At 63.1% G+C, this 57671-nt stretch carries 53 protein-coding genes (1 of these 53 running past the window's edge); 16 read left to right on the top strand and 37 right to left on the bottom strand.

All coding sequences use genetic code 11. The annotated features are described in order from the left end of the window. Window positions 1-177: 177 nt before the first annotated feature. Together E3T51_RS11375 and E3T51_RS11380 are read right to left on the bottom strand one after the other, a co-directional pair. On the bottom strand, window positions 178-1953 hold the full coding sequence (locus tag E3T51_RS11375) for a bifunctional 3'-5' exonuclease/DNA polymerase (protein ID WP_241989291.1): 1776 nt from the start codon (window positions 1951-1953) through the stop codon (window positions 178-180). Window positions 1954-2045: 92 nt separating this feature from the next. Further along, window positions 2046-2546: a COG4315 family predicted lipoprotein gene (locus E3T51_RS11380; RefSeq protein WP_134529942.1), complete on the bottom strand. Its 501-nt coding sequence runs from the start codon at window positions 2544-2546 to the stop codon at window positions 2046-2048. A 277-nt stretch (window positions 2547-2823) separates the two neighbouring features. Between E3T51_RS11380 and E3T51_RS11385 the strand changes: the two genes are divergently transcribed. Both E3T51_RS11385 and E3T51_RS11390 read left to right on the top strand, forming a co-directional pair. Further along, window positions 2824-3405, top strand: a complete 582-nt coding sequence (locus tag E3T51_RS11385; RefSeq protein ID WP_134529943.1) for a HutD/Ves family protein — start codon at window positions 2824-2826, stop codon at window positions 3403-3405. A 188-nt stretch (window positions 3406-3593) separates the two neighbouring features. Continuing rightward, window positions 3594-4688 carry an SDR family oxidoreductase gene (locus tag E3T51_RS11390; protein WP_134529944.1) on the top strand — a complete coding sequence of 365 codons (1095 nt, stop codon included), beginning with the start codon at window positions 3594-3596 and terminating at the stop codon, window positions 4686-4688. Between the two features lie 10 nt (window positions 4689-4698). Here E3T51_RS11390 and E3T51_RS11395 read toward each other — a convergent pair whose 3' ends face one another. The 7 genes from E3T51_RS11395 to E3T51_RS11425 form a co-directional block, all read right to left on the bottom strand. Continuing rightward, window positions 4699-5925 carry an MFS transporter gene (locus tag E3T51_RS11395; protein ID WP_134529945.1) on the bottom strand — a complete coding sequence of 409 codons (1227 nt, stop codon included), beginning with the start codon at window positions 5923-5925 and terminating at the stop codon, window positions 4699-4701. 2 nt (window positions 5926-5927) lie between these two features. Continuing rightward, entirely contained in the window at window positions 5928-6680 is a 753-nt protein-coding gene (narI, locus tag E3T51_RS11400; protein WP_104190630.1) for a respiratory nitrate reductase subunit gamma, read from the bottom strand. Window position 6681: 1 nt separating this feature from the next. After that, complete coding sequence (gene narJ, locus E3T51_RS11405) at window positions 6682-7302, bottom strand: nitrate reductase molybdenum cofactor assembly chaperone (protein ID WP_104190629.1); 621 nt, start codon at window positions 7300-7302, stop codon at window positions 6682-6684. Further along, complete coding sequence (gene narH, locus E3T51_RS11410) at window positions 7299-9056, bottom strand: nitrate reductase subunit beta (RefSeq protein ID WP_134529946.1); 1758 nt, start codon at window positions 9054-9056, stop codon at window positions 7299-7301. The genes narJ and narH overlap by 4 nt, the downstream gene beginning before the upstream one ends. Beyond that, entirely contained in the window at window positions 9056-12775 is a 3720-nt protein-coding gene (locus E3T51_RS11415) for a nitrate reductase subunit alpha (RefSeq protein ID WP_134529947.1), read from the bottom strand. Before E3T51_RS11415 ends, narH begins: the two co-directional genes overlap by 1 nt. A 156-nt stretch (window positions 12776-12931) precedes the next feature. Further along, entirely contained in the window at window positions 12932-13573 is a 642-nt protein-coding gene (locus E3T51_RS11420) for an NADPH-dependent F420 reductase (protein WP_134530027.1), read from the bottom strand. A gap of 126 nt (window positions 13574-13699) precedes the next feature. Continuing rightward, window positions 13700-14593: a glycerophosphodiester phosphodiesterase gene (locus E3T51_RS11425; RefSeq protein WP_134529948.1), complete on the bottom strand. Its 894-nt coding sequence runs from the start codon at window positions 14591-14593 to the stop codon at window positions 13700-13702. Window positions 14594-14804: 211 nt separating this feature from the next. Here E3T51_RS11425 and E3T51_RS11430 point away from each other — a divergent pair, with 211 nt between their 5' ends. Both E3T51_RS11430 and E3T51_RS11435 read left to right on the top strand, forming a co-directional pair. Further along, window positions 14805-15128: a putative quinol monooxygenase gene (locus E3T51_RS11430; RefSeq protein WP_134529949.1), complete on the top strand. Its 324-nt coding sequence runs from the start codon at window positions 14805-14807 to the stop codon at window positions 15126-15128. A gap of 141 nt (window positions 15129-15269) precedes the next feature. After that, window positions 15270-15908 carry an MBL fold metallo-hydrolase gene (locus E3T51_RS11435; protein ID WP_134529950.1) on the top strand — a complete coding sequence of 213 codons (639 nt, stop codon included), beginning with the start codon at window positions 15270-15272 and terminating at the stop codon, window positions 15906-15908. Between the two features lie 58 nt (window positions 15909-15966). Here E3T51_RS11435 and E3T51_RS11440 read toward each other — a convergent pair whose 3' ends face one another. The 10 genes from E3T51_RS11440 to E3T51_RS11485 all read right to left on the bottom strand — a co-directional run bounded on the left by E3T51_RS11440 (window position 15967) and on the right by E3T51_RS11485 (window position 26512). Next, a complete protein-coding gene (locus tag E3T51_RS11440; protein ID WP_174844595.1) occupies window positions 15967-17493 on the bottom strand; it encodes an NAD-dependent succinate-semialdehyde dehydrogenase in 1527 nt (508 codons plus the stop codon). Window positions 17494-17495: 2 nt separating this feature from the next. Next, on the bottom strand, window positions 17496-18725 hold the full coding sequence (locus E3T51_RS11445) for an iron-containing alcohol dehydrogenase family protein (protein ID WP_241989292.1): 1230 nt from the start codon (window positions 18723-18725) through the stop codon (window positions 17496-17498). After that, a complete protein-coding gene (locus E3T51_RS11450) occupies window positions 18722-19795 on the bottom strand; it encodes an NAD(P)-dependent oxidoreductase (protein ID WP_134529951.1) in 1074 nt (357 codons plus the stop codon). The genes E3T51_RS11445 and E3T51_RS11450 overlap by 4 nt, the downstream gene beginning before the upstream one ends. A gap of 34 nt (window positions 19796-19829) precedes the next feature. Continuing rightward, the gene (locus tag E3T51_RS11455; protein WP_134529952.1) at window positions 19830-21353 is read right to left on the bottom strand and encodes an aldehyde dehydrogenase; all 1524 of its coding nucleotides are present in this window, start codon (window positions 21351-21353) and stop codon (window positions 19830-19832) included. After that, window positions 21350-22453, bottom strand: a complete 1104-nt coding sequence (locus tag E3T51_RS11460) for a mandelate racemase/muconate lactonizing enzyme family protein (protein WP_134529953.1) — start codon at window positions 22451-22453, stop codon at window positions 21350-21352. Before E3T51_RS11460 ends, E3T51_RS11455 begins: the two co-directional genes overlap by 4 nt. Further along, window positions 22450-23004: a formaldehyde-activating enzyme gene (gene fae / locus E3T51_RS11465; RefSeq protein WP_134529954.1), complete on the bottom strand. Its 555-nt coding sequence runs from the start codon at window positions 23002-23004 to the stop codon at window positions 22450-22452. The genes E3T51_RS11460 and fae overlap by 4 nt, the downstream gene beginning before the upstream one ends. Next, window positions 23004-23942, bottom strand: a complete 939-nt coding sequence (locus E3T51_RS11470) for a glycine betaine ABC transporter substrate-binding protein (RefSeq protein WP_104190619.1) — start codon at window positions 23940-23942, stop codon at window positions 23004-23006. The genes fae and E3T51_RS11470 overlap by 1 nt, the downstream gene beginning before the upstream one ends. An 83-nt stretch (window positions 23943-24025) precedes the next feature. Continuing rightward, complete coding sequence (locus tag E3T51_RS11475) at window positions 24026-24814, bottom strand: ABC transporter permease (RefSeq protein WP_134529955.1); 789 nt, start codon at window positions 24812-24814, stop codon at window positions 24026-24028. A gap of 2 nt (window positions 24815-24816) precedes the next feature. Continuing rightward, a complete protein-coding gene (locus tag E3T51_RS11480; RefSeq protein WP_134529956.1) occupies window positions 24817-25857 on the bottom strand; it encodes an ABC transporter ATP-binding protein in 1041 nt (346 codons plus the stop codon). Then, on the bottom strand, window positions 25850-26512 hold the full coding sequence (locus E3T51_RS11485) for an ABC transporter permease (protein ID WP_241989293.1): 663 nt from the start codon (window positions 26510-26512) through the stop codon (window positions 25850-25852). The genes E3T51_RS11480 and E3T51_RS11485 overlap by 8 nt, the downstream gene beginning before the upstream one ends. Before the next feature lie 111 nt (window positions 26513-26623). On the opposite strand from E3T51_RS11485, the gene E3T51_RS11490 reads away from it, so the two are divergent. Then, window positions 26624-27541: an IclR family transcriptional regulator gene (locus E3T51_RS11490; protein WP_241989294.1), complete on the top strand. Its 918-nt coding sequence runs from the start codon at window positions 26624-26626 to the stop codon at window positions 27539-27541. Window positions 27542-27554: 13 nt separating this feature from the next. On the opposite strand, the gene E3T51_RS11495 is transcribed toward E3T51_RS11490, so the two are convergent. The 9 genes from E3T51_RS11495 to E3T51_RS11535 all read right to left on the bottom strand — a co-directional run bounded on the left by E3T51_RS11495 (window position 27555) and on the right by E3T51_RS11535 (window position 37279). Next, window positions 27555-28871: a 5-methylcytosine restriction system specificity protein McrC gene (locus E3T51_RS11495; protein ID WP_134529957.1), complete on the bottom strand. Its 1317-nt coding sequence runs from the start codon at window positions 28869-28871 to the stop codon at window positions 27555-27557. Between the two features lie 2 nt (window positions 28872-28873). Next, on the bottom strand, window positions 28874-30715 hold the full coding sequence (locus E3T51_RS11500; RefSeq protein WP_134529958.1) for an AAA family ATPase: 1842 nt from the start codon (window positions 30713-30715) through the stop codon (window positions 28874-28876). Between the two features lie 235 nt (window positions 30716-30950). Beyond that, the gene (locus tag E3T51_RS11505; protein ID WP_134529959.1) at window positions 30951-32117 is read right to left on the bottom strand and encodes a hypothetical protein; all 1167 of its coding nucleotides are present in this window, start codon (window positions 32115-32117) and stop codon (window positions 30951-30953) included. Window positions 32118-32424: 307 nt separating this feature from the next. Next, window positions 32425-32736, bottom strand: coding sequence for a thioredoxin family protein (locus E3T51_RS11510; RefSeq protein ID WP_134529960.1), 312 nt, complete (start codon window positions 32734-32736; stop codon window positions 32425-32427). A gap of 330 nt (window positions 32737-33066) precedes the next feature. Next, on the bottom strand, window positions 33067-33822 hold the full coding sequence (locus E3T51_RS11515; protein ID WP_134530032.1) for a ZIP family metal transporter: 756 nt from the start codon (window positions 33820-33822) through the stop codon (window positions 33067-33069). 109 nt (window positions 33823-33931) lie between these two features. Then, window positions 33932-34585: a DedA family protein gene (locus E3T51_RS11520; protein ID WP_166806449.1), complete on the bottom strand. Its 654-nt coding sequence runs from the start codon at window positions 34583-34585 to the stop codon at window positions 33932-33934. Between the two features lie 71 nt (window positions 34586-34656). Continuing rightward, the gene (locus E3T51_RS11525; protein WP_198417863.1) at window positions 34657-35460 is read right to left on the bottom strand and encodes a COG4705 family protein; all 804 of its coding nucleotides are present in this window, start codon (window positions 35458-35460) and stop codon (window positions 34657-34659) included. Between the two features lie 140 nt (window positions 35461-35600). Continuing rightward, entirely contained in the window at window positions 35601-36584 is a 984-nt protein-coding gene (locus E3T51_RS11530) for a sensor histidine kinase (RefSeq protein WP_166806450.1), read from the bottom strand. Between the two features lie 20 nt (window positions 36585-36604). Beyond that, window positions 36605-37279, bottom strand: coding sequence for a response regulator transcription factor (locus tag E3T51_RS11535; RefSeq protein WP_134529964.1), 675 nt, complete (start codon window positions 37277-37279; stop codon window positions 36605-36607). Between the two features lie 219 nt (window positions 37280-37498). On the opposite strand from E3T51_RS11535, the gene E3T51_RS11540 reads away from it, so the two are divergent. Beyond that, window positions 37499-37735: a VOC family protein gene (locus E3T51_RS11540; protein WP_241989295.1), complete on the top strand. Its 237-nt coding sequence runs from the start codon at window positions 37499-37501 to the stop codon at window positions 37733-37735. 652 nt (window positions 37736-38387) lie between these two features. Here the strand turns inward: E3T51_RS11540 and E3T51_RS11550 are convergent. Further along, entirely contained in the window at window positions 38388-38951 is a 564-nt protein-coding gene (locus E3T51_RS11550; RefSeq protein WP_134529965.1) for a dihydrofolate reductase family protein, read from the bottom strand. On the opposite strand from E3T51_RS11550, the gene E3T51_RS11555 reads away from it, so the two are divergent. The 6 genes from E3T51_RS11555 to E3T51_RS11580 all read left to right on the top strand — a co-directional run bounded on the left by E3T51_RS11555 (window position 38951) and on the right by E3T51_RS11580 (window position 45864). Further along, window positions 38951-39322 (top strand): hypothetical protein, encoded by a 372-nt coding sequence (locus E3T51_RS11555; protein ID WP_134529966.1) that lies wholly within the window; start codon window positions 38951-38953, stop codon window positions 39320-39322. The two genes, E3T51_RS11550 and E3T51_RS11555, sit on opposite strands and share 1 nt — an antisense overlap. 4 nt (window positions 39323-39326) lie before the next feature. Continuing rightward, window positions 39327-40148 carry an endonuclease/exonuclease/phosphatase family protein gene (locus tag E3T51_RS11560; RefSeq protein WP_134529967.1) on the top strand — a complete coding sequence of 274 codons (822 nt, stop codon included), beginning with the start codon at window positions 39327-39329 and terminating at the stop codon, window positions 40146-40148. 407 nt (window positions 40149-40555) lie between these two features. After that, on the top strand, window positions 40556-41470 hold the full coding sequence (locus E3T51_RS11565) for a LysR family transcriptional regulator (protein ID WP_134529968.1): 915 nt from the start codon (window positions 40556-40558) through the stop codon (window positions 41468-41470). 290 nt (window positions 41471-41760) lie between these two features. Continuing rightward, a complete protein-coding gene (locus E3T51_RS11570) occupies window positions 41761-43092 on the top strand; it encodes an MFS transporter (protein WP_134529969.1) in 1332 nt (443 codons plus the stop codon). Between the two features lie 52 nt (window positions 43093-43144). Continuing rightward, entirely contained in the window at window positions 43145-44425 is a 1281-nt protein-coding gene (locus E3T51_RS11575; RefSeq protein WP_134529970.1) for a M20 family metallo-hydrolase, read from the top strand. Window positions 44426-44427: 2 nt separating this feature from the next. Further along, window positions 44428-45864 (top strand): amidase, encoded by a 1437-nt coding sequence (locus E3T51_RS11580; RefSeq protein ID WP_241989296.1) that lies wholly within the window; start codon window positions 44428-44430, stop codon window positions 45862-45864. A gap of 219 nt (window positions 45865-46083) precedes the next feature. On the opposite strand, the gene E3T51_RS11585 is transcribed toward E3T51_RS11580, so the two are convergent. Both E3T51_RS11585 and E3T51_RS11590 read right to left on the bottom strand, forming a co-directional pair. Beyond that, complete coding sequence (locus E3T51_RS11585) at window positions 46084-46779, bottom strand: hypothetical protein (protein WP_134529971.1); 696 nt, start codon at window positions 46777-46779, stop codon at window positions 46084-46086. Window positions 46780-47780: 1001 nt separating this feature from the next. Further along, complete coding sequence (locus E3T51_RS11590) at window positions 47781-48830, bottom strand: tartrate dehydrogenase (RefSeq protein WP_134529972.1); 1050 nt, start codon at window positions 48828-48830, stop codon at window positions 47781-47783. A gap of 113 nt (window positions 48831-48943) precedes the next feature. On the opposite strand from E3T51_RS11590, the gene E3T51_RS11595 reads away from it, so the two are divergent. Further along, window positions 48944-49723, top strand: a complete 780-nt coding sequence (locus tag E3T51_RS11595) for an IclR family transcriptional regulator (RefSeq protein WP_104190607.1) — start codon at window positions 48944-48946, stop codon at window positions 49721-49723. Here the strand turns inward: E3T51_RS11595 and E3T51_RS11600 are convergent. Continuing rightward, on the bottom strand, window positions 49707-51131 hold the full coding sequence (locus tag E3T51_RS11600) for a GntP family permease (RefSeq protein ID WP_134529973.1): 1425 nt from the start codon (window positions 51129-51131) through the stop codon (window positions 49707-49709). The genes E3T51_RS11595 and E3T51_RS11600 overlap by 17 nt on opposite strands. Before the next feature lie 92 nt (window positions 51132-51223). Between E3T51_RS11600 and E3T51_RS17335 the strand changes: the two genes are divergently transcribed. Next, window positions 51224-51352 (top strand): hypothetical protein, encoded by a 129-nt coding sequence (locus E3T51_RS17335; protein ID WP_255453234.1) that lies wholly within the window; start codon window positions 51224-51226, stop codon window positions 51350-51352. Between the two features lie 399 nt (window positions 51353-51751). After that, entirely contained in the window at window positions 51752-52381 is a 630-nt protein-coding gene (locus tag E3T51_RS11605; protein ID WP_134529974.1) for a cysteine hydrolase family protein, read from the top strand. Between the two features lie 368 nt (window positions 52382-52749). Here the strand turns inward: E3T51_RS11605 and E3T51_RS11610 are convergent, their stop codons facing one another. The 5 genes from E3T51_RS11610 to speB form a co-directional block, all read right to left on the bottom strand. Further along, on the bottom strand, window positions 52750-53178 hold the full coding sequence (locus E3T51_RS11610; protein WP_166806451.1) for an SRPBCC domain-containing protein: 429 nt from the start codon (window positions 53176-53178) through the stop codon (window positions 52750-52752). A 407-nt stretch (window positions 53179-53585) separates the two neighbouring features. Continuing rightward, a complete protein-coding gene (locus tag E3T51_RS11615) occupies window positions 53586-54266 on the bottom strand; it encodes a cyclase family protein (RefSeq protein WP_134529976.1) in 681 nt (226 codons plus the stop codon). Beyond that, a complete protein-coding gene (locus E3T51_RS11620; protein ID WP_134529977.1) occupies window positions 54247-55623 on the bottom strand; it encodes a purine-cytosine permease family protein in 1377 nt (458 codons plus the stop codon). The genes E3T51_RS11615 and E3T51_RS11620 overlap by 20 nt, the downstream gene beginning before the upstream one ends. A gap of 29 nt (window positions 55624-55652) precedes the next feature. Continuing rightward, window positions 55653-56048: a YybH family protein gene (locus tag E3T51_RS11625; protein WP_134529978.1), complete on the bottom strand. Its 396-nt coding sequence runs from the start codon at window positions 56046-56048 to the stop codon at window positions 55653-55655. A gap of 76 nt (window positions 56049-56124) precedes the next feature. Then, window positions 56125-57087, bottom strand: a complete 963-nt coding sequence (speB, locus tag E3T51_RS11630) for an agmatinase (protein WP_134529979.1) — start codon at window positions 57085-57087, stop codon at window positions 56125-56127. A 101-nt stretch (window positions 57088-57188) separates the two neighbouring features. Between speB and E3T51_RS11635 the strand changes: the two genes are divergently transcribed. Further along, a protein-coding gene (locus tag E3T51_RS11635) for a helix-turn-helix domain-containing protein (RefSeq protein ID WP_134529980.1) crosses the window boundary here: on the top strand, window positions 57189-57671 show its 5' portion. The gene runs 102 nt beyond the window's last position; the window shows 483 of its 585 coding nt (coding positions 1-483); its start codon is at window positions 57189-57191; the stop codon falls past the right edge of the window.

Raw genomic sequence — 57671 nt, forward strand, 5'->3', positions numbered from 1 at the left:
CCCGTCGTCATCAAAAAAGGCTAACCACCCCGGCTAACCCCACCCCAGAATTCCCTCGCAGGAACCAGGCGGGCCCCACGTGCACACAGCACGCGAGGCCCGCCTCATCGCACACCCCACCACAAACATCGTTAGTGAACGTTCTCCTCGTCACAGTGACAACGTGCCGAAGTTGGGCTACTTCGCCTGGGCGTAATTATCAACGGTGGCTACGGTGAGCATGAAATCAACCGGAAAATCGCCGAACAGCAGCCGACCGGCAGCCTCTGCCGCGTTCACGATGATGTTGGCAACGGCCTGCGCCTGCGCGGCCGGCGTGTGCACAATCACCTCATCGTGCAGAAAGAACACCAGATGTGGCGCTGCGTCGAAGGGCGCGCGGGCACCCGGAGCCAGTGTTGTCGATCGCGCTTCGTCAGAAAGCTCGGTACCGGGATCCGGGCTCGGCAAAGCTGTGAGCTCCCGTCGAATCTCAGCCATCCAGCACAGCGCCCACTCGGCGGCACTGCCCTGCACGACGAAGTTGCGGGTGAAGCGCCCCCAGTCGCGCGCCAAGCTGCGGGCGCGTCGCTCATCGGTTGCCGTTGCAGCCGGCTCATAAGCCAGATCCTGGGCCGCGTGCCAGTCGGGTCCCGGTATCGGTGATGACCGGCCGAGCCGGGTTGTCACCACCTCGCCGCGCTCTCCGGCACGAGCAGCTGCCTCGGTGAGAGCGATTGCCCGTGGATAGGCACGGGCCAGGCGCGGCATGAGCCGGCCGCTTTCTCCGGTCGTCGCCCCATACATGGCGCCGAGCATAGCCACCTTGGCGTGATCGCGGGTCTCGACGACCCCACTGGCCACGATGCCGGCATACAGGTCGCTGCCGCGACCCGCCAGCGCCATGCTCATGTCCTGGGCCAGCGCCGCGAGAATGCGCGGTTCGAGTTGAGCAGCATCGGCCACGACGAGTTTCCAGCCCTCGTCGGCCACGACGGCACCACGAATCTGCCTGGGTAGCTGGAGGGCTCCTCCGCCGCGGGTTGCCCAGCGACCGGTCACAACACCCCCCGGCACATAGTCCGGGTGGAATCGGCCGTCAATGACCCAGGATTCCATCCAGATCCAGCCGTTGGCGCTAAGCAGCCGGGACAGCTTCTTGTACTGCAGAAGCGGTTCGATGACCGGATGCTCGAGCTTTTTCAGCTCCCACGCACGCGTCGTAGAAACGGCAAGCCCCGCCCGCTGAAGTGCTTTGACCAATTCCTGTGGGGAGTCCGGGTTGAGGTTAGCATCACCGAGTTCTGAGCGGATGCGCCGGACCAGCAGTTCCAGACGCTCCGGCCGTAAGCCGGGTGCAACCCGCGGCCCCAGCTCACGCGTGAGGAGGAGATCATGCACATCAGTGCGCCAGGGCAGTCCGGCATAACGCATCTCCGCGGCTACGAGCGCACCGGCTGACTCGGCAGCCAGCAGCAGCCGCATCCGTCCAGAGTCGGGAGCGGATGCCACCGCGTCGAGTTGCCGACGAAACTCCCGAGCCGTCTCGGGCTCACCGCTGCCATCAGCATCCGCGTGAACGTCAAAATCAAAAAGTGTTGCTCGGGGCTCCGCCTGGTCGGGCATTCCAACGCTCGCGACGTCCCAGGGCCCTGGCGCCGCCAGCGCGAGTTCGCTCGTCATCGTGAGCGCGGAATTCTTCAAGATCATGTGGCACAGGCGGAGATCATGGCAGCGCTGCACTCGGATGCCGGCCGCCAAGAGCACCGGATAGATGCGGGTGGTGTCCTCCCACACCCAGCGAGGTGCGGCTGGGTCTCCACTGGTCGACTCACGAGTACTGGATTCGAGCGAAGACACGAACACCGCAAACTCGGTCAGGGTGAGGCGAGCTGCCTCGCTGGGGAGGCCGGCATCATCAAGCGTGTCGACCAGCACGCCACCACCACTTGTCTGCCGCACCAGTACATACACCCCTCCATTCTGCCCGCTGCCGGTGCGGGCCGTACCCATCCGTTTCGCGGCGCCGATGGGTACGGTATCTGCAACAAGGCCGGATTGCGGACTTAGCCAGCGATTTTGTCTCCGTTTGGAGCGACCACCCACCAGACGCCGCCAACACCCTCTCCGGTGGTGTCCCCGGCAGCAGAGTCCCCGGCCCAGTAATAGAGCGGGAGACCATTGAGAGTAACCTGCTTGGTGCCATCCGTGCGGGTGATGACGCCGACCGTGCCGGTCACGCCGTCAACTGTTGGGGTGTCCGATTCAGCGACGACGGCGGGCCACTTGACGAGGCACTCGCCCTCGCAGGTGCTCGTGCCGGAATCTGCGACGTCCTTATCGAAGACATATAGTGTCATCCCGGCGGTGTCGACGACGATCGTGCCGAGTGAACTGTCTGCGGTCGCAAGGGCCGGCTTGACCGCGGTATCGGTCGTCGAACTGGATGAACTCGAGGTGTCGGCCGCTGGGGTCGTCGTTCCCTGCGAGCATCCGGTCAGCGCGAGGACGCTCAGCGCTAACGCCCCGACGACTGGTCCGGCCTTGAGCCAAATTCTGCTGTTCATGACTGCTTCCTTCTCTCGGTGCTGTTCGATGAGGTGCTATTCGATGAGGTGCTATCTGATGAGGTGCTATCTGATGCGGTGCCATTCGATGCGGTGGTGCGCAGTGCAGTGAAACTGGGTGTGGGCGTCCTTGGAGCTACCACGAGGTGGGCTGATAAATGGTTCAGCACTCCGGGCAAATTGACCGAAGCTGGCGCTGGGTATCGGTTCACCTCTAGTCGTGGCCGGACTTCGCGCGTTCCGGCGGGGACTTCAGCTGCTAACCTGAAAGTGAATTATGGACATCATTCGGTACCACGAAATAAGGCCGACTGCTTGGCGCAACGGTGGCGGCCAGACCCGCGAACTGGCTTCTTTTCCCGGTGGCTCGACTGACTTCGATTGGCGAGTCAGCATCGCTGAGATCACTCAGGCCTGTGATTTCTCCATCTACTCGGGCGTGGAGCGCCTTCTCACCGTGATCGAGGGTGAGCTTCTGGTGGTGACCGCCGACGGTGTTGAGCATGCCATGGAGAAGTATCGTCCATTTCGTTTTTCGGGTGACAGCGCCAGTAGCGCCGCTCTCCCGGTCGGAACTACAGTAGACCTCAATGTGATGGCACGACGCGGAAAGTTCAAGTCGTATATTTCCATTGTTGAGTTGTCCAAACGTCGTGCCCAGCCGGTCTTCGTGGATCAATTTGCCGTGCTGCTTCACGGCACTGCCGCCGTAACCGGAGCGCCTGTCGGTGCCGGTCAGGCCGGGATCCAGAGCGCAGAGCTGCGAAAATTCGATGCCGTTCGTGGCCAGGATCTGGCACCGGAAATTATAGGGCGCGGATTCCTCGCGCTGATCACCTTAGAAGCCCAATTGGCCTGAAGTTTGAACTCCTGAACGGTGCGCGGTTGATCAGTCAAGGCCGCACGATTATGGAAGAAGTGACGCCTGTTTCCGTTTTCGGACGCTACTAACGGCTCATCTCGACGGTCATAGTGACGCCCATCGCCGTGAGCTCGTACCTCAGCGGGCTGGGGAATACCTCGACCCCCACAAGGTTGCATCCAACGATGACTATTCCACTCGAACCCCGCACCGGTACCGCCCTCGTCGTTGGAGCGTCCGGCATCACCGGATCCGCCGTCGTCGACCAGCTGTCTGCGCAGGGTTGGCAGGTTCTCGCCCTCGCGCGCCGAAGCGGCCGCGATCTGCCCGGGGTGCGTTGGATCCAGACGGACCTGCGCTCCGCCGCCGACCTCAACCGAGTATTGGCCAGCGAGATGCCCGAACATGTCTTCTTCACCGCCTGGTCGCGTCAATCCACCGAGGAACTCAACATCGAGGTGAACGCCGGCATGGTGCGTGACCTCCTCGCCGCGCTCGCCCACGCGCCGGTGCGCCACGTGGCTCTCGTCACCGGCCTCAAACACTACCTCGGCCCGTTCGAAGCCTATGGACAGGGCGACATGCCCGACACTCCCTTCAGTGAAGACGAACCGCGACTGGACGTCGCGAACTTCTACTACGCGCAGGAAGACGAGCTGTTTGCGGCATCCGCTCGCCAGGGATTCACTTGGTCGGTGCACCGCTCACACACCGTGATCGGCCACGCGGTCGGCAACCTCATGAACATGGGACTCACTCTCGCCGCCCAGGCCTCCCTGTGCAAGCACCTCGACATTCCCTTTGTCTTCCCCGGCAGCGCGACCCAGTGGAACGGCGTCACCGACATGACCGACGCGACCATCCTCGCCGAGCAGATGGTGTGGGCAGCAACAACGGATGCCGGCGCCAACGAAGCATTCAACGTGGTCAACGGTGACGTCTTTCGCTGGCGAGCAATGTGGCCGAAGATCGCCGCCTACTTCGGCGTCGAGCCGGAAGGTTTCGTAGACCAGCCACGACCCCTCGACGTGCAGATGGCCGGCATGGAGCCGGTCTGGGCCGACCTCGCTGCCGCACACGGCCTCGTCGAATCCGACCTGGGGCGCATCGCTTCGTGGTGGCACACCGACGCCGACCTCGGCCGGAACATCGAGGTCTTCACCGACATTTCCAAGAGCCGCCTCGCCGGGTTCACCCCGCACCACCGCACGATCGACTCCTTCACCGCCCTGTTCGACCGGTACCGCGCCGAGAAGTTCATCCCGGAGTCGACCAAGTAACGGGTCGCTATCAGATGACCGAATTGGCCTTCGTTTGGGTGGGTCGTTCGTGCACCGCGACAATGCTGAAGACCAGGGCCACGGCGGCCGTTCCCGCCAGCAGGATCAGGCCGATGGCATAGCTGTTGTCGGCGGCGTTGTAGGTCGCCCCCATTACGAGCGGGGGGAAGTATCCGCCGAGGCCACCGGCCGCGCTGACGATGCCGCTGATTGATCCGACCTTGTCGGGCGGCGAGTTTCTCCCCAGCCAGGCGAAGACTCCCCCCGCACCCAGCCCCAGGGCCGACGCCATCGCCACGAAAGTCAGCCCGGCCGGTATCTCGCCGTCCGGGCGCAGATTCACCACCCAGGCCAGAACAGCGACCGCGGCCAGCGCCACGATGACGACAGGCTTGGGACCGATGCGGTCAGCGAGAATTCCACCGACCGGGCGCAGCAGAACCGCGGCGACGGCAAATCCGGCCGTGCGGGTTCCCGCCGCGGTCAAGTCGAAATCGTAAATATCGCGCAGGTAGGTCGGCAGGTAAGTCGAGAAGGCCACGAACCCGCCGAACACCACGCCGTAGAGAAAGCACATCTGCCAGGTCACACCGAGTTTTGCAGCGGCGACGAGCTTGGGTATGAACGGCTGGGCATTGGACACCCACTTCGGCGCATTTCCCATGCAGGTCCAGACGAGGACGGCGGTAACGATCAGCAGCAACACCAGAATCAGGTGGGTGGGAATGTACCCGAACCAGTCAACGAAGCGCGGCGTAAAGAAGGCGGACAGTGCCGTGCCTCCCATTCCGGCACCAAAAACACCCGTAGCGAAACCACGCCGAGAGAGCTCGTACCAGTTGCTGACGAACGGGATTCCAACGGCGAAGACCGTTCCGGCGACGCCGAGCAGTAACGCGCAGAACACCAGAATCCAGTAGATCTCCACCGTTCCGGCGAGCGCCACGAGTAGCAGGGCCGGAACGGTGGCCAGCAAGACCACGGTGAACATGATCCGCCCCCCGAACCGATCCGTAAGCACTCCCACTGGAATACGACCAATTGAACCCACGAAAACGGGCATGGCCACCAGAACGGATGCCTGCGCTGACGACAAGTCCAGTTGCACGCTGTATCGCACCCCGAGTGGGGCAATACTCGTCCACGCCCAAAAACACACCACTGACGACACGGTCGCCAGTACGAGATTGAACCCTTTACTGGCTCGGGCCCGTTCCCGCACGGTGACCGAAGTCATGACTATCGTTTGTCCCGCGCTCGGTCCTCGGTTCCAATCGGTGCCCAGCCACGTCGAACGGGCCTGACCTCACCCGGCACTTTATCGCGCGAACGATAGACGATGTAGGGCCGGAACAGGTAGTGCAATGGCGCGGTGAACGCGTGCACGAGCCGGGTGAATGGCCAGATGGTGAACAGGAGCATGCCGACCAGCGTGTGGATGTGAAACGAGAACGGTGCTGCAGCCATCGCTACGATGTCTGGCTGGAAGATGAACAACGAGCGAAACCACGGCGCGACGGTCTCCCGGTAGTTGTGTCCGTTTTCGCCTTCGAACACGCTGGCAAGAGTCGTCCAGAGTCCGAAAATAATCGCGGCAGCCAGCACGATATACATGACCTTGTCGTTGCGGGTCGTCGCCATAAACACCGGCCCGGTTTTGCGCCGGCGGTAGATCAGGATGACGATTCCACCGAGCGTGCCGATCCCGGCTATGCCCCCGACCAGCAGCGCGTTGAGGTGGTAAAAATCCTGGCTCATCCCGACGAACAGTGTCCAGCTCATCGGGATGACGAGGCCGAAAAAGTGACCGGCGATCACCGCCAGCAGCCCGAAGTGAAAGATTGGCGATCCGATGCGCAGCAGTCGGGATTCGTACAGTTGCGACGACCGAGTGGTCCACCCAAACTGGTCGTAGCGGTAACGCCAGATCGATCCGCCGATCAGAATGGCCACCATTACGTACGGCAGCACGCCCCAAAGCAACAGGTCCATCTCAAGCTCCTTGCAGGGGTAGCAGACGTGGGTCATAGGGTTCGAGCCCGACCGATTCGGCGGGCGGTCCATAGCCGGCCATCCGCTGCACCGCTTCGCGATCGGATGGCGAAGCCCCGGGGAGGGTGCCGCACACCGCTGCCAGGACCTCGGCATAGGGCGATTCATGTTCGGATAGGGCGAGCCGCAGCAGTTCCAGGCTGGGTCGATATTGCAGCAGCAACTCCCGTCCGGCTGCCGGGTCGACGATCGCTGCGAATTCCAGTACCAGAGGAAGAAAGTCCGGCAGTTCTCCATGTGTGTTCGTCAGGTAGTCGCTGTTGCGGTAAATCTGCTTGAACGCCGCCAGCACGTTCCCGCGCCTTCTAGTGTCACCGTCGGTCCAGTACGACAGATATAGCGGATGGTGCTTGCTGAGATCGAAGGTGTCGACGTAGGAACGCTGCAACGCGGCGAGCTCCGTGCCCTCCAGATAGCGAAAGAATTCGGCGAGTTTGGGCGTATGTCGACCCTGTTCGGCGAGCGCGGCGCGCATGAGGTCGATGTGGCCGATGAGTTCGGCATCGGGGTAAGACAAACACCAGGAGGCTGCCTGGTTCAGAACCCGATAATCGCGCTTCATGGGGATACCGACGGGTTACCCGCAGAACCCTCAGTCAAATCGTCGACCGGCCCGCGGACGTTCAAATCTGCTGGCGAGGGCTGCGCTGCGCGTGGCTGATCCCTGCTGTCGGGAAAAAGACCCTCTGGGCTGCCATTTCCGTCCCAGTTGAGAAGGTTGACTCGGTTGCGCAGGCTGCGCTCCCCGCTGGGGGTGTCCGAAGTCTGTCGGTCCTTGAGCGCATAGAAGTTTTCCACAGCGACTGGCGTTGGCCGCCCGCTGGCCTCACCGAATGGGGAATCCTCGTACATGCCTGGCCCGCCCTCGAAGTCGACGGAACATCCCATTTCCTCGAGATCATGTGCCTGTTCGACGTGGGCCTTCGGAATGACATAGCGTTCCTCGTATTTAGCGATGGCCATCAGCCGGTACATCTCGTACATGCTCTCCGGCGTCATCCCCACGGCTTCGGGGATGGACCGGTCGGGTTCCTCCCCCATGGTGATTCCGCGCATGTATGCGCGCATGGCTGCGAGTTTGCGCAAGACATTAGTGATCATGTCGGTGTCCCCGGCGGTGAAGAGCTCCGCGAGATATTCGACGGGGATACGCAGCGCGTCGATGGCGCCAAACAGGTTTCCGCGGTCTTCGCCATCGTGACCCTGTTCTGTGAGCAGGTCGACGATGGGTGAGAGCGGGGGAACGTACCAGACCATGGGCATCGTGCGGTACTCGGGGTGCAGGGGCAGGGCCACCTTGTAGACCTTGGCGAGTGCGTACACCGGCGAGCGTCTGGCCGCGTCCAGCCAGTCGGCGGGGATTCCCTGGGCGGTCGCTGCGGCCGCCACTGCGGGGTCGTTCGGGTCGAGGAGCACATCCATTTGCGCCTGGTACAGGTCTTTCACGTCGGTGACAGCAGCCGCGTCGGTGACCCGGTCGGCGTCGTAGAGAAACAAGCCCAGATAGCGCAGGCGCCCAACACAGGTTTCCGAACAGACCGTGGGCAGGCCAATTTCGACGCGTGGGTAGCAAAACGTGCACTTCTCGGCTTTGCCCGTCTTGTGGTTGAAGTAAATCTTCTTGTACGGGCATCCGGTGATGCACTGCCGCCAGCCGCGGCATTTGTCCTGGTCGACGAGCACGATGCCGTCTTCGACTCGTTTGTAGATTGCACCCGACGGACAGGACGCCATGCAGGAAGGATTGAGGCAGTGCTCGCAGATGCGGGGCAGATAGAACATGAAGGTCTGTTCGAAGGCGAATTTGATTTTGTCTTCGGATTCCTTGCGCACTTTTTCTACGATGGGATCGAGGTGTCCCATCTCGGGCGCGCCGCCGAGGTCGTCGTCCCAGTTCGCTGACCAGGTTATTTTGGTGTCTTTGCCGGTGATCAGGGATTTCGGACGGGCCACCGGAAAGTCATCGCCCAGCGGGGCATCGATAAGCGTCTTGTAGTCGTAGGTCCAGGGTTCGTAATAATCCTTCAGCTCCGGTTGGACTGGGCTCGCGAACAGACCGAAAAGTTTCCTGATCCGACCGCCGCTCCGCAGCACCAGCCGGCCTTTTTTGTTCAGCTGCCAGCCCCCGCGCCATTTCTCTTGATCTTCGTAGCGTCGCGGGTACCCTTGCCCGGGCCTGGTCTCGACGTTGTTGAACCAGACGTACTCCGTACCGGCGCGATTCGTCCAGGCCTGCTTGCAGGTGACCGAGCAGGTGTGGCAGCCAATGCATTTGTCGAGATTCATCACCATGCCCATCTGGGCCATCACTCGCATCAGTACGTTACCTCCTGTGAGCGCCGGCGGATCGTCGAGACGATGTCCCGCTGGTTACCGGTCGGGCCCAGATAGTTGAACGCGTAGGACAGCTGCGCGTAGCCGCCGATGAGGTGCGTGGGTTTGACCAGCAGCCGGCTCACCGAATTATGGATGCCGCCACGTCTGCCGGTGGCCTCGGACTTGGGTACATCGATGGTGCGTTCCTGGGCGTGGTAAACGTACACGACACCCTGCGGCATCCGGTGGCTGACGATCGCCCTGCCCACCAGAACACCGTTCATACTCACGCATTCGACCCAGTCGTTATCAAGGACTTTGATGGAGTCGGCATCTTGGGGGCTCATCCATACGGTCGGCCCGCCGCGGGAGAGCGACAGCATGAACAGGTTGTCCTGATACTCCGAGTGGATCGACCATTTGGAATGCGGCGTCAAATAGCGCACCGTCACCTCCGTGTCGCCGTTCGGACCGAACTTGGGTTCGCCGAACAGGCGTTGCATGTCGAGGGGCGGCCGGTAGATGGGTAGAGCTTCACCCAGGTCCATCATCCAGTCATGGTCAAGGAAGAAGTGCATTCGGCCGGTCAGCGTGTGCCACGGTTTCAGCCTCTCCACGTTGATCGTGAACGGTGAGTAGCGGCGGCCTCCGGTTTCAGACCCCGACCATTCCGGCGACGTGATCACCGGTACCGGGGCGGCCTGGGTTTGTGCAAACGTGATCCGCTTCTCAGCGGACCCCTCTGCCAGGTCTGCCAGGCGCATTCCCGTTTGCTTCTCGAGCTCGCGGAATCCCTGCACGGCGAGCTCGCCGTTGGTCGTGCCGGAAAAGCTCAAAATTGCCTGCGCGAACTTCGCATCGGTGTCGATCGCTGGCCGCCCATGACCCGCACCACCCCGCATCACACCGTTACTTTGAGCCAGTCGCGGAATCTCATGTTCCATGCGGAACGTGACGTTCTTGACGGTGAAACCTTGTTGTTCCGCCAATGGCCCGACCGTGGCCAGCTTCTCGGCAATCTGGGTATAGTCCCGTTCGACGAGCTGGAAGATCGGCATGTTCTGGCCGGGCACCGCGGGGATATCCGTCTGGCGCCAGTCTCTGACCACCCCACCCGGCTGTGCGATCTCGCCGGGGGTGTCATGCTGCAGGGGTACGCTGACGAGGTCCCGCCGAGTGCCGAGATGCGTCTTGGCCTGCCTGGAGAATTCCTCGGCGAGCAGGTGGAACGTCTCGAAATCCGTTTTTGCTTCCCAGGGCGGATCGATAGCCGGGGTGAAGGCGTGCACAAACGGATGCATGTCGGTCGAGGAGAGATCATGTTTCTCGTACCAGGTTGCGGCGGGGAAGACGATGTCGGACAGGAGCGTCGTGGAGGTCATGCGAAAATCGGCCGAGACCAAGAAATCGAGTTTGCCCTCCGGTGCATCCTCATGCCACACGACGTCGCGAGGCCGTGCCGCATTCACGTGGTCCTGGCCCAGCACATTGTGGTGGGTACCCAGCAGATGTTTGAGAAAATATTCGTTACCTTTGGCCGAGGAACCGAACAGGTTTGAGCGCCAGAGCACCAGAGTTCGCGGCCAGTTCTCTGGGGCGTCGACATCGTCGATGGCACTTTTCAGGCGCCCGGATTTGAGAGCCGCGGCGACGTAGCTGGGGGCATCCGTCGCCTCCCCCCGCTCAATTGCCGCCTGTACCTCGTCGGCGAGGTCGAGTGGGTTGCGGTCGAATTGCGGGTAGAACGGCATCCACCCCAGCCGAGCCGACTGGGCGAGGGTGTCGGCGGTGTGCATGCCGTCAAAGTGCCCTTCCGCCAGCGGGGATTTCAAGGAGTCGGCCGAGTACCCGTCGGAGCGCCACTGGTCGGTGTGCATGTACCAGTAGCCGGTGCCGATCATGGTGCGCGGCGGCCGGCTCCAGTCCATGGCGTTGGCGAGCGAGATCCACCCCGTAATCGGTCGGGTCTTTTCCTGCCCCACATAGTGCGCCCAGCCGCCGCCGTTGCGGCCCATGCATCCCGTCAGCATGAGCATCGACAATACCGCGCGGTAGGTGGCATCACCGTGGAACCACTGGCAGATCCCGGCCCCCATGATGATCATGGAGCGGCCCTTCGACTCTTCCGCATTGCGGGCGAATTCCCGGGCCACCCTTATGCACGCCGCTGCCGGAACGCTGGTGATTTCAGCCTGCCAGGCCGGGGTGTACGGCGTCGAAGCGTCGTCGTAGCCCGACGCCCAGTCCCCGGGAAGCCCCGGGCGGCCGACACCGTACTGGGCCAACATCAGGTCAAAAACCGTTGTTACGAGATGCCCAGCGACCCGGCGAACTGGAACGCCGCGGGTGAGAATCGAACCCTCGCCCGATGGCGCTTCAAAACACGGCATGCGGATGCTGGCGGCCTCGCCATTGGCAACCCCCAGCAGCGACAATGCCGGGTCGATCCCTTTTAGGTCGAGGTTCCATCTACCCTGTCCGGCTTCCCCGTAGCGAAAGCCGATTGAACCGTTGGGCACGACCGGCTCCCCCGTTGCCGCATCCAGCAGGACGGTCTTGAAGGCGGCGCCCTCGGCTGTGGCCTGATCCGGCAGGTCGGCGGCGGTCAAGAATTTAGTCGGCACCAGGCCGAGCCCATCTGAGTGCGGTTCAAGCCGAACGAGAAAGGGGAGGTCGGTATACCGGCGCACATAACCCGCGAAATACGGGATCGTGCGTTCGACGAAAAACTCCTTGAGAATGACGTGCCCCATGGCCATCGCCAAGGCGGCGTCGGTGCCGGCCTGGGCCGGTAACCATTCGTCGGCGAATTTAGTGTTGTCCGCGTAGTCGGGACTGATGGCAATGACTTTTGTACCTCGGTAGCGCACCTCCGTCATAAAGTGGGCATCCGGCGTGCGGGTAACAGGAACGTTTGAACCCCACATCATGAGGTACGTGGCGTCCCACCAGTCGCCTGATTCTGGAACATCCGTCTGGTCGCCAAAGACTTGCGGGCTCGCCACCGGCAGGTCGGCGTACCAGTCGTAGAACGACGTCATGACGCCACCGATGAGCTGAATGAACCGGTTTCCCACGGCATGAGAGACCATCGACATGGCCGGAATGGGCGAGAATCCGGAGCAGCGGTCGGGGCCGTAGGTCTTGATGGTGTGAACGTGCGCTGCGGCGGTGATCTCGACCGCTTCCGACCACGGGATGCGAATCAGCCCGCCCTTGCCGCGCGCCTGCTGGTATCGGCGACGGCGCTCCGGGTCATTCACGACGTCCGCCCAGGCCAGGACCGGGTCGTTCAGCCTGGCCTTGGCCTCGCGGTACATTTCGACGAGGACGCCGCGCGCGTAGGGATAGCGCACTCGCGTTGGCGAATAGGTGTACCAGCTGAATGCGGCACCGCGTGGGCATCCCCGCGGTTCGTATTCCGGGCTGTCGGGCCCGACCGAGGGGTAGTCCGTCTGCTGGGCTTCCCAGGTGATGATCCCGTCGCGCACGTAGACCTTCCAGGAACACGACCCGGTGCAGTTCACCCCGTGGGTCGACCGAACGACCTTGTCGTGGCTCCACCGGTCACGGTAGAAAATATCTCCCTTACGGCCGCCCTCGCGGAAGACCGCGCGTCCGTCATCTGTGTGTTCCCAGCGGGTGAAGAAACGACCAAGGGCCAACATCGTGTCCGACGCTTTTCCGTCTAACCCGGCAGGTATAGGACCAGCTGCCATGCGGTCAGCCTAGGTCGACCATGCACAATGCGCTAGGGGAAATTCGTTACGTCTCTAGTCGGTCCACCTGCGCGCGAAAGACAACGCATCGTCACCCGCTCGCCAGCCCTGCGCGATGATGCGGATGTCCCGTGTGCTCGCGGCCGTGCCAAGAAATTAGACGGTGCGCGGTGCCTTCGCCAGATTAGCCTCGAGCTCTGCAACGGTCTGACGGATGCCATAGGCCGGGCGGTCGCGCTCCACACGCCAGCTCTCGTCGAGAGGGCCGATGTTCACTGTGTCGAAGCCGAATTCGTCGTATAGCTTCGTGACGAAGTCGGAGGCGTCGGTGAAATCGGAGGACGTTGCCAGCGCGCGCCGGGCTGGGTCGCCGGTCGGATACGAGTCGGCGGTGATGTCCGTGGCCGTAATGTGATTGAATCCTTTTGCCACGCGTGAGGTCGGTAAGTGCTTCTGGAGCATGCCGGTCACGGTCGTCTCGCCGTTGTCGAGGGCCGCGATGTGTCCGTCGCGTTCGAAGTAGTAGTTATTGGTGTCGATTACGATTTTGCCGGCGAGTTGTTCGACGGGCACGTTCGCATAGGCTTTGAGCGGCACAGTCACAACCGCGACGTCGGCTGCCGCAGCGGCCTGCGCCGCGGTTCCGGCTGTCGCCTTCGGGCCGAGCTCAGCGACGAGCGCTGCAAGCGTCTCCGGTCCCCGCGAATTGCTGATCACTACGTCGTAGCCATTCTCGATCGCCTTGCGGGCGACCTGGCTGCCAATGTTTCCTGCACCGATGATTCCGATAGTTGTCATGATGGCGACAACGAGGGCAGCGCCGAAAATGTTCCCCGCTGCCATCCATGTTCGGCCTGCAGCGTCCGTGGAAGACGTGGATTACGGTGTCGGTGGATCTCCTGACACCCGGTGATAGCGCTCGGGTTAGTTCTCGAGCAGGGTGTTGAGCACGTCCGGGCGGTTGGTTATCACGCCGTCAACGCCCAGCTTGATGGCCCGCACCATGTCTGCTTCCGAGTTGACCGTCCACACGAGCACGTCCATGCCGAGACGATGAACCTCGGCCACGTAGGCTGCGTCAATCGACGTGTGGTACGGGTTGACCTGATCTGCCCACCTCGCTAGTTCCGGCAATTGATCGATGGTCGGCGTGCCGAGGAGGCCCACGGGAACGGTCGGTTCGAGCGCGGTGAAGGTTTTCATGGAGTCGAAGTTGAACGACTGCACTACGAGCTTGTCCTGGCCAACGGCGGACTGCACGTAGCCGCGGGACTCACGAAGCGCGGCGGAGATCTCGGCCTCGATTCCCGTGTACAGCTCGGGTGACTTGATTTCGAGCAGCATGCCGGAGCCGCTGTTACGAATGACCTCGATCGCCTCGGCGAAGGTCGGTAGCTTTTCGCCGGTGAACTGGGCGCCCTTCCACGAGCCGGCGTCGAGGGTTTGCATCTCTGCAGCGGTGAAGTCGCCCACATTCCATGGTGCCCGGTCGGGGAAGAGGTCCTTAGCGTTTGTGGTTCGGGCCAAGTTCGTGTCGTGAATGACCACGAGTTCTCCGTCGGCGGAGCGTTGAACGTCGATCTCGATCAAGTCGGCGCCCTGGTCCGTTCCTGCGCGGAAGGCGGCGAGGGTGTTCTCGGGGGCAGATTGACTCGCGCCGCGATGCGCTGCGTTGATCACGTCGTCGGATTCGCTCGCAAAGGCGCTGGGTGCCGCGCCGACGAAGAGGCCCGCGACCAGGGAAGCAGCAACGGCAGCACCAGCGAGGCGACGGCGCCGAAACGATACGGCGGGAACGGTAAGAGTGGGCGTGCTCATGAGATCTCCTTGCGTTGGCAGCGTGAACGCTTTCAGGCTCTCGCGTGAAGATGTCGCCCCGGTGTCCTGCCGGTGGATCAAAGGTGGAGCGCAGCTGTCGGGCGACGATCCGCCCTGAACTCGCTGTCGCCTAAACTAGAACAACTCACCGTCAGGTTTTCAGGAAGCGTCACCATTCAATGGGACGCGACCCACGGAAAGGGACCATCCCATGATTTTTATCGTTGCCAAGTTCACTGTGAAACCAGAATGGAGCGATCGTTGGCTGGACCTCACCCGGGATTTCACAGAGGCAACGCGCCAGGAACCAGGCAACCTGTGGTTCGACTGGTCGCGCAGTGTTGACGATCCTCACCAATTCGTCCTCGTCGAGGCATTCCACGATGACGCCGCGGGATCTCACGTGAACAGCAGTCACTTCTCGGCGGCCATGAAGGCTATGCCTCAAGCACTCGTGAAGATTCCAGAGGTCATCAGCGAGAAGATCGATGCTGAAGGGTGGGGACCATTGGGAGAAATGACGATGCCCGAGTAGCGAACTATTTCTTCACCCGCGCCGCAAAGAGGTGCACCCAGAGGCCAATGAGCTCAAGGCGCCGCGGCAAACGGGGATTGTTGACCGCGAACCCCGCGACGCCACCGAACGAGACCGGAAACCGGTTATAGGAACAGGACTATGCGCGATCTCAATGCCCTCACGGTTCGCAGCATCTCGGTGTCCGAGATGAGCAACAACGTGTACGTACTCACCTCGAAATCCAGCGGCGCGCAGGTACTGATCGACGCCGCAGATGATGCACCCGCCATCTTCACCCTGCTTGAAGATGCACAGAAAGACACGAGTGCCATCGCCAGGCTGGCCCTCATAATCACCACACACTCGCACTGGGATCATGTGCGGGCACTTGGCGAGGTCAGGGAACTCACGAAGGCACCAACTGCGGCCGGTCTCGACGATATCGCGGACATTGCCGTGCCTACGGACATCGCATTGCACCACGGGGACGTCAGGTCCATCGACGGCATTGAACTCGAAGTAATCCACCTGCGCGGACACACCCCCGGGTCAATTGCCGTGCTCTACCGCGATCCGTATGGTCCCGCCCATCTGTTCACGGGCGATTCGCTCTTTCCAGGCGGAGTTGGAAATACCAACGGTGATGCCGTTCGTTTCGCATCGTTGTACAACGACATCGTCATCCGAGTCTTCGACTACCTTCCGGACGACACACTGGTGCACCCGGGTCATGGGGCAGGCACAACGCTTGGAGCCGAGCGGAGCAAGCTCTCCGAGTGGAAACAACGCGGCTGGTGATGACGGCAGCCTCCTAGGGCATCCGATGGGTCACACCACCGTCGACCCATCGCAGCCTCTAGCTCACGGCGGCAAAGGGATCGGCGATGCCCACATACCGGGTCTCCAGGTATTCCTCGATGCCCTCGAAGCCGCCCTCCCGGCCGAGCCCCGACTGTTTTACTCCACCAAAAGGAGCTGCCGGGTTCGACACGATGCCCGTATTCACGCCGAGCATGCCCACCTCGAGCTCCTCGGACAGTCGCAAGGCACGGTTGAGATCGAGCGTGAAGACGTACCCAACGAGACCGAACTCGGTGTCGTTAGCGAGTGCGATCGCCTCCTCTTCGGTCGCGAAGGTGATGATCGGCGCGACGGGACCGAAGACCTCCTCGTGCATGATGCGGGCCGTGGCGGGAACATCTGTCAGCACGGTCGCCTCGTAAAAGTATCCCGCACCGGCGATGTACGCCCCGCCGAGGGCGAGGTGCGCGCCCGCTGTCTGTGCATCGGTCACGAGCTCGTGCACTTTGGCCCTGGTGGCCTCATCAACGAGAGGTCCGAGCAATGATCCGGGCTCGGTGCCGCGGCCAACGGTGTGGGCGCGCATCCGCTCCACCAAGCGTTTCGTGAATTCCTCCGCGATGGATTCGTGCACCAGCAGGCGGTTTGCCGCGGTGCAGGCCTCGCCGCCGTTGCGCAGCTTCGCGACCATGGTGCCGTCGATGGCGGCGTCCAGGTCTGCATCCTCAAAGACAATGAGCGGGGCGTTGCCGCCAAGCTCCATAGACACCCGAAGCACCTGATCCGCCGCACTTTTCAGAAGGTTGATGCCCACCGGGGTCGATCCAGTGAACGACAGTTTACGAAGCCGGGGGTCCGTGATCAGCGGTCCCGTTACGGCGCCAGCGCTCGTGGTCTGCACCACGTTGAGAACTCCGGCCGGCAGTCCGCATTGCTGCAGCACCTGGGCAAAGAGAAGCGCGCTGAGCGGGGTGAGCGCCGCGGGCTTCAGCACCATTGTGCAGCCTGCTGCGATGGCCGGGGCGATTTTGCGCGTGGCCATCGCGAGCGGAAAGTTCCACGGCGTGATGAACAGGCACGGCCCGACCGCGCGCCGGGTCACCATCAAGCGGCTTCGTCCGTCAGGCGCGACCGCAAACCGACCCGAGATGCGGGCGGTCTCCTCCGAGAACCAACGCAGGAATTCGGCGCCGTAGGCTACCTCGCCGTGAGCCTCGGCGAGCGGCTTGCCCATTTCGAGAGTCATCAGCAGGGCGAAGTCGTCGGCCCGCGCAGTCACCGCCTCGAATGCCGCCCGCAAGATTTCAGCGCGCACTCGCGGCGGAGTTTTCGCCCATTGCTTTTGGGCAGCGGATGCCGCCGCCAGCGCGGCCAGGCCGTCTTGCGGCGTCGCATCCGCTACCTGAATCAGAACGTTGCCGGTCGAGGGGTCACAGACGTCGAAGGTTCCTCCATCGCTTGCCGGTCGCCACTCACCCCCGATGAACAGGCCGGTGGGCAGGCTTGCGAGTAGTGCCAGTTCGTCGGCGCGCGCGACACCAGCGGGCTGCCGCGTTTCGGTCGTGCCGGCCTCGGGGGTGATAGTCACAGGGACTCCTTCAGAATTTGCACCACGTCGTCGACGGTGGGCTGGATCGGATTGTTGACGGTCACGGCATCGGCGAGCGTGTCGGCGGCGAGCGACGCCAAGTCGTCCGCGGTGACCCCGAATTTCGAGAGCGGGCCGGTCATACCGACCCTCACGGCGAGCGCGGCGATGGCCTCGATGGCGCGCTGCGCGTTCTCGGCCTCCGGCAGGTCGGTGCGCCCGACGCCGAGCGCAAAAGCCACCCGGGCGATACGGGCCGAGCGCGCGGCTAGGTTGAACCGCAGGACACCCTCGATCACGATGCACAGCGCAAGCCCGTGCGGAATATTGAACTGTCCCCCGAGCGGATGCGCGATGCCGTGCACGAGGCCTAGGCCGGTGTGCGAGAAACCTACTCCGGCCAGGTGGCTTGCGAGCAGCAGTTCGGCCCGAGCCTCGATGTCCGCGCCGTTGTCGACCGCGCGAGGCAGAAACTCGGCGACGGTCGCGATGACCTGCAGGGCGATGCCGTCGCTATACGGGTTCGCCCGCACGGAGAGGTATGACTCGAGTGCGTGAGTGAGGGCGTCCATGCCGGTAGCCGCAGTCGCTCCGGCCGGCAGGCCGACGGTGAGATCGGGGTCGAGCACCGCCGCGCGGGCGAGCGCGCTGTCATGACCCACGTAGAACTTGCGGCGACTGATGACATCCGTGATCACGCCGAAGGCGTTCACCTCCGCCCCTGTTCCCGCAGTAGTGGGTACGGCCACGATCGGCAGCGCCGGGTGTTTGAAAGTGCTGCGATAGTCGAGGTCGATGCCGCGCTGCGGGTTTAGGGCACCGAGGGCGATACCCTTCGCAGCATCCATCGACGACCCGCCGCCGACGGCAACAATGCCATCCGCGCCGACCGATGCCGCGAGATCGCTGCCCTCGTCAACGCACGTGGTCGTGGGGTTCGGGGTAACCCCGCCGTAAATGGTCACAGCGAGCCCCGCGCGTTCGAGGGTCTCACGTACAGCGGCGACAACCGGGCTCGTGGCCAGGAACGGATCAGTCACCACCAACGCGTGTGTGACACCGCTTTTCGCGGTAATTCGGCCAACCTCGGTGACCGTGCCGCGACCGAAGTGCGCGACCGGTTTCGGGTCGAGCACGAGCGCCATCTCACTGAGCGGCCGGGGCAACGGAGCGAGCCCGGCTGCCGCCGTCTGTGCCGCTGCACGCGCAGTTTCGGCCGCAGTCATGCGGAGGCCAATTCAGCGTTGACCGACGATGCCACGGCCGCGGCCGCAGCGGATGCCGCGACAGAAGCCGCGATGGACGCCGCAGCGGACACTTCGGCGGCCTCTTCGGCCGCGGCGACGGCTGCGACAACATCGGCGGGGCTGGTCGGAGTGGAATCGTTCAGGCGCAGGTTTATGCCGCTGAGATCTTCGTAGAGGCGCACCGGGCTCATCTCCCCGGCGCCGTCACCGTATTGGGCGCGGGCGCGGCGGTAGATCTGTTCCACCAGGCCGCTGAGTTCGGCGGGGACTCCCACCGACCGGGCCAGGTCAATGGACAGCCCAAGGTCTTTGCAGGCGAGGGCGATGGAGAAACCCTCGTCGTAGTCGCCCTCGCCCAGGATCGACAGCACGTCGTGCTGCACGAAGTTGCTATTGGCGGGGCTCGCAATGAGCGAGGCCCGCAGAACGCCCAGGTCGACCCCCGCCTTCACTCCGATGCTCAGCACCTCTGCCGTGGCGACGAGATGTGAGAACCACAGCTGGTTGATCATGAGTTTCACGGCATAGCCGGTTCCGGCGGCACCGACATGCAAAATTCGGTCAGGGTCTCCCATCGCCTCGAACATCGGCCGCAGCTCGTCGAAGTCATCGGAGGAGCCACCCACAAAGATTTGCAGCATGCCCGAGGCTGCGCCGACCGACATACCGCTGACTGGGGCGTCCAAGATGCGCAGCCCGCGGTCGGCGTGTTCGAATCGCACTCCGTTGGCCACGTCGGGAACGGAGGTGGACATGTCAACCCAGCAGCCGCCATCCGCTATTCCGGCGAGGATTCCGTTCTTGCCGTTGACAACGGTGTCGACGTGCCGCGGCGTAGGCAACATAGTGATGACGACGTCAGTCTGCGCGGCGACCTCGGCCGGGGTGTCCGCCCAGACTGCGCCGTTAGCGAGGAGTGCAGCGGCCGATTCACGACGGATATCGTTCACCACCAGCGCGTAACCGGCCTTCTGCAGGTTGCGGGTCATGCCGGAGCCCATGTTGCCGAGGCCAATAAAGCCGACTCGCGTCGACGGAGTAGCGGTCATAGCAGTTCTCTCAATTCAGTCTGTGGTGGTCGGTTTAGTCGGTGGGGAGGTTGGAAGCACCCAGATTGATCCAGGTGGTTTTGAGCGCGGTATAGGCGTCAAAAGCGTGAAGCGACCGGTCGCGGCCGCTGCCCGAGTTCTTGAATCCGCCGAAGGGGGTGATGATGTCGGAGGCGTCAAACGTGTTGACCCACACTGTGCCGGCGCGCAGTTCGCGGGCGGCGGCGTGGGCGGTCGTGATGTTGCTGCTCCAGACGCTCGCGGCGAGACCATAGGGGCTGTCGTTGGCCACGTGCACGGCCTCGGCCGCTCCGCGCACGGTGGTTACGGCCAGGGCCGGACCGAAAATCTCTTCCTGGCCGATTCGCCCAGTATTGTTGACGCCATCGAAAACCGTGGGCTCTATGTAGTAGCCGTCGCCGAGCCCGTCGGGCCGCACCCGGCCACCGCCGTGCACGACTGCGCCCTCGGCGCGCGCGATATCGGTGTACCCAAGCACCCGGTCGAGCTGCTTCTCGCTCGCGATCGTGCCGATCTGAGTGGCCTCGTCGAGCGGATCCCCGAGCACGAGCGAGCGCCCCACAGCGAGCACCCGGTCGACGAGTTCGTCGTGTACCCGCTCGTCGACGATGAGGCGGCTGCCGCCGTGACAGGTCTGCCCGGCATTGTAGAAGATCCCCCAGGCCACTGATTCTGCGCAGGCGGCGAGGTCTTCGGTATCGGCGAGCACGACCTGCGCGGATTTTCCGCCAAGTTCGAGGGCGACCTGTTTTCCATTGGACTCGCCCGAGTACGTGAGAAAACTCCGCCCGACGGCGGGTGAACCGGTGAAGGTGATCTTGTCTACGAGCGGATGCCGCCCGAGCGCCTGCCCGGCCACCGGCCCAAGCCCGGGAACCACATTGAAGACACCCTCGGGAATTCCGGCTTCGGCCGCCAACTCAGCAAGCTTCAAGGCCGACAGGCTCGTGAGTTCGGCCGGTTTCAGCACGACGGAGTTGCCCGCCGCGAGCGCTGGCGCTATCTTCCACGCGCTGATGATGAGCGGGTAGTTCCACGGCACCACTGCGCCGACCACGCCGAGTGGTTCGCGAGTGATGAGAGCGAGGGCCGATTGGGGCGTGGGCGCCACTTCGTCGTAGATCTTGTCGATGGCCTCCGCGTACCAGCGCACCGTTCGAGCAGCCTGCGGCACGTCGACCCGACGGGCATCACCGATCGGATGCCCAGAGTCGATCGATTCCAATAGGGCAAGTTCATCGAGGTTCTCGAGCATGAGGTCGCTCAGCCGAGTGAGCACCCGAGCACGTTCCCGACGGTCGGCGCGGGACCAGAGCCCGTGCCCGAAAGCGCGGGCCGCGGCGCGAACGGCGTCGTCGACATCCGTTTCTCCGGCAGAGCTGACCGTGCAGAGTAGGCGCCCGTCACGCGGCGAGAAGCTGTCGAAGGTGGCGCCGTCACGGGCCGGCCGAAAGTCGCCGTTGATGAAGAGCCGGGTTTCGGGGGCGAGCGTGTCGGCCCGAGCTATCCAGTCGGGTGTCTCGATCACAGTGCTCATACGGTGTACCTCTTCACTGCGGTCCAGTCGATCTGCGCGCCGAGCCCGGGCAGGGACGGGACAACCAGTTCGCCGGATGGGTTGATGTCGAGCGGGGTGAGAAAGAAGTCACGGCGTTCCGGCGTCCAGCCGGGCGGATCGTAGGGAAACTCAAGATACGGCCCGGCATCGACCCCAGCGGCGACGTGCAGATTGGCGAGCAGGCCGAGCCCGTTGCTCCAGGTGTGTGGGGTGAACAGCCGGTGCCGCAGGTTTGCGGATTCGGCGACCTGGCGTGCGCGGTACATGCCGACCGAGAGCGCGACGTCGGGCTGGTAGATGTCGTAGGCATCCGCTTCGATGAGAGCGCTCATTTCGCCCATGCTGCGCACCATTTCGCCCGCGGCGATTTGTATACCGGTCTCCGAGCGGATGCGTTGGGCGCCGACAACATCGGCCTGCGGCAGCGGTTCTTCAAGCCAAAGCACACCGAGCTCCTGCAGCTCCGCAGCGACGCGGCGTACCCTGGCCAACGGCAGGGCGGCCTCGATGTCCCCGCTCATGCGCCACATCTGGTTGAGGTCGACCATGATGTCGAAGTCGGCGCCGACCGCCTCACGGGTGGCGCGCACAGCCGCGATGCCCTGATCGATCTGGTCGCGGGCGATGCGGATCTTCATGGCCTTGAAGCCGCGTTCCCGAGCCGCGAGCGCCGACTCGGCCCGAGTGGCGGCCGGCTTCAGCTCGCCGCAGGAGGCATAGGCGGTGAGGCGGTCGCGCGCGCCGCCGAAGAGCACGCTGACCGGCAGACCGGCGACCTGCCCGATAATGTCCCAGAGCGCCGCTTCCAGCGGCCAGTACCGGCCGCCGTGAAAGTTGATCGTCTCGATGCGGCGCACCTGGTTGAGGATCTGCAGCGGATCGGTTCCGATGAAGAGGTCTTCGAAGGCTTCGAAACCGTCCATCGTGTCGCCGGAACCAACCCCGACGAGGCCGGCATCCGTTTCGACGCGCACCAGGGTGGCTGGAAAGTTGCGGCGGGGAACGGGGTCCCAAGCCGCCGAAAACGGTGGGTCGAGGGTCAGGTTCAAGCGGATGAGACGGATCGCCGTGATCTTCATGCGGACGCTCCGGATGGGACCAGGTTCGAGGCGGTCGACGAGGCGCTCGCCGGGGTGAAGAACGGGTTGGACGGGCTGTCGCGGGCCGCGATCACGGCGTCGGTGCTCGGCAGTGACGCCGCCCCGTTGACGAGGGCGGTGTGCACAGACAAGCGGTTGTGGGCGTAGACCGCTTCGGCGTCATCGGCTCCTGGATTGACCCAGACAGCGGCGATGATGACGTGACTATCGGCCTGTTCCCGCGAGATGGTGCCGTCAGCTAGCGCTTCGGCGACTCCGGCCGCGATGCCGGCCTGAGCCGGGCCCCAGATCAGGAGGCCGTGGGCGTCCGTTGCTGGGGCGGCCTTGGTCACGAAGAGGGTGAGCGGTTTGACCGGAAGCGAGGGGCGCAGCACGGTGACGAAGGGCACGTGCCCCGCGCTCGGGGTGGCGAGGGCGGTCGCCCAGGCGATCCCCGCCGGACCGTCACGGTGCCCAAAAACCGTGTTGACGTGGGCGGCGTTCACGCCGTCACCGATGAAGCTCTCGCCGATTTGTAAAGCCTGCGTCATCAGATCAGCCCCTGTTCGGTCAGCCAGTCGTTGGCGATGTCTTCGGGGTCCTCGCCGTCAACGTCGGCCAGCGCGTTGAGTTTCTGCATCTCTTCGGTGGTGAGCTTGTCGCTCATCAGGGCAATGACCGGGGCGATGCCGGGATACTCGTCGAGGGTGCTCTGCTTGAGTGTGAATGCCCCCTGGTAGACCGGGAAAAACTCGAGGTCGTCTTCGAGTACGACCAGGTCGAGCGCGGTGATGCGGCCGTCAGTCTGGAATACCTCGCCGAAGTTACAGTCGTCGCCCTTTTCGGTGGCGGTGTAGATGACGCCGGTGTCGAGCAAGGCCACGTTGGAATCGGGCACATCGAGTCCGTAGGCGGTCTTGAGACCGGGCCAGCCGTCATCGCGGGTGGAGAATTCGCTTTCGATGCAGAAGGTCTGCTCATCCGCGGGCAGGTCAGCGATGTCGCTGAGCGTCTTGACCCCAAGTTCGTCAGCCTTGTCGGCGCGAATGGCGAAAGCGTACGTGTTGTTAAGCGGTGCCGGGTCGAGCCACGCGATGCCGTTGGCCGCGTCGGCCTCCTTGGTGGCGTCGAATTGGGCTTCCTCGCCCTTCACGGGGGTGGTGTTGTTGTTATAGGTGATCCACGAGGTGCCGGTGTACTCCCAATACCCCATGAAGTCGTCGCTTTCGAGGGCGGCGCGAACGTTGGCAGAGCCGACGACCTGCGTGTTGGCATCCGTGTCGGCGCCGTGGGCGTTGAGCAGCGCACTTGTGAGGTGGGCGAGGATGTACTGCTCCGAGAAGTCCTTGGCTCCCACGGAACCGGTGAGTCCGGCGACTTCGTCACCTTGTCCGCCGGCGTCGGCCGCACCTCCAGCGGAACAGCCGGTGAGCGCGAGGGCGCCGACTGCTGTGAGGGCCAGGATCGACAGTACGGTGGGTTTCTTCATGGTGACTCCTCTTGTGGGGTGCGTGGGGATGCGGGATGGGATCGTGGATGCGTGTGGTGACTGTGAAAAGGAAATCCGAGAATTTAGGTGCCGCGAGGGCGCAGAACGTCTTCGGCGGTGGCCGCGACCCAGTCGATGAGCAGAGCGATGCAGGCCACGAGCACCGCGCCGGTCACGAGCACGGGGTAACGCTGCAGCTTGAGGCCGTTGACGATCATGTCGCCCAGTCCGCCGGCGTTGATGAAGGTGGCGATTGTTGCCACCCCCACGCAGAAGACCAGCGAGGTGCGCAGCCCGGCCAGGATCACCGGTACGGCGAGGGGCAGTTCGATGCGAAAGAGCACCTGGTTTTGGGTCATGCCCATACCGAACGCTGATTCGCGCACGTTTTCATCCACCTGCTGCAGGCCGATCATCGTGTTGCGCAGAACGGGCAGGAATGAGTAGATGACGAGCCCGACCAGGGCGGTCAAGTAGCCGGTCTGCCAGAGGATGGCCAGCAGAATGATGACGCCGACCGCCGGCGTAGCCTGGCCCACGTTGGCGATGCCAAGCACGATCGCCTTGAGCACGCGGGACCGGGTGCGGCTGAGCACAATGCCCGTCGGAATAGCGAGCACGGCCACGAGCGCCGACGCGACCACCGTGAGCCCGAGGTGTTCACGAACGCGGGCGATGATGTAATCCGTGTTGAGGGTACGGGACTCGATCGAGTCGAGCGTCATGCTCGAGAGCGCAACAAAGAGGGCAACAAGCACGAGCAGCACCACGGCGGGGGTCACAAACCGTTTGATCGACAAGATTTCGTCGCTGCGCCGGGCGACGCGGCTCCGCACTACCGGAGTCGCAGTAGTGGCGCTCGGGAAGACCATGGTCACGCCTCCGCAGTGGGGGTGAGAATGGGCACCTCGGCGCCGAGCACGGCGGAGATCTGATCAACGCTGATCGACCCGACGGCCTTGTTCAGCTCGTCGACAACGGCCAACGCCGGGAGTCCCGTCAGCACAAGCGAGTCAAGTGCATCCCGCAGGGAGTCGGTAGTGCGAACCGTCGTCCCTCCCGCAACCGCAGCGCTTGCGGGGCCGAGTCGAGCCGCGGTCACGGGAATGAGTACGAGACGTTTGATCGCCGTGCCCAAACCGATAAAGGACGAGACATACTCGTTAGCGGGGCTTGCGAGAATGTTCGCAGGGGTGTCGAACTGCTCGATCTGGCTGCGATTGCTGAGCACGGCGATGCGGTCGCCGAGACGCACGGCCTCGTCGAAGTCATGGGTGACGAAGATGATCGTCTTGCCGATCGAGGCCTGCAGCCGCAGAAACTCGGCCTGAAGCTTTTCGCGGGTGATCGGGTCCGTGGCGCCGAAGGGTTCGTCCATGAGCATCACGGGCGGGTCGGCAGCCAGAGCGCGTGCCACGCCCACACGCTGCTGCTGTCCGCCGGAAAGTTGCTTGGGGTAGCGGTGCGCGAAGTCGCCAGGTTCGAGGCCAACCGTGGTGAGCAGTTCGTGCACCCGGTCGGCGGTCTTCTCTTTGCTCCAGTTCAAGAGTTTGGGCACGACGCCGATGTTCTCGGCAATGGTCATGTGCGGAAACAGCCCAATCTGCTGGATGACGTAGCCGATGTGGCGACGCAGTTCACTCGGATCGAGCGAGAGTACGTCGCGCCCGTCAATCGAGATCGAGCCGCTCGTGGGTTCGATGATGCGGTTGATCATCTTCATGGTGGTCGTTTTGCCGCATCCGCTCGGCCCGACAAACATGATCAGTTCGCCGGGCTGCACGGTCATCGAAAAGTTCTGCACCGCAGCGACCGGCTGGTTGGGGTACTGCTTGGTGACGCTGTCGAGCTCGATGAGCGCACCACTGGTCTTGCCGGCAATCTGCAGTAGCGCGGTGTTGAGTTGTTTAGGCACGGAGTCCCCTTGAGGTGGTTGAACGGGTGATGCCCACGAAGGCGGCGTCGACGACGAGAGCGAGAAGCACGACACCGAGCGTTCCAGTGAGGGCAAAGTTAAGGGCGTTTTTAGACCCGAGCGAGCTGAGGCCCTGAAAGATGAACTGGCCGAGGCCAGGGCCGGCGACGTAGGCTGCGATGGCCGCGACGCCGATCGTGAGCTGGGCGGCCACGCGCACCCCGGTCAGGATGATCGGCCACGCCATCGGAAGCTGCACGCGAAACAGCACCGTCAGCGGCGTCATGCCCATGCCGAGGGCGGATTCCATGATTGCTGGAGAAACCTCGCGAAGGCCCACGACGGTGTTACGTACGATCGGCAGCAGCGAGTACATCACGAGGGCGATCACGGTCGGCGTCCAGCCCAGGCCGACTGCGGGAATCAGCAGTGCGAGCAGCGCGAGGGACGGGATGGTGAGTGCCACGCCCGCAGTGGCGATGACGGCGGACCGGGGAAGGGGCTTGTCCCACACCAACATTCCTACCCCGACACCGATCACCATTGCGATCACGAGCGCGACGGCTACAACGGTGAGGTGCTCGCCGAGCAGTTCCAGGATGTCGTCCCACCGGCGGGCCCAGAACGTCAGTAGTCCGTTCAGGTCTAGGGTCACGGGCGCGTCCTCCTTCACTCAACTCTGTGTGAACCGCAATTCAAATGAATCAGCGGTGGAATACAGCGAGACTACGAGGTCGTGGCCTTTTGCACAACCATGGTTGTGCAAATGGCAACCCTGAACTATTCTGCAATCATGATGACCGCGTTCAATGGCACGGAAACCGGAGCGGCCAAAGCAGCGCCACGGCGAAATTCCGCTGGCCTACGTCGGGATCTGGAGCTTCTAGAGATACTCGGATCGCCCGAAGCCGAGTCTGCCGGTGGGCTCGGCGTGCTCCGTGTGGCCCAATTAGCCGGCCGCGATAAGGGCCTGGTGTCGCGCACCCTGGCGACACTTGCCGAGGTCGGTTTAGTCTCCCGCGACGACGCCACGCAAAATTATCGACTGGGGTACCAGCTCTATGCCCTCGCAGCGCGCACGCTGGAATCACGTTTGGTGCGAGCTTCCGTGCCCTACCTTCGACGAGTCGTCACGGCCACTCACGAGACCACACACCTCTGCGTCTTGCGCGGGGGAAGCGTGTTGACGCTCGCAAGCGAATTGAGTGAGTATGCCTTTCGCGGGCTCGGTTGGGAGGGGGTTAGCACCGCCGCCTGGCGCACGTCCTCAGGGCGTGTACTTGTCAGCGACTGGGCCGAGGACGATCTTCGGCGCTGGTACGAGGCCCACGGTCATGACGAGCCAGTCGTGGGTCCAGTCACTCCCCTTCTCATGCGAAGTGACATGGCCCACGCGAACTCGCGCGAGTCACAGGGAGTACCCCTCGTCACCGGCTTTGCGAGCCTGCTGAACGAAGTAGCGCATATTCGTCAGCGTGGCTACGCCACCGTTGACGAGGAATTCGAGAAGGGCGTCGTGGGCGTCTCCGCTCCGGTTTTCGATTTTCGACGCAACATCATTGCAGCCATCAACGTCAGCGCGCCCAAGACCCGACTGGGAACCCACCTTAACGAAGCTGGCATGCTGGCGGCCCGCGTCGCTGGGGAGCTCTCGGTTCAACTCGGGGCGCCCGAGCAGACCTAGACAGGGGGGCGAGTCAGAGTGAGACATCAGAGCGTCCAAACCACTGCGCCAGCTTTGCGACGCAACGATCCTTCTCGGTCGGCAAGGTTAGGAACGAAAGCGTCCCGTCGCCGGTCTGCCAGGGGCTGTTTCGCTCAGCCATTGGCAGGTCAACGCTGGTGGCCGGGTAGGCCAGAGCTGCGATCGGTGCTTCGAACGTCGACGAGTAGGCATGCAGCTGGTAGAGATCCTCACGGTCGACGCCACGCATGCCGCCGAGCCTCTTGTACTTTGCATCCAGTAGCGCCGTGATCGGGTCCTCCCCTACCAAGACATCCGGATACAGCCTGCCCAATGTGTGACGGGGATCGACTGTGGAGCGTGCGAGGTGCCCCGAAACCTGCTCGTTTGTTCCGTGCCTCACGGGCTCTTCGGCGGCTAGACCAGCACAGTGCAACACAAACAGCTCCCATAGTTCGGCGACGTCGATCAGCACGCCGTGGGTTGACTCGTCGTCGGCAGCGACACCCAGCGGATCCTCGTTCAGGATGCGCCACGACAGCTCAGCTGCCCGCCGCCATTTGACAGTGATCGGGGTGTAACGGGCGGTCCGGATCTCGTGCAGGGTCGGCGTCTTCGGCCGAGCTCCGGTGCCGGTGCGCAGCACGGCCATCTGTTCGTGGAGCCGAGCTCCACGCCAGCGGTCTCCGGCCAGTCGCTGGTCGAAGTATCGATCCGCCAGGACCACCGCGCTGGCCGGCGCGTTGTCGTAGCTGCGCACCACCCGGGTCGAGACCAAATCGCGGTGCCCGGCTGCCCGCCGACGCGCGGTGGCCGCCACATCGAGGCGTCCATGAACGGACAGACCGTGTGAGCTGACTTTTACCCGTGACTTTGGCAGGGCGTGCTGGCCCGCCGTCAGCACAGAAGCCCGCCACAGCGCGGCCAAGAGTTGCGTGATTGCACTGCTCGCGTCATTAGAGGGTGTGGCGGTGCGTGGGAGCACCTGAACGTTGAGGATCGTGCTGATCCAGCCGGTAATGGTCTCGATGCCCAGGCGAGGCCTGATCTCCAAGGTCCTGCCCTTGTGGCGAATCTCGCCGATGTAACGGTTGGCGCGCCATCCGTCGATGTCACGGCTCAGGATCGGCTCGATCGTCGGCTCGTGGTCAGCCTCCAGCTGTGCGTTCAAGACGAACGGCTCGGGTGAAAGCCCGGCGATCTCGGCCAGCCAGAGCTGTTCGTCAGCAGTGGGACGGCGATCCCAGTAAGCCTCCGAGGTCAAGTCGTGGATCACCAACCGATCCGCAGGGGCCTCTCCTGCCCCGGTGCTGCCCTTCTTGTCGGCCATGGTCAGTTTGTCGGACGGGCCAGCAGGAGCTGTTCGAGCTCGGCCAACTGCTCAGTCCGCCGGTCAGATCCAGCCAGGTACTGTGCCAGCACAGGCTGGATCGACAAGGCCCACAACGAACGCAGCGGCGCGAGCGGCTTGTCTTTGGCATCCCACAGATACTTGCCGCCGTTACGGCCGTGGCGCTTGTTACGCCATTCGCGCCCGAGGAAGTACGGCAAATCACCGAACACGGCCGCTCCGAGTTCGTACTCAGACCCTAGCTCGGGCAGTTCGCCGATCCGTGCGTTCAACCGGCTGATACACCCGGCAAGCTCCTTGAGCTGGGGCTCAGCCTTCTCCCGGTCAACCGCCACGGACTGCTCGATCCATTGCGCCTTCCAGATCGAGAACAGGTCCTCTTCGTCGTACGGCGTGGCGAACCAGAAAAAGCGGCGACGCAGCGCGAAGTCCAGGGCCTCGACCGACTGGTCGATCTCGTTCATTGTGCCAATGATGTAGAGGTTTGCAGGGATCATAAAGCGGAGCGGATGACCGTCGTCATCCTCGGCGAACAGCTCCAGCTCGGTGTCGCGCTTGTCGCGCTCCATGGCGCTGAACGCCTCACCGAACATCGTGCTGAGGTCAGTGCGATTGATCTCGTCGAGGATCAGTACGTGCGGCAAAGCATGTTCCCCAAGCTGCTCTCGCTCGGTACGCATCCGCTCGACCAACCGTGGCAGTGCGCCGAGCTGGTGGGTTGCCCCACCGTCGGCATCGAGCCGAAGTCCGACCATGAACTCTGCATAGCCGTAAGACGGGTGCATCTGAAGGCGCGTCACATTGGCGGCGACGGCCAGATTAACAGCCTTGGGGTCGTTGAAGTACTCACCCACACCCCACCGTTGCAAGGCCGCGGTCCGGATCAAGCTCTCGGCCAGCTTCCCCGCACGATAGGTTTTGCCGGTGCCGGGCGGCCCGTAGAAGACGATCTGCTTCTTGAACTCCAGTGCGAACGCCGGGTTCAGTGACTCATTGTCCCCCGACCTGGCCACAGGACGCCAGATTGGTTCGAGATCGGCGCTGTAGTAATCACGGCGGCTTTCATCCCACTCCGGCAGTCGTTGCTTCAGCGTCTGCCGGATCGAATACAGCTTCTCGTCTGGGCCAACGTCTGGGCCACTGGTGTCGAGCTCACTAAACGCCTTGAGCACGAGTTCCTTGTGCTGGTTCGAGGCGATCCGCTCGAAGTGATCGGGATAAAGCAGGTGGCACACGATGTGGCGCATCGCGTCGCTCTGTCGCTCCCCGGCTTCGGTGAACTGTGCGAACTCCCAGGGGTTATCGTGCAGCAGTGCGGCCCGTTCCTCGGGTGACTTCTGCTTCAGACGCAACGCAAGATCCATCAGATAACCAACATGGATGTCCTGACGGGAGGTGTAGTACTGGCCAGGATTGGCAATCCAGCTCTGCAGCGCCTCGTACGCCCCGCTGTCGCGATTCACGTGCAGGTCTGGATGATCAGGTCCGATGGTCTTATTGATCATCTCAAGTTTTCGCTCGGGGCCGACCGAAACAGTGACCAGGTAGTACACCAACAGACACTCCGCCGCTAACAACCTGACTTTGTCGGTGGCATCTTCGAGTTGCAGTTCCCATTTGCTCTCGAAGCTTCCGCCACCCTCGTCACCTTCTAGAACGTTGCCCCAGAACTTCGTGTTCAGCTCGGTTAGCTTGAGCTCTGACCAGGCGTCCGGATACTCATCAGGATGCAGTAAAGAGGCGTCCCCGATCAGCGAGCCCTCGCGCCAACGAGCGCACAGTTCGTCAATGGGCCGGCGGTCACGTTCCGAGAAAAGAGCCATGACTTATGGTCTCATCCCAGACGCTGTCAGGTTTTTATGAAACAACCGCACGGAAGCGTGCCTGGTTCGGTTCGCAGGAATACATGCAGGAGGTATCGCTTCAGCGTGCGGGCGTGCGGGCGGGCGTGCGTGCGTGCGTGCGTGCGGCAGCATTGAGGAAGATGCCGTCGGCGCAGTAGGCTCGATCGCTTTTGGGTCCAGAACCACGTGTCACGGACCGTATGGCTCGGTCCGGCTACACGCCTGGCAGGATCATCCCCGCCACGATGAGCAACGCCAAAGCTGCGATGAGCGCGCTGGCAGCTCCAAGGAGCCAAATCCGACGGCGTTTGCCAGTTGGAGATCTCATCACCGCAAGGATCGCAGCGAATACGAGTCCGGCAGCTACTGGGAGAAACGCGAATTGTCGCGGCAGCGTATTCAATGGCAGGAGCCTGTCAGCCCCATACAACGCGAGCACGAGCGCCGGGATTCCCAGTCCGAAAGAGGCCACCGCAGCCAGCGTATTGAAGTTGGTTTGCGCGTCAGCTTCGCGCGAGCTCGACACTGCTGCTGCGGCAGCAAGAAGCGCATGCACGGAAGTGCACTCTGCGTCGAGCTGCCCACGCAACTCGGTACATTGACGAATCGCCGCGTCGTGCAGTTTCATCCAAGTCCTCGAAAACTCAGTCGCCGGCACGGCGTTGTTGATGATGCTCGGGTCTTGGAGAACGCGGTACGAGTGGTAGGCATTCGAATCGGTGAGGAATACCCAGAGCCCTTCCCGGACCGCCTCGCGAGCGTTATCCGCGCCCCGTCCAAGAATTATCCCTAATTGCAACAGCGCAGAGACAAGCGATCCTTGAGATCCTTCTACACTCGACTTTGCGCTCGTTTCTGCGAGCTGAAGCTCCAGGCCGTAGCGAACTTCTCTGACTGCCGCAATCGCATTTCTCGAGTGTTCAGCAACGCTCTTGGCAACGCAGGCGGCGTGGAACTCATTGCTGATGTCCGCACAATTCGAATCTATTCGAGCTGACTCGGCGAGGAGGTGTCGCAGTGTGTTTGTTACTTGGGTGAGATCATCCGATTCCTCTGACACTTTCGGATTCAAGGGAACGAAGTTATCCCGTGCGGTTCCTTCTTTCCACATACCGTCCAGGAAAACTTCGAAGGCGACTAGGTGAAGCCCACTGACGACGATTCGAATATTGCCGACGGCGATACAGCGGGACTCCGAGATCGTGAATACCCGTAGAAGGGGAACAACTCTGATAACGCTAGGCGATTCACTCTCACCAAAGCAGTCCAGTAAAGTCCTGGACTGCATCTCCTCATGGCTGAATCTCTTAATTCCATGCTGGATGCTCACGGTTGGCGCGCTGCCTACCTTGATTCTTCGAGTGTCGGTAGGCGAGGTCATGCCCCCAACCTATTCCGGATCACGCCAACCAAAGGACGGATGTCCCCCCGCACCGACTGCGGTGGGACGTAAGAAGAGAATCATGGTTACGGCAGGGGGCGCGTAGTTGAACCCCGGGGCAACGTTTTCTTGTCTCCGAGGGAGCGCTCCGTCGGCGCGCGGACGACGAACAACTCGACGACAAGAAGGCACCGGAACGCGACCCACAGGCCACGTCGACGGCAGATAAAGACCGCGTTATTCAGGGGCCTGTAGCCGGCCGCGCGGATAGACGCGACCGCGACACGAGCAGGTGGAGTCTGAAGCGTTAGCCATGCGCCGCGAGCGCTGCTTCGATTTGCTGCTGGGTCGGAGCTCCGGCCAGGCCGTTCGGGGTGAGATAGATGCGGCAGGCGAGATCGGTGGTGCGGCCATCCGTCGGGAAGAGATCAACACCGTCGACGAGGATCGTCGGGGATCCAGCAAAAAGGACTCTTGCGGCCGTCTCGGCAGAATCAACCAGGGTGTATGTGATCTGTGCGTTCGAGGGCATCGCATTATCAACAGCGCGCTGCAGTCGATCGAGGGTCAGCTCGGAGTTCGGGCAGCCAGCAATGTGGAGCAGCTCGATTGTCGCCATGGTATTCCTTCTCTGCACAGGGCCAGCGAAATCCGTTTCGACCCTAGACCCAATTCTGTCACCACGCGCCGTAAGCGGTTCAACTCCCCCTCCTCGCGAAGCCCCCACCGCGGCGACCGGTGGATGCCCGCTCGCGGGTAAGTCCCGCTACATCGGTCACGACGTCGCACGAAGGGATTGGATTCCAAGATGGATCCCTCCGCGTCTTGTTCTACTTGCTATCCTCGAACCTTTGGGCCTGAGTACAGCAGGTTATCGGCACGCAGAACCTCCCCCGCAGTCAGCCTTCTGCCCGCGCTACCCGGTGGCGGAGGAACAAGCCAAGCCGGATTAATTCCCCGCCTGATTGATCGTGAACGCGGTGAGAAATCCCACAGCGGCAACGAGGCCAGTGAGCGTGTGATGTTCTTCGAAGGCCTCGGGGATCATCGTGTCGGCGAGCATAGCCAGGATGGCGCCGGCGGCCGTTGCGGTAATGAATGCGACGAGTTCGACCGAAGCGCTTTGTAAACTGACATATCCGATCAGAGAGGCGATTCCCGAGATGACGGCAATCCCTCCCCAGACGCCAAAGACGTAACCGGCGCTCCGGCCGGCCTTCTTCATGCCCGCAGTGCTGGAAAGTCCTTCCGGCACGTTCGAAATGAAAACCGCTGCCAGCACTGCTGGGCTGACCGCACCACCGGCGACGAGTCCGAGCCCAAGGACGACGGATTCGGGGATACCGTCGAGCAGCGCTCCAACTGCAATGGCAGTCCCGCTACCCGGACTCTCCTTTTCCGAGGGCTGCTTGCCCCCGGACCGCTTCCGATGTTTGGCTCCCCGCCGGGCGAGAAGCGCGTTGGCTGCCACGTAGACCAACGCACCCGCCAGAAAACCTGCCGCTGTCGGCCACAGTCCCCCGGCACGGGCCGCTTCATCAACCAGATCAAAAGCCAAAGCGGAAATCAATACTCCGGCGCCAAACGACATGATCAGCGAAACAACCTTGGGCGGGATGGTCCACCACCACGACAAGGCAGAGCCAAGAACCAGCGCTCCACCCGCAAGCGTTCCCCAAAAGAGAGCCTGCAACCACACCGGCATGGTCGTCACCCTTCCCAAAACCTGGTTGCTGTGTTAATTTCTCTGACTCACCGCTTGCCTCCTCTTGCGCCAATCATAGAGTCGCCGAGGCGGATGAGCCTGCTGATGGTCACGCGTGAGAATTCTGGCGACGTGTGATGACGGCCCTGATGACAACGGGCACCACGGACAGCACCACGATGCCGATCAGTACGAGGTCGATGTAACCTGCTGCGAAATCGGCGACGCCCGAAATATGGGCCAGGCCAAAGCCCAAGAGCACAACCCCGGTCGTCCACAGCGCCGCGCCGACGATGTTGAACATCGTGAACACCCGCCTGGGCATCTTGCCCACGCCGGCAGCGACGGGAGCAAAGGTACGCACGACCGGCACGAATCGGGCGATCGTGACAGCCGCCGGCCCGAACCGATCAAAGAATCCCTGCGTTCGCGTCACGCTGGTGCGGCTGAACAAGCCTGAGTCACGACGGTCGAATATGCGCCGGCCAGTCGTGCGGCCAATGGTGTAGCCGAGCTGATCGCCCAACGCAGCCGAGATCGCAATGGCCGGGACGACGACCCACAGCGGCTGGCTGATCACCCCGCTGAGGGTGAGAACGCCGGTGAAGAACAGCAGGGTGTCGCCGGGCAGGAAGAACCCGACGAGTAGGCCGGTCTCCACGAACACGATCGCGCACACCACAACAAGGCCCCAGACGCCGGCGCCGGCGATCACTGATTGCGGATCCAGAAATCCGGAGGTGGGCAGAGCGGTTACGGTCATAGAGTTCATGCTGCAAGGGCTTTCTTTGAGTTATCTGAAGAAGGGCGGGCACCCGCTGCTGCACACGGTGATTAGACCGTGGCCGTCAGACGCGCATCTGTGGTGCGTGCACGGCGGGTGAGCACGATCACCAGGACGAAGATCACCGACAGAAAGAGCACGCTGGTTCCTGTGGTTCCCAGTCCCAGCCCGCCGTCAGCAACGGGCTGCGAGAGAAGATCGCCGGTGGATGCACCCAACGGGCGGGTCAGGATGTACGCGATCCAGAAGGCGAGCACAGCATTGAGATGAAAGACGAAGTACGCCACGGCAACTAATGCGATCGCGGCAGCGAAGACGAGCAGCGCCACGAGAAAGCCCAGATTGAGTCCCTCAGCGACGAGGTCGCCGGCCGCGGTGCCGAGGGCGAACGTGAACAATACGGCCAACCAGTAGAACGTCTCTCGCCGGGTAGTGAAAATGGAGTGGATGGAGAGGGTCTTCTCCGAAACCGCCCACGCAATGAAGGTCACGGACAGCGCGATCGCGAAGACGACCGTCGTCACCCATAGGGGCACGCCAAGGCTGTCGGTGAGGTTATCGGTGATGAGAGTACCGACAACGCTGATGAGCACCACCGCCAGCCAATAGACGGCCGGAGTGTATTTCTGCATTCTGAATTGCACGATCAGGGCGACGATGAGCAAAACCGCCATGATGACCGAAGTGATCGAGAGACCAAAACCGAGGTCGACGTTGAGGAAATCCGCGGCGGTCTCCCCCACTGTGGTCGCGAGCACTTTGATAACCCAGAAGATGAGGGTCACCTCGGGCACCTTGGTCAGGATGTGCCGTACGGGCGAAACGGTCGAGAAGAGCGTTGAGGTCGTGGACAAGTGTTCCTCCTTAGATAGGGTCGGTAGCACTAGCGAACAGGGCGGCGTCTAAGACGCCTCACAGAAACCACCAATCGTCGCCGGAGATCTACGAATTCGCAGTCCTTGGTTCGACGAACCTCGTTCGGTCAGAGAACAGATCAGGCCTGTTTCGCCCGCGGAACGGTCAGGCAGATTGCTGTGCCCGCGGCAGTGCTCTCGACGACGTGCACGGATCCGCCGTGGCGCACGACAATTTCGCGCACGAGGGACAGTCCGATTCCAAACCCGGTGCGGGACGCATCGCCACCGGCATCCGGCGGGGCGGAGTGGGCGAACCGATCGAAAATTCGGGCGGGGTCGATGCCGTGGATGCCGGGACCTTGATCGCGCACGGTGACCGCCACCGTCTTCTTGGCCACGGTCACGCCCACGGTGATGGCCGAATCGCACGGAGCGAACCGCACAGCGTTATCCAGCAGGGCGACCACGCATCGGGTGATGCTGGATGCTGGCACCCGCACAGCCGCGGGCTGGGGCGCATCCAGTTCGATGGTGACGTGTTTGTCGACGGCAATAAGCGCCATCGACTGCGCGGCGGCAGCCACGGCAGCTACCAGATCGACGACGACAGCGTTCTCCACCGCAGCGCCGCCGATTTCCGCCGATTCGAGCAGGTCGTTGACGATGTGAATGAGGTCCTTCGCATCACTGCGCAGCTCCGCGACGACCACGGAAGACGGGTCGTCGGCGGACAGGGTGCGTTGCAGAATCTGCAGGCGGGCATCGAGCACCGCGAGGGGGGTGCGGAGTTCGTGGCTCGCGTCTGCGACGAACGCCCGCTGAATCCGCAGCACCTCGCCAAGGGGTTGCACAGCCCGATGAGTGACCTGCCAACTCAACACACCGGCCAGAATGATCAAGGCCACGCCCAACACCGCAGCCGCGCGCAGCAGGTTGACGGCGCTGACCTGCAGGTTGTCGGTGTCTGGCACCGGTTCAAACAACTCACGAGGCGAAATTTCGGACAGGATGTAAACGAACACGGCAACGATAACCACCACGACCACCACAGCGCACGCGATGGCGATTCGGGCACCGACCATCCGGGAGGCCCGACGGATGGCCAGGGTGTCGCTGTCCATGACGGGGATTCTTCTGGCGGTCATGGTTGCCCCAGACGGTAGCCCTCGCCGCGCACGGTGAGGACAATGTCCGGGTCTGTCTTGCGCCGGAGGTAGTGCACGTAGGTATCCACCGTTCCAGCGGTATCCGCCGCGCTGAAGACGGTCTGCAGGATTTGCTGGCGCGAGAACGTGCGCTGCGGGGCATCCGCTAAAAGTTTGAGCAGCTCGTTCTCTTTGACCGTCAAAAGGATGCGCCCGTTGTACGGGGAATAGATCGTGCGGCTGTCGGGGTAATACTCCCACCCACCTACCAGCAGAGTGCGGCCTTCGCCGGTGAACACCCGACGGATGGACCGCAACCGGGCGAAAAGCTCATCGAACTCGAACGGCTTGACCAGATAGTCGTTGGCGCCGATGTCGAGCCCGGTCACTTTGTCGCCGGTGGTCCCCAGAGCAGTCAGGAGCAGGATGGGGGTGGTGATCAGTTTGCGGCGGAGGGCTTCAACGATTTGTAGTCCATCGATCCCCGGAAGGCGCCGGTCGATGACCATCACCTCGAACTCCCCAGCGAGGCCGGCGGCCAGGCCGTCCGCACCGTCGGCGACCAGGGTGACATCGTAGATTTCTGCGAGCACGTCCTGGATCATCGGGCCGAGCTTGGCATCGTCCTCGATCAGCAGCAGTCGGGTGCCCGTCTTGCTCTCAGCGACCATCCGAGACTCCTTCGTAACCGGGTCCGGCGAGGTGGCCGGATCGACGTTCGGTCCAGTGTGACAGTGAAAGCCGCCAGGGCGCGTTCACCAGTGCCACGGCAGCGATCGACGCGGCCACATCAGGTGGATAGTGCACCCCTAAACACACCCGAACTTCCTCGGTAAAAAACGAGGCTCGAACTAGTGTGTGACGAAAAAGGGTCTGACAAGGAGGTGTCGGTGGCCGAACTTCTAGCCATCCAGCCATGCCTGTGGTTCGATGGCAGCGCGCGCGAGGCGATGATGTACTACGTCGATTTGTTCCCCAACTCCCGCATCAATTCCATCGTCGAGTACCCCGATGCGGCTCTCGACGAACACTTTGTCGGAATGTCCGCCAAGGTGTTGAACGGTTCATTCACCCTCGACGGAGTGGACTTTGCTGGCAGATCATCCCCGAGAACATCGCCGATCTGACACGCCGACCTCAGCAGATCGGCGTGATGATGGGCCAAAAGAAGATTGTGATCGCGGAACTCGAGAACGCCTAAGCGGTTCGCCAGGACCGCGTCAATTCAGGATGCCGGCCAGCCGCTCATTTCTCGGTTTCGGGTGGCGTGCGTTCGCCGGCGGTATCGCACGAAAGTGTATCTCGCTCACGAATGCAACGGTGCTTGCGGTCTGGCCATTGGGTCAGCCCGGAGTGAGAACGCAGAACTCATTCCCTTCCGGGTCGGTGAGAACTTTCCACATCGACCGACGGACGCCGGGTCCGGCAAGACCATCGTCGGGGGTTCAACCTTGGTCACTCCGGGTCCCTCGCTGGACACGCCCCAGCCGAGGGCATCCGCCCAAAAGCGGCCGAGCGCTGAGTCATCCCTGGCCTTGAAATTCACCGGAACCAGTCGGAGTGCCATGGCGGCCAAGCCTATTCGTGGGAGACATCCGACACCAGATGTCTTCTGGAGTTCCACCTTGCTCCGCTCTTGATAATCTTCCACACTCGGAATACCGCGGCCAAACTCGGCTCGTCCGGCGTCTTCGTCGATCAAGATCTCTCCTCGGGCGGCTCCCGTCTACGACTCGTGGGCCCTCTGCCCATGTGGCCTGATCTGGATCGGCGGTACGGCTAGCGCGCCACGCGGTGCCGGAGGTAGACGATTCCCGACGCAAAGGTGCGGCTGTCGACGAGTTCGAGATCGACGCGCTGCTCCCGACGGGGGAAGAACGGAATGCCACCGCCAACCAGCACCGGATAGACCATGGCCTGATACTCATCGATCAGCCCGAGAGCGGCGGCCTCGGCGGCGAGAGTGGCGCCGCCAATGGCGATGTCACCCTCCCCCGGCTCGACACGCAACCGCTCGATCTCTTCCGCGAGGCCGTCGGAGGCCAGGCGGGCATTGCCCTGCACTGCCGACAGCGTGGTGGAGAACACCACTTTGGGGAGCGGCTTCCAGAGCGCATTCCACTCACGGTCGGCAGCGACGAGCGATGCTTCCTGGTCGGCTGACTCCCAGTACAGCATGGTCTCGTACAGTCTTCGTCCCAGCAGGTGGACACCGACCTGTCGAATATCGTCGATCCAGAAACGGAAGACCTCCTCGTCGGGCGCTGTCCAGTCAAAGTTGCCGTCTGGCCCGACAATGTAGCCGTCCAGTGAAACGCTCATGGAGCAGGTCACTTTGCGCATTGGAAATCCTCCTCGGTAATGCGTTCGACGATACGCCGGACGCCGCAGAACGCAACGCGACGTGCGGGGTCCCCTTACCGCCCGATTTCGTAGCGTTCGGGGATAATCAGAAATCCCGAATGTCGGTGTCCTCTGAACGTTCGCCGTACATTATCGATATGGGTTTCATCGGATACGCGCGCATACCAACCCCGGGAGAAAACCCCGACGGACAAACGGACGCGCTCGCGGTTGACGGCTGCATCAGGGTGTTCGTCGCGCCCGCTTCTGAAGTGGGGGCAAAGCGTTCCGCGCTCGATGACTTGCTCGCGCGCGGCACGATCTATCGTCACCTCGGCGATAGCACCAGCCTTAGCCTGAGCCGTCACTAACACGATGGACACCCCACTCATCGGTCCGGTCGCAGCGCCGGACCTGCACGTGATGTCATTCAACATTCGGCGGCGAATGACGCGCCCGTTGCAGCGCAGCCCCGACCGTTGGGAACGCCGCAGCCCGCTCATCCAACGGATGCTCCGCGTCGAACGTCCCACCGTCGTCGGCATTCAAGAGGCGCTCCCTGACCAAGCCGGGTTCGTGCGGCACGCGATCGGAGAAAACTACCGCTCCGTCGGCTTCGGTCGCAACGCGAACAGGCGCGGTGAAGGCTGCCCGATCATCTTCGATGCCGACCGGCTTCAGCTTCTTGATTGGGCGCAGACAGCGCTTTCGAGCACTCCGTCAATACCAGGATCGATCTCGTGGGGGAATCGAACTCCGCGAGCAGTCGTCGATGCCACGTTCCGCGACTGCGAGACGGGAATTGAGTTCCGTGTGCTTAATACACATTTTGACCACTTCTCACGGAAATCGAGGTCCTCCTCCGCCGACCAGATACTCCTTCTCATCGCGAGCTCCTCCCTGCCGATTATTGTTACCGGGGACTTCAACACCGATGTCGACTCGCTCCCCCACGCGAAACTTATGGCATCGGGCGCAGTCGTCAACTCCTGGGACACGGCAAAACATCGTGTCACCAAATCGTGGGGCACGTTTCCGAACTATCACGAACCGCGTCTGGACCGCAAACGCATCGACTGGATCCTCCTATCGCCCACGATCACCGTGCGGCGCACTGCCATAAATGTGACCAGGTGCGACGGCAAGTGGCCTTCGGACCACGCGCCGGTGCAGGCCGTGCTCACCCTCAGCGAGTGAGCCAGCCACCCGCCATCTGGGGTCCGACTGTGGAAGTCGGTGTCAGTGACCCCAGCAACTCATCGGGTTGGTCGAGTCGTCCTCTTGCCGTGAATCCCTACTACTGGGCGGCAGCTTTCACCGAGGATGACGTGTGGCCGAGGCGCAGAGCCTCGGGTCTGTGAACGTTTTCGTTCAGCCGGAGAAGGATTCCTTCGATGCGATCGCGATGGAGTTTTTTTCCACCGAACGATCCTTACGGATGCGGCCTTCTTTCGATGCCCGGCGAAACGCGAAACCATGCGTGTGGCTATGGCTGCCACCGAGACACATCGGGAGCACCGGCAGGCACGTCAGTATTATGAACTTGTTCGCCTGCTTGGGGTTGCTCCTTAGCTCCCGGCTGCCTCACTGATCTCTGGAGCCCGATGCGACACTTCACCCTCACCCAGTTGCGGTACTTTGCCGTCGTCGCGGAGTTGGAAAGCATGACTCAGGCCGCCGCCCGGCTGCTCGTGAGCCAGTCTGCTATTTCTACAGCCATGGTGCAGCTGGAGCGAACGCTCGGTGCCCAGCTATTCCTGCGCAGCCCGTCGGCCGGACTCAAGCTGACCCCGACTGGGCGCACGTTCGCGCTTGACCTGAAGGGGTTTCTCGACCATGCCGATTCCTTGTTCGAGTCGGTCTACGGGGCCACCGAGACTCTCTCCGGCGAGCTGACCGTCGGTGTGTTTTCGCCGCTGGCATCGTTTCGGCTGCCGGCCATTCTCAAGGCCTTCGAGGCTACACATCCCGGCGTCGACGTGAGTTTTGTGGAGGCTGACCTCGCTTTGCTCCAGACGGCGCTCCGTGAGGGCCGCTGCGACCTCGCGCTCATGTACGGTCACGGCCTCGGCACCGGATTCACCAGTCAGGTGCTCGAGCGGGTCCCCCCGCACGTCATCGTTCCCGAGGGCCATTGGGCCGCGAACATTCCGGGTCAGGAGATTACCCTGCGCGACCTCGCCGGCGAACCCCTCATACTGCTAGACCTGCCGCACAGCCGGGAATACTACGAGGGCCTGTTCACCCTGGCCGGGCTGGTGCCCGCTGTGCGCCATCGGTTCGCCGGGTACGAAACCGTGCGTTCCTTCGTAGCCCAAGGTCACGGTTATGCGCTGCTCAACCAACGGGTCTACAACGATGTGCCGTACTCCGGCGGCCGTGTCGTTCCCTTGCGCCTGATCGACGAGTTTCCGCCGAGCGAGGTCATGCTCGTGCGTCTCGACAGCGCCGTGCCCACCCGACGTGCGCTGGCCTTCGAGGAGATCTGCCGACGATTGTATGGTGCGACGTGGTCATAGGTCATCACCAAAATCAATGCGCTCGGCCATGAGAATCAATTGGACACGGGTGTTTCCAGACGCGCAAGCTTGACCACAATCAGTCGCAGTCTCGGCACCGCTCGTTCTTGACCGGGATATGACTGATCGTGATCAAGGAGGATCAGTGCTTGAGCAAGCAATTCATGCGTCGCCCCGGTTACAGGCCAGCGGATGCGCCGTAATATGACCGGCACGCGGCCCCTGCCGAGATTACAAGTCAGAAACTCAGCGGCGATCGCCGGCATCGTCGTGTTCGTACAGTGGATTTCATGACCGCGAACCGAGCCGCCGTCACGATCAGTGCGCCGGTCGAGACCGCTCCGTCGAAGAAGATCACCGGCCTCCAAAAGCGCGTGCTGCTCGGCGGCAGCATCGGGCAGTTCATCGAGTTCTACGATTTCACCCTCTACGGCCTGACGGCCGTGATCTTCTCCCAACTCTTCTTTCCGAGTTCGGATCCGATCTTTGCCCTGCTGGCCACCTTCGCGACCTTCGGCGTAGCGTTCGTCGTGCGCCCGCTTGGTGGCCTGTTTTTTGGCGCCCTCGGTGACAAGATCGGGCGACGCAAAGTGCTCGCGATCACCCTGCTCGCCATCGGTACCGCGACCGCGTGCATGGGTTTGCTGCCGACCTTCGGGCAGATCGGCGTCTGGGCCCCACTGCTATTACTGCTCTTGCGGCTCGTGCAGGGTTTCTCGGCCGGCGGCGAATCGGTCGGCGCCCCCTCGTTCGTCTTCGAACACGCACCGATTGACCGCCGCGGTCTCTGGCTGAACATCACTATCGCAGCCACCGCGCTTCCGTCCGTGTTCGCTGGCACGATGATCCTCATCCTCAGCCAGAGCATGTCCGACGAGTCGTTCACCGCGTGGGGTTGGCGCCTGCCGTTCTTGCTCGCCTTGCCGCTGGCTCTGTTCGGCGTATGGATTCGCAGCAAGACCAGCGAGAGCAAGTCGTTCACTGAGGCCCAGGCCACCAAGACCAAGGAGTTCAGCCCGGTCAAGGAAACCTTCCGCGAAAACAAGCTGCGCATGGTGCAGGTCATCTTCGTGATGGGCCTCACCGCTATGGGCTTCTACTTTCTCTCGGCCTATTTCGTGGCATACGTGCAGACAACGGGCAATCTCGGCCGCGAGCAGTCCCTCCTGGCCAATGCGGCTGCCCTCGCCTTCTATGCCGTGCTGTTGCCGATCGGCGGGCGCATTGGCGACAGGTTCGGTCGTAAGCCGATGCTGATCGCCGGATCAGCCGCGATAGCCGTTCTCGCCATCCCGAGCTTCATGCTCGTCACGAGCGGCAGTCTGCCACTTGCTCTCCTCGGCCAGATGCTGTTCGTGATTCCGCTGTGCATCTACGGTGGCGGCTGCTACACCTTCTTCGTCGAGATCTTCACGACCAGAACCCGCTTCACGAGCGCCGCCGTGAGCTATAACGTCGGCTACGCCATCTTCGGCGGAACCGCACCGCTTGTCGGTACCGCCCTCGTCGCCAGCTCGGGAGTTGCGTTCGCCCCGGGCTTCTACATGGCCGGCGCCGCCGTAATCGTGTTCCTGCTCGTGACCCTCACCAAGGTGCCGGAGACGCGGGGGCGTCTGGGCTAAAACGTTGCAGCATCCGTCCACGCCCTATCCGTTTTCTTTTGAAGGAGCACAAATGTCATCTGCTGACTTTCTGACCGACTTTCACCACGTTGCGACAATCGGGGCCACGCCCCATCACGGTGTCGACCGCCAGGCGGCAACACCCGAAGACGCACAGAGCCGCGCTTGGTTCTCGAAATGGGTCACCGACGCCGGGTACACCCTGCACGTGGACGGCATCGGCAACATGTTCGGGCTGATCGAGTGGACTCCCGACGCCCCTTTCGTGCTCGTGGGCTCACACCTCGATAGCCAGCCGCTCGGCGGGCGCTTCGACGGAGCCTACGGCGTGCTCGCGGCGCTACACGCCGCCCGCAACGTCGACGAGCTCGTCACAAACAGCGGCACGGCGCCGCCGTTCAACCTCGCCGTCGTGAACTGGTTCAACGAAGAGGGCGGCCGCTTTGCGCCGAGCGTCATGGGCAGCAGTGTGTTTGCTGGACTTTTCGACCAGGAGAAAATGCTCGACGTGGTCGACCTGGCCGGCGTGACCGCCCGTGCCGCCCTCGCCGAAATCGGCTACCTCGGCACCGACCCCCGCCCCGTCACGGTGAGCTACGCCGAAATTCACATTGAACAGGGTCGCATTTTGGAACGCGAGAAGATCGCGATCGGGATCGTCGACCGCAGCTGGTACACCCAGAAACTTGACATCGAGGTGCTCGGCGAGCAGTCCCACACCGGGGCGACCGCCATGGTCGACCGGCGCGACGCCCTCGTCGCCGCCGCCAAGATCATCCTCATGGTGCAAGAAGTCACCACCGACTTCGCTGACGAGGCCATCGTCTCGTCCATTGGGCAGCTGACGCTCGAACCCAACTCCCCGATCGTCGTTGCCCGTCGGGTGCGCCTGATCGCCGACCTGCGTAGTGGCGACCCGCAAATAGTGCAGACCGCCCGCGCAACCTTGCTCGAGAAGATCGCCGCCCTCGCCGTTGAACACGACATCCAGATCAACGTGACCGACTTCGATATTCGTCCGATCAGGTATTTCCCTGAGAACGGCCTGCAACTTGCCGAGCAGGCCGCCGCGCGTTCTGGACTCTCCACCCGCCGCATTCAGACCATGGCCGGCCACGACTCGGTCGCGATGAACACCAGCGTTCCCTCAATCATGCTGTTCATTCCGAGCATCGACGGTGTCTCGCACTGTGAACGCGAATTCACCACGGACGCCGACATGGTCGCCGGACTCGCGCTGCTTACGGAAGTCGCCACCGACCTGGTCAACGGGGCTTTGGTCGATCCGACACGCTCGCCCGCACTCACCTCGACGACGTCTGCTCGGGCCTGACGGTGTCGGACACGACAACGCTGACTGACCTGCACTACCTCGGCGCGAGCGAGGCCCTCGACCTGTTTCGGTCGCGCGACCTGTCACCGGTCGAGCTGCTCGAAGCTGTTCTACAGCGCATCGACGCGGTCAACCCGCAGATTAATGCGTTGACCGAACAGCTGGTACATGAGGCACGCGAGTCTGCCCGAAACGCCGAGCAGCGGTATCGAACCGGCGGTAGCCTCGCCCCGTTGCTCGGCCTTCCTATAGCCGCGAAGGAGAAGCATTCCCTTGCCGGGCATGTGCTGAGCAACGGGCTCGTCGACCAGCGTCACGTCGTGGCGCACGCGGATCATCCGGTGATCGGTCGCATCCGCTCGGCTGGCGGCATCGTGCACGCTCGCACCGCGACGCCCGAATTCTGCTGTGCCACAGTGACCCACTCGCCGCTCTGGGGTGTCACTCGCAATCCGTTCAACCTCGAGCTCTCCCCCGGCGGCTCTTCCGGTGGCTCCGGCGCTGCCCTCGCGGCCGGCTTTGCGCCGCTCGCCACCGGCTCAGACATTGCCGGATCGACCCGGTTACCGGCGGCCTTCACCGGAACCGTCGGGTTCAAGGCGCCGTACGGCCGCATCCCGGGCGTCGCGCCGCTCTCCGCCGATCACTACCGCGGGGACGGCCCGATGGCCCGTACCGTAGCCGACGCCGCCCTGCTCGCCAACGTGATGACCGGCCGTCACCCGGACGACCATGCCTCGCTCGCCGCCGCCGAACCGCTGCCCGGCGCTTGGGCATCGGTCGTGGGCCTGCGAATAGCGCTCTGCATTCGCTTGGGCAACTACCGAGTCGACCCCGATGTGGAGTCCAACACCCGCGCGGTCGCCGCCGCGCTGCAGAGTGCCGGCGCGATCGTCGAAGAAGTCGAACTGCCCTGGACCACGGCTGAGATCCACCGAATTTCGTTTACACACTACGGTCATATTTTGGGTCCGGCGATAGAAGACGCGACCCGTGGGGCCGAGAGTCAGCTCGCCGCCTACACGGTGCAGTTCATGGCGGATGCCCGCGCTGCGGCCGCCGACACCCGCTTTCTCGACGGCCTCACCGCCGAAACTCGGATGCAGAGCGAGCTCGCGGCGGTAATGAGCGGCTTCGACGCACTCATCTGCCCGACCTCGGCGGCGGCCGCACTGACCGCTGACGGGGACTATCTTGACGGCATCTCGGTCGGCGGCGAGCATCTCGAGCATTACTGGCAGGCGCACATGACGGTGCCGTTCAACATCGCTAATCGCTGCCCGGTGCTCGCTGTACCTAGCGGCATGGCCGACTGTGGCATCCCGACCGGGATACAGATAGTCGGGCATCCGTTCGATGACGACATGGTCTTTCGAATCGGTGTTGCCGTAGAAAAAGTGCGCCCCTGGGCCCACCGCTACGCGCAGATTGGCAGCTGACTGCTTTCAGCAGGCTGGAAGCGAGGGCACGATCTCCGTCACTCAGATCATGGTCATTTTAGTGATGCGCGACCGACGCCAACTACACCACTGCTCTCTTAGGCGCCCGAGCAGGCCTAGTGATACTGACATTCTGTCGAGGGCTGAGGTCCTGGCGCCGTGCGGCACTGTGCGTGCTCGCACGGGCCTGGACCTCAGCTCTGAGTCTGACGCCTGCCGCTAGCGCAGGACTCCACAGGCAGCCGGGTCGGTCGCCTCGGCGGGGAGGGTGGGGTCAAGCTCGCTTGCACCCTCGGGGTCGCTGAGGTTGTACGTTCCGTTGCCGTCGTAGTCGATTCCGTGGATCACGACAACACCTTCACCATCACGGATGGCTTCAGCAATCTGGGCGGCGGTGCCGAGCCCTCCGGCTCCCGGATATCCGGTTCCCGCCACGTCCGTAAAGCGGATGTTGGTCCGCAGGTAGTTGTAGGAACCGTTTTTCGAGACGGGGAACCGAGAAACATCTAGAAAACTGGCCGGCGTGGTGTCTCCGCTGGTGTTCAGGGACACCACAACGGGTCCATAGGCCGGAACACCCTCGACGGTGTTCAGTCGTCCGTCTCCGTTTTTGTCCAACGCCAGCGTGGGACACTCGTTCAAGGCCTGTTCGCCATAGTGGATGTGCTGGGCGTGAGGAGCATCGGGCGACAAGCCCTTCGCTCGGATCCCGATCGCTCGGATTGTCTCGCCGCGAACGACGGCGAACGCCTTCCCCGACGCGCCTGAATTGTTCAGCTCCGTAAGGTGCGCGGTGAGCACCACGTTACCGCGCACCGATTTTGGGACATGCGCTGACGCCGGCGCAGCACCCATCGACACGGCGATCAGCGCAGCTGCACCCAAGCCAAGCACCAGTTTGATGTTCTTCTTCACGTTGCACTCCTTTGTGACCTCGCACATCGGGACGATCCCGAAGGCTAGATGAGACAATGTCAGTTCGTAGCCCCAGGCCAATTGGATTGGCACTATTCACTTGCACTCACGCATCCCTGCGGCGAAGGGTATCCGCAAATCGGGATTCCAGTGGTCGTTGCCGACTTTGTCCGCAGTTTGCATATGCCTTTTCATCGTCACAGCGGGAACTCGGCTCTCGAGCGGTGCGCCACTTGAGCATGCCGCCGTGGCATCCGGAGGCGGCGAGCTTTTGAGCAAGAGAACCGTGCGGCCACGCATGATCGTGGGTTCTATGCTGTCGGAGGTGCCCCGTTTACTCGACTTGCGGGCGCGCGTATCGTGATCCTCCAAAGCCCAGCAGTACCGTGCCTGTCCCCGCGACACTCCGCCATCTCCGGAGCGTACTTGGCCGCACGCGAATTACCGGAGAGAGGACGATCGATTACGAGCGACGTCGCGGGCGGCAGCCCACGAGATGGCTTGGCACGGTCGATCGAGGCCGGACTCAAGCATAAGCAGCCTGCCGATGATCAAGCGTGGCTGAGGACTTTGCACTCGTCTTACGTCGACCGGTATCAGCGTGATAGCAACCGGACGTGGAGCACCGCTACATGTCTGGTCGCGCTTGCGTAGACGCTATTCCCTGCGGCTGTTGCTTTCAACCAGCTGTCTCCACCGGTGGTTTTGATCTATGGGCTCACATCCGTCGCGCTCGTGCTCCTCTGGCTTGCAATTGCGTCCACGCATCGGGTGTGGGCGGCCCGGTCGTTCGACACAGTCCGCGCTATCGAGCGCAGCGTGCTCGGGAGTGCGGCTGACGACGCCATCCGAATCAACTTGAAGAAGGAGCACAGGACTTCCCGCCTTCTCGGGGGTGACCCGATGCGGTTCGTCCGGTGGCTCATCCGCATCAACGACGTACCGTGCATTGTGTCCCCGCTGGTGAGATTTCGACAAGCTCGATCCGACGGCTGCGCAGGTCAGAGGGCGGCGGCGACCTGGGCGGCGACGGTGTCGGTGGTTCCGGAGCCGCCGCAGTCGGGGGTGAGCCGCGCGGGCGTGGCCGTGACGGTGCCGAGAGCGCGAAGCAGGTCGGCTGCGGCGTCCCGCTCCCCCAGGTGCTGCAGCATCTGCGAGACGCTCCAGATAGTGGCGATCGGGTTGGCGATGCCCTGGCCCGCGATGTCGGGCGCCGATCCGTGCACAGGTTCGAACATCGACGGAAAACCGCCGTCAGGGTTGATGTTGGCCGAAGCGGCGAACCCGAGTCCGCCCTGAATGGCCGCTCCGATATCGGAAAGAATGTCGCCAAACAGGTTGGACGCGACGACAACGTCCAGGGTCTCCGGGTGGGTCACGAATCGAGCCGCGATGGCATCGATGTGGTACCTCGTGACGGTCACGTCGGGGTACTCGGCGGCGAGTTCGTCGGTCACGTCGTCCCAGAACACCATCGTGTGCTTCTGTGCGTTCGATTTTGTGACCGACGCGAGCCGACCCGAGCGCGAGCGAGCCTGCTCGAACCCATAGCGAAGGATGCGCTCGACTGCGGCCCTCGTAAAAATCGCCGTCTCAACCGCGACCTCGTTCTGGGTGCCCTGGTGCACGCGTCCGCCCGCACCGGAATATTCACCCTCGGTGTTTTCACGAATCACCAGAATGTCGAATTCGGATTTGCGCAAGGGCCCGGTGATGCCGGGAAGCAGCAGGTGCGGGCGCATGTTCACGTACTGATCGAATCCCTTGCGGATGGGTAGCAGCAGCCCATGCAACGACACCGAGTCCGGCACCTGCGCCGGCCACCCCACCGCCCCCAGCAGTACCGCATCGTGCAAGCTCAGCTGCTCGAGGCCGTCATCGGGCATCATCGCTCCGGTCTCGAGGAAGCGAGCGCACGACCAGTCGAAGCTCGTGTGACGCACCGAGAAACCGTGCTTGTCAGCCACCGCCTCCAGCGGCACGAGAGCGGCCGCTACGACGTCGACTCCGATGCCGTCACCTGGAATGAGCGCGAGCGAATACTCAGACATGGGTAACCTCCCCTACGGTGCCGTTATCGGCGAGGGGCGCAATCCTGTCGTGTCGTGCATCGAACATGGGTTCTCCTTTAGTGGGGGGTTTGGGATAGCGATAAACTCGCGGAATGGCAGGCAAAGTAGCGTCGAACAGTCCGTTGCTCGTACTGGCGAAAATCAGTACCATCCTCGACGCTTTCACGTTTTCGACTCCGGAGCGGTCGCTGGCCGATCTACGCACCGCGACCGGGCTGCCGGCGTCGACGGTGCAACGCCTGGTCGCCAATCTCGTGCAGAGCGGGTTTCTCGACCGCCACGGCGACCAATTTCGCATCGGTCTGCGCATGGCGACCTGGGCGGGATCCGCTTTCCACGGGCTCGACGTGGGTGAGTTGGCGCAGCCCGTGCTCGCCGCCCTGAGAGATGAAACCGGTGAAACCGCGTGCCTGTTCATCTCTACACGAGAGCTTCGCGTGTGCGTTGCGATGGCGGAGAGTCGGCACAGCGTGCGACGCGTGATCGCCCTCGGCGAGGTGACGCCGGTGAACGTCGGGTCCTCCGGCCGGGTGCTGCTGGCGTGGAACGACGAGCTCGCGACCCGGGTGTTCGAGCATCCGCTGCCTGCCTTGACGCAAGAGACGATTGTCGATGTCGACGAGTTGCGCCGATCCCTCGTCACCGTGCGCGAGCGCGGCTTTGCGTACACCGTCGGCGAACGCACGTCGTCGGTGAGCAGTGTCGCCGCACCGGTATTCCAACACGGCGGCTCGCTGTTCGGAGCCCTGAGCCTGCTCGGTCCGAGTTCGCGCATGACACCGGATGTCGTCACCCACCTCACTCCGTCGGTGGTCGCGGCCGGCGCCCATCTGAGCCGAGCCCTCGGTTCGGCGGTCACAGCACCAGACTGAGCAGCATCGTGAGGCCGAGTGCGATCACGGAGGCAACGGATACAGCGAGGGTGCAGGTTTTGAAGGTGCCACGCGTGGACTGGTTGAGCGAGCTCTGAAGCAACCAGAACGTGTTTGAGGTGACGTGAACGACGAAGAGCGATCCGGCGGCGGCGGCGAGAGCCACGAGCACCGGGGCAACGTCAATCTCGCTCATGACCGAGGCGAGCAGGCCCGCGGCGGTGATGGCTGATATCGACACCGATCCGATGGCCATATGAAGCACGGCAGCGACGACCCAGACGAGCAGCAGCGGAGCGACGGTCGTGGTGGTGAACAGCGCCCCCAGGATCTCGCCGATGCCCGTTGACGCTACGGCCGCTGCCAGGGCGCCGCCCGCACCGGTGAGAATGAGAATCTGGCCCGACTCCCGAAACCCGCGAGAGACGGCCTTGTTGACTCGTTCGGCACCAATGGTAAGCCGCGCCACGAGGCTCGTGCCGAGTAACCCGACCAGCAGGGCGAAGACCGGCTCGAAAACGATGCTGATCGGGCCGAGGTCAGCATCCGTCGCCTGCACAATCGCGCCGGTGGCAACGAACAGCAGCGACACGATCATGGGCGCGAAGAGCAGCGCCAAAGTGGGCTCACGTGTCGGCTGCTGCACACGGGTTCGCACACGGGGCGGGGCGCCAACCGTGGCGACGGCCGAGGTATAGCCCGTCGCCGGCCGGGTGGCATACTCATCGTCGGCGTCTTCGTCAGCCTCCGTGTCGGTGATGGTTACAGATTCATCGCGCTCGGGATTCCAGAAGCCGCGGTCGAAGGCGAAATACATCACGAGGAGTGTGAGCAGGACGGTCGGCACGGTGACCACCACGCCACCGAGCAGCATCACGCCCAACGGCACGCCGAGAAGGCCCGCCAGGGCGAGGGCGCCCACGCCTGGCACGATCATGACGAGGCCGCATTCCAGTCCCACGGCGATGGCGGTAGCGACTCGGGCGGTACCCGTGCGACCGAGGCGTGCCGCCATCCGTCGCCCCAAGGGTGCGCTCATAACGAGCAGAACGTCGATATAAATTGACGGCAGGGCCACAGCGAGAGTTGTCGCAAACGCGTAGGGCACCCGACGTGCGCCGAAGATGCGCAGGAGCCCGTCTACCAGGCGCTGGATGGCTCCCGCCTCGCTCAAAATGGCGCCGATCAGCACGCCCCAGGCGATGAGCAGGCCGATCTCGGCCATGATCTCGCCGAATCCAACGGTGACGATGCTCGCCGTTTGCGTCACGTCTCCGCTGGCGACCAAAGCAATGGCGCCGGCCCCGATGACCAGCGCGACGGCCGGGTTCAGGTGCACTTTGACGATCAACACGACCATTGCGACGATCACCCCAGCGGTCACCGCGATTACTGCCCAGTCGTCCATAGCATTTCTCCTCATCGTTGAGAACTCAGTATGTAAGTTGTAAACTCATATTATGGCTTTAACCCCAAGCCGTCAAAGTCGCCCGTCGTCGAATGCCCCCCGGTGAAACCGACCGCCCGCATCCGATCGACTGGAACATCCTCAGCGCCGTCGACGCCGAGGTCGAATGGATCGAACTCAACCGCTGGGTGAACAGCAGCGCGCACGGAATGGCCGAATAACGGCGTGCCTGATCGGCGTCGAAATCACCGTTGTTTTGTCGTTAGTTCTATCTGGATGCGCAGCAGTCGCCCCCGCTCAACCTGCTGCCTCACCTGAGCTGGCTGACGACGAGCACCCCTTGCCGACCGTGTTCATCGATGGTTACGCGGACGACGTTGCCCCTTAAAGGCCACCAGGAGAGATCGACCTGACCACCTACGGCTCCGGCTGTGCGATCGACTCGTCTGCCTGCAAGGACGCCGCCAGCAGGCATTGAGCGATCCGTTGGCGCTACTTGATGCAAGGGCAATCGACGGGCTCGTCGTCTAATGTCGTCAGGACATTGCCATGTTTTGATTGGAAGGCCTCCGGGCATCCGCCGGAAGTCCCATTTCACCACATCAACCAAGGGAGATCCCATGTCCTCACCCCGCCGCGCCCTGATCGTCATCGACGCCCAACAGGAGTATTTCGAAGGACTGCTGGCGATCCAATACCCCGCACGCGATGAGTCACTTACTCGTATCGCCGAGGCGATGGACGTTGCTGAGCAGGCTGGCATTCCGGTCGTCGTTGGGCAACATAAATCCCCTGCGGGGTTCCCGGTCTTCGCGCCGGAGTCGTCGACCTTCGAATTGCGCCCGGAGATCGCCAAGCGCGCCGACAACGTGGCACATCGCTTCACGAAGTCATTCGCCAGCATCTTCGCGGGTACTGGCCTCGAGGAATGGTTGCGCGAGCGCGGGATCGACACAATCACCATCGTGGGCTACATGACGAACAACTGCGTTATCGGTTCCGCCGCCGCTGCCGAACCCCTCGGGTTCACCGTTGAGGTGCTGTCGGATGCAACCGGAGCCATCGACATTGTGAATTCCGCCGGTTCTGCGCCGGCAAAGCGAGTGCACGAAACAATCATGGCTGTCCTGAACTCCAATTGGGCTGCGGTCGCCACGACGAGCGCGTGGACCGAAGCGGTAAAATCCGAGATCGCTGTCGCGGGAGACAACCTCATCGAGTCAGCTGCCCGGGGGCGGGACGCCAGGTAATTTAACGAAGGGCGGCCGAATTGGGCTGTCCCAAGCACTGTCAGGTGCGTCTGGTGATGCCGGTCGGCTCGGCAGAGTGGGCTGGTTTCGCGGTGACGTCATGGCGTCGCGCCGAGTATTTCGCGAAGTCGGGCGCGTGCCCGCGAGTAGCGTGCTCGCGCGGCATCCGGTCGGATGCCGCGGATTTGGCTGGCGCAAATCTTCTGATCAAGGCTAAAAGTGGCGGGCTGTTCCCGGGACTCACGGGCGGCGGAATCCCACGGCAGATTTAGGACGCTTTCACGCGCACCTTCTGCACTCTGCCAAATAGTGCTCTACCTGCCGAACAACGTGGCCAACTCGTCGAGCGACTCCCCCGTAATCGTGGACTACTCAGTGACACCCTCGAATAGGATCGCGAGCTCGTCGAGTTCAACGTCCCAGCCCTCTCGGTTCTGCTCAAGACGTTCGCGACGGTAGCGGGTGCCGCCGGGGAGTGTGTCGAAGCCCGATTCGGTTACCGTGACATCCGTCCCGGAACCCGCATCGACGATGGTGAAGCGCACGTGCGTCGAGTACTCGTCGAGCTGTTCAGCGGGGATTCCCGACCAACGAAAGCCGAACGAGCCGTCGGGCACGACCTCGGTGATTTCGATCGGAAAGCTGCCGTAGTCATCCCAGTCGATGCTGCCTGTTGCACCGGGCTCGAGCGCGGCGAACCCCACACGGTCGCCAAACCACTCAGCCATCACCTCGGGATCGGTCAGGGCCTTCCAGACGCGAGCGCGCGAGGCTTCGATGTGGACGGTGCGGGTCACGGTGTGCCCCTTGATTCTTGCGTGATCCGACACGGTGTTTCCTCCACGTTTAAGCCGAGCGCGACGAGACGTTGCCCGCCGAGCAGCACGTCAACAAGTTCTGCAAACGCACCTTATCGAGCCTACCCATGATTGCGAATCTCACGGCCGAGCGAGCGCCGTGAAAGCGAGGGACAACGCAACAGAGGTCGGCCCTCGGGAGCCCAGAGCGCCTGGACGCCCCACGAGCTCAATCAGTCGCCTGGCGTGGTTCCCGCCGAGTCCAGCACCGGCATTCGGAAGGGCCCGGTTTGCTTCGCACACGACCAGGAGCCTCAGCGCCGTGTCGGAGCGCGCTCAAACTAGGCACTACTAGAGGATGAAAGTGGTTTTCGGTGAGTGGACCGCGCGGGTGGATCGTTGCGGCCTCAGACGAAGGCGACCGCTCGCACCGGCGCCCCGTCTCCGCCGAGTCGCAGGGGGAAGAAGCCGATCCGCACCTGTGAGGGCAGGTCATCCAGTCCGCAGAGGTTCTCGACGATCAGCCCGTCTCGGCCCAGCACCACCTCGTGCACGGGAAAGGCGGCCGACGACGTACCGGTCGGGTCGGGACTCAGCGTGTCCACCGCGAGGATCCGCATCCCGCGAGCGACAAGCTCACTCGCCGCACCGACATCGAGGGCCGGATGCCGCACTGCGCGCGCGTCGCCGAACCACCGCGCCCAGCCGGTGTCGATCACGACGATCGGGGGCAGTCGATCCGGTAGCGGATGCTCCGCATTCAGCCGGTCCCACCCGTAGACCTCGCCCTCGGCCAGCGCTCGCACCCGCACCACCAAGGCATCGCCGAGGAGCTCGTCGAGAGTTACATCGGTCATTGTTCGACCACCAGCGATGGTGTGGGACGGCGCATCTATGTGAGTCCCGGTATGAGACCCCATTTGGAGCCGCGTCACGGCCACCCCGTCGCTATCGAGGACCAGCGCAGCGACGACGTGGACCGCCGGGTCGCCGGGGTAGACCGGCATCCCGTCGGTGATCGGGTGACTGAGGTCCCGGAGCGCCGCGCGCGGCGACACTCCAGGGCCGTCAGCGAGGGGTGTCGGCATCAGCGAGGTGCCGGCTGGGCTCGAAAGGCGTCTTGCTGCGGCGCGCACGCGAGAGGGCCAGGTAGACGACGAAGGTCAGGAGGAATGCGGGAACAGTCGCACCGAACGGGAGCGGCCACACGTACGCCCACGCGTAGGCGGACGCTGCACCGACCACCCACGACGTGACAGCGAGCCAGTTGATGCCGCCGGTGTACCAGTAGCGACCGCCCTGAGCCTTCAGGATGTCAGCGCTGTAGCTGCCGCGCGCGACGATGTAGTAGTCGACGATCATGATCGCGAAGATCGGTGCGAACAGGGCGCCGATCGTGACCAGGAACGTCGTGAACTGGGCCAGAAGACCGAAGAAGGTCGAACCGATGATTGAAATGAGCCCGAGCACGATCGCGGTGGGCAGGAATTGCACCCGGCGGCCGGGGAGCGCGTTGACAACGCTCGTGACCATGCCGTAGACGACCATCGTGTTCGTCGCCATCACGGACAGGAAGATCGCGACCGCGAACAGGGCGCCGAAGGGTTCGATGATCGTCATAGGGTCGAACGGTATCGCGTCGCCGCCCCGCAGGACGACGTAGGCGATCGCGCTCGCGCCGAGCGACATCGAGATCACCGTCGACAGGGTGTAACCGATTCCCGAGCCGATCACGCCCGCACGGGTCGACGATGCGAAGCGGTTGAAGTCGGCCGAGAGCACCGTCCATGATATGGCAGTCGCGACCACGACATCGAACATTAGTCCCGGGGAGTAGAACGGCTCAAGCGGCGCCGAGATGCCCGCGAAGTCTGCCGGCGAGAACGTAGAGAACGCCACGGCGAAGATATAGGCGGCGATCACGAGGATGACCGCGGCGAACCACGGTTCCACGCGAGCGACTCCGGCGTGGCCGAAGACCGCAAGGATCACGACGATCGTCTGGCAGAGAACGGCGAAGATGACGGGATTGGAGAACCCGGTCATCGACGCGACGATGTAGTTAAGGGCGATCCCGGCGAGCATTGCCTGCACCCAGCTCCAGCCCATCAGGATGACCACGTTGGCGGCCACCGGCAGCAGGCTCCCGCGCGTCCCGAACGGTCCGCGTGTGATTGCCATCGTCGGCAGGCCGGTGCGCGTTCCGATCGCGCCGATCGTCACGAGCACTGCTGCTCCGACGATGGTTCCGCCGACGATCAGGGCGACGACGAGGCCGAACGGTACATCCGGCACGAAGAGCGTACCGGTGAGAAGGGTGGTGACCACAAGGTTCGCGGCCAGCCAGATCATGAGCACGCGGCCAAGCGAGTAGGTACCGCGAACCGGGCCCGCGTCATCTGATTTGGTGTCCAGTTGGCCTTCGATACGGGTGTAGAGCGACATCTTTGGGCTCCTCAATGAATGGGGTCGGGTCAGGGCTGGGGTGAAAGGTGTTCGTGGATGGCGATGAGGCCGGCAGATTCAGACCGGAATACGATCGTTTCGCGTTCCCGGTAGGACTTGGGTCCGTCCGCGGTGCTCACGCTCGTGTTGACGGAGTGGGTGAAGACGGCTCCGCCGGGAAACGTCTGCACCGCGGGTGCGCTCGATGCGCAAGACCTCACGCTCCAGCCGTCGCCCACCCACTCCTCCCACATGGCTTCGTAGGCAGCCCGGTCCTCGATTCGTGCAGGTTCGGTGTGAAAGACGAAGGTTGCGTCGGGTGCGAACAGTGAGAAATAGCGCGGGCCGTCGGTGGCAGCGAACGCCTCGACGATGGCGGATGCCGCGGCACGGACTGCTGCGTCCGTCGGGGAAAGCAGTGTCATGGGTGTCTCCTGTGTCGGGCTGGCCGGTCGGGTTCGGGACTTCTGTGTCTGGTCGGCGATTTGTCGGTCGGCTGGGTCACTTAGGCGCCATCGCGCTCAGCAGCTCGTAGATGACATGGCTGGCCGCGATAGCGGTCAGCTGGGCATGGTCGTACGCGGGGGCAACTTCGACCACGTCGGCGCCGACGATGCGCAGATCGGCCAGCGCCCGCAGCATCCGGAGCAGTTCCCGACTCGTGAGCCCGCCCGCCTCCGGAGTTCCTGTTCCCGGCGCGTGGGCAGGGTCGAGCACATCGATGTCGATCGAGATGTAGAGCGGCGCGTCTCCGACTCTGGCGCGGATGCGTTCAACGGCGGGCGCGACGCCGTGCTCTTCGACGAATTCGCTCGTGACGATCGCAAAGCCGAGCCGGGCGTCGTCCTCGAGGTCGTCCTTCGAGTATAGGGGGCCGCGGATTCCGACGTGCATGCTCGCGGTCAGGTCTATGAGGCCTTCCTCGGACGCCCGCCGGAAGGGGGTCCCGTGAGTCACCGGCGCCCCGAAGTACGTGTCCCATGTGTCGAGGTGGGCATCGAAGTGCAATACCGCGACGGGCCCGTGCTGCGCGTGCGCGACGCGAAGCAGCGGCAGAGCGATCGTGTGGTCTCCGCCGATGGCGACTAGTCGGTCGGCGTGCTCGCTGAGCTGGCGCGCGCCCGCCTCGATCTCACCCACGGCAGCAGCAATGTCGAACGGGTTCGCGGCGATGTCGCCGGCGTCGGCGACCTGCTGGGCGGCGAACGGGAAGACGTCCTGCGCAGGGTTGTACGGTCGCAGTAGACGCGAGGCCTCGCGCACATGCGCGGGGCCGAACCGAGCACCAGGTCGGTAGCTCACTCCGCTATCGAAGGGAATCCCGACGATCGCGATGTCTGCCCGCTCAACCTCGTCAAGCCGCGGGAGTCGCGCAAAAGTCGCGATTCCGGCGAACCGGGGCACGACACTCGCGTCCACCGGCCCGTGGGGCTCAGCCGTCGCATCTTTGTTAAACGGTTGCATATTTGACAACTTTCGGTACGCTATAGACAACTTAGGTTTACGGTACGCTGCCCCGGGCAGATCGTCAAGGACGAATGTGTGAGTAGCTTCGAGGAGGAACTGTGCGCGCCATTCACCCCCGCGCCGAAGGCACCGCGACACCCATCGGCGCCAAGCTGCGCTCCGCACGTACCGCTCAGGGCATGTCACTCGCCCAGGTCGCTCAGACGACGGGCCTGAGCAAGGGCTTCCTCAGCCGGGTCGAGCGCGACGAGACGTCACCGAGCGTGGCAACGCTTGTCCAGTTGTGTCAGGTGCTTTCGTTGCCCGTCGGAGCGCTCTTCGCCGAGCCCGACGTGCACCATGTTTCGTACGCCGACGCCCCGCGGATCAACTTGGGCGGAGTGCACGCCGACGAGCGGCTGATGTCACCGCGCAGCGAGGAGCGGGTTCAGCTGCTGCGATCAGAACTCGAACCCGACGCACACGGCGGGTCCGATCTCTACACGATCAACTGCGACGTCGAAGCGCTCCACGTTGTCTCGGGGTCACTCACCGTGCGATTCGCCGGTCGCACTGTGGCCGTCCACGCCGGCGACGCGCTG

It is taken from the genome of Cryobacterium serini, from assembly GCF_004404025.1.
GTDB lineage: Bacteria > Actinomycetota > Actinomycetes > Actinomycetales > Microbacteriaceae > Cryobacterium > Cryobacterium serini.

Coding starts and splice junctions, on each gene's coding strand:
- E3T51_RS11380 (WP_134529942.1), bottom strand. CDS start 2,546: ATGAACAGCAGAATTTGGCTCAAGGCCGGACCAGTCGTCGGGGCGTTA.
- E3T51_RS11385 (WP_134529943.1), top strand. CDS start 2,824: ATGGACATCATTCGGTACCACGAAATAAGGCCGACTGCTTGGCGCAAC.
- E3T51_RS11390 (WP_134529944.1), top strand. CDS start 3,594: ATGACTATTCCACTCGAACCCCGCACCGGTACCGCCCTCGTCGTTGGA.
- E3T51_RS11395 (WP_134529945.1), bottom strand. CDS start 5,925: ATGACTTCGGTCACCGTGCGGGAACGGGCCCGAGCCAGTAAAGGGTTC.
- narI (WP_104190630.1), bottom strand. CDS start 6,680: ATGGACCTGTTGCTTTGGGGCGTGCTGCCGTACGTAATGGTGGCCATT.
- narJ (WP_104190629.1), bottom strand. CDS start 7,302: ATGAAGCGCGATTATCGGGTTCTGAACCAGGCAGCCTCCTGGTGTTTG.
- narH (WP_134529946.1), bottom strand. CDS start 9,056: ATGCGAGTGATGGCCCAGATGGGCATGGTGATGAATCTCGACAAATGC.
- E3T51_RS11415 (WP_134529947.1), bottom strand. CDS start 12,775: ATGGCAGCTGGTCCTATACCTGCCGGGTTAGACGGAAAAGCGTCGGAC.
- E3T51_RS11420 (WP_134530027.1), bottom strand. CDS start 13,573: ATGACAACTATCGGAATCATCGGTGCAGGAAACATTGGCAGCCAGGTC.
- E3T51_RS11425 (WP_134529948.1), bottom strand. CDS start 14,593: ATGAGCACGCCCACTCTTACCGTTCCCGCCGTATCGTTTCGGCGCCGT.
- E3T51_RS11430 (WP_134529949.1), top strand. CDS start 14,805: ATGATTTTTATCGTTGCCAAGTTCACTGTGAAACCAGAATGGAGCGAT.
- E3T51_RS11435 (WP_134529950.1), top strand. CDS start 15,270: ATGCGCGATCTCAATGCCCTCACGGTTCGCAGCATCTCGGTGTCCGAG.
- E3T51_RS11445 (WP_241989292.1), bottom strand. CDS start 18,725: ATGACTGCGGCCGAAACTGCGCGTGCAGCGGCACAGACGGCGGCAGCC.
- E3T51_RS11450 (WP_134529951.1), bottom strand. CDS start 19,795: ATGACCGCTACTCCGTCGACGCGAGTCGGCTTTATTGGCCTCGGCAAC.
- E3T51_RS11455 (WP_134529952.1), bottom strand. CDS start 21,353: ATGAGCACTGTGATCGAGACACCCGACTGGATAGCTCGGGCCGACACG.
- E3T51_RS11460 (WP_134529953.1), bottom strand. CDS start 22,453: ATGAAGATCACGGCGATCCGTCTCATCCGCTTGAACCTGACCCTCGAC.
- fae (WP_134529954.1), bottom strand. CDS start 23,004: ATGACGCAGGCTTTACAAATCGGCGAGAGCTTCATCGGTGACGGCGTG.
- E3T51_RS11470 (WP_104190619.1), bottom strand. CDS start 23,942: ATGAAGAAACCCACCGTACTGTCGATCCTGGCCCTCACAGCAGTCGGC.
- E3T51_RS11475 (WP_134529955.1), bottom strand. CDS start 24,814: ATGGTCTTCCCGAGCGCCACTACTGCGACTCCGGTAGTGCGGAGCCGC.
- E3T51_RS11490 (WP_241989294.1), top strand. CDS start 26,624: ATGGCAACCCTGAACTATTCTGCAATCATGATGACCGCGTTCAATGGC.
- E3T51_RS11495 (WP_134529957.1), bottom strand. CDS start 28,871: ATGGCCGACAAGAAGGGCAGCACCGGGGCAGGAGAGGCCCCTGCGGAT.
- E3T51_RS11500 (WP_134529958.1), bottom strand. CDS start 30,715: ATGGCTCTTTTCTCGGAACGTGACCGCCGGCCCATTGACGAACTGTGC.
- E3T51_RS11505 (WP_134529959.1), bottom strand. CDS start 32,117: ATGACCTCGCCTACCGACACTCGAAGAATCAAGGTAGGCAGCGCGCCA.
- E3T51_RS11510 (WP_134529960.1), bottom strand. CDS start 32,736: ATGGCGACAATCGAGCTGCTCCACATTGCTGGCTGCCCGAACTCCGAG.
- E3T51_RS11515 (WP_134530032.1), bottom strand. CDS start 33,822: ATGCCGGTGTGGTTGCAGGCTCTCTTTTGGGGAACGCTTGCGGGTGGA.
- E3T51_RS11520 (WP_166806449.1), bottom strand. CDS start 34,585: ATGACCGTAACCGCTCTGCCCACCTCCGGATTTCTGGATCCGCAATCA.
- E3T51_RS11530 (WP_166806450.1), bottom strand. CDS start 36,584: ATGGACAGCGACACCCTGGCCATCCGTCGGGCCTCCCGGATGGTCGGT.
- E3T51_RS11535 (WP_134529964.1), bottom strand. CDS start 37,279: ATGGTCGCTGAGAGCAAGACGGGCACCCGACTGCTGCTGATCGAGGAC.
- E3T51_RS11550 (WP_134529965.1), bottom strand. CDS start 38,951: ATGCGCAAAGTGACCTGCTCCATGAGCGTTTCACTGGACGGCTACATT.
- E3T51_RS11560 (WP_134529967.1), top strand. CDS start 39,327: ATGGACACCCCACTCATCGGTCCGGTCGCAGCGCCGGACCTGCACGTG.
- E3T51_RS11565 (WP_134529968.1), top strand. CDS start 40,556: ATGCGACACTTCACCCTCACCCAGTTGCGGTACTTTGCCGTCGTCGCG.
- E3T51_RS11570 (WP_134529969.1), top strand. CDS start 41,761: ATGACCGCGAACCGAGCCGCCGTCACGATCAGTGCGCCGGTCGAGACC.
- E3T51_RS11575 (WP_134529970.1), top strand. CDS start 43,145: ATGTCATCTGCTGACTTTCTGACCGACTTTCACCACGTTGCGACAATC.
- E3T51_RS11590 (WP_134529972.1), bottom strand. CDS start 48,830: ATGTCTGAGTATTCGCTCGCGCTCATTCCAGGTGACGGCATCGGAGTC.
- E3T51_RS11595 (WP_104190607.1), top strand. CDS start 48,944: ATGGCAGGCAAAGTAGCGTCGAACAGTCCGTTGCTCGTACTGGCGAAA.
- E3T51_RS11600 (WP_134529973.1), bottom strand. CDS start 51,131: ATGGACGACTGGGCAGTAATCGCGGTGACCGCTGGGGTGATCGTCGCA.
- E3T51_RS17335 (WP_255453234.1), top strand. CDS start 51,224: ATGCCCCCCGGTGAAACCGACCGCCCGCATCCGATCGACTGGAACATC.
- E3T51_RS11605 (WP_134529974.1), top strand. CDS start 51,752: ATGTCCTCACCCCGCCGCGCCCTGATCGTCATCGACGCCCAACAGGAG.
- E3T51_RS11615 (WP_134529976.1), bottom strand. CDS start 54,266: ATGCCGACACCCCTCGCTGACGGCCCTGGAGTGTCGCCGCGCGCGGCG.
- E3T51_RS11620 (WP_134529977.1), bottom strand. CDS start 55,623: ATGTCGCTCTACACCCGTATCGAAGGCCAACTGGACACCAAATCAGAT.
- E3T51_RS11625 (WP_134529978.1), bottom strand. CDS start 56,048: ATGACACTGCTTTCCCCGACGGACGCAGCAGTCCGTGCCGCGGCATCC.
- speB (WP_134529979.1), bottom strand. CDS start 57,087: ATGCAACCGTTTAACAAAGATGCGACGGCTGAGCCCCACGGGCCGGTG.